Consider the following 56,218-nt stretch of genomic DNA (forward strand, 5'->3'; position numbering starts at 1 on the left):
GCGGACCCAGCTGCGGCGCGCCTGGGAGGCGATCCTGCTGGAACGGGTGAGCGAGTTCCGCGAGGACGACACGGGCGACGAGTTCTAGGGCCTCTCGTTTGGATCAGGCCGGATCAGGGAGCGGGGTCCGGTGCCGTGCGTCGCAAGGCGGAGGAGGGCGGCAGGGCGGAGCCCTGCCGACCGACGACAACGCGGCGAGGCGCGGTGCCGGGGCCCGCGAGCCCGGCATGATCCAAACGAAAGACCCTAGGCGGCGAGAGCGCGCCTCTGAGGGGCGGACGTCCGGCGGGCGTACGTCACTCCTGGATCAGCACCACACACGACTCCCCGGGCAGCCGGAGCACGCCGTCCGCCCCCGGCGCCTCCACCGGCTCCCACGCGGCCAGGACCTCGATCGGGCGCGTCCCCAGGGGGATCTCCGCCGCCTCCTTGCCGAGGTTCACGGCCACGCGTACGTCACCGCGCCGGAAGCCGAACCAGCGGGCGGCCGCGTCGTAGGCCACCTTGGTGTCGGCGAGGTCGGGATCGGTGAGGTCCGCCTGCGCGTGCCGCAGGGCGATCAGCCGGCGGTACCAGTCGAGCACGCGCGCGTGGGGCTCGCGCTCCGGTTCGGACCAGTCCAGGCAGGACCGGTCGCGGGTCGCCGGGTCCTGCGGGTCCGGTACGTCCTCCTCGGCCCAGCCGTGCTCGGCGAACTCCCGCCGCCTGCCCCGGCGTACCGCCTCCGCGAGCTCCGGATCGGTGTGGTCGGTGAAGAACTGCCAGGGTGTGCCCGCCGCCCACTCCTCGCCCATGAACAGCATCGGCGTGAACGGCGCGGTCAGCGTCAGTGTCGCCGCACAGGCCAGCAGCCCCGGCGAGAGCGTCGCCGAGAGACGGTCGCCCTGCGCGCGGTTGCCGACCTGGTCGTGGGTCTGGCTGTAGCCGAGCAGCCGGTGCCCCGCCACGCGCGAACGGTCCAGGGGACGTCCGTGGGCCCGGCCCCGGAAGCTGGAGTACGTGCCGTCGTGGAAGTAGCCGCCCGTGAGCGTCTTGGCGAGCGCGGCGAGAGGAGAGCGCGCGAAGTCGGCGTAGTAGCCCTGGGCCTCACCGGTGAGCGCGGTGTGCAGGGCGTGGTGGAAGTCGTCGTTCCACTGTGCCTGCAGGCCGAGGCCGCCCTCCTCGCGCGGGGTGACGAGACGCGGGTCGTTGAGGTCGGACTCGGCGATCAGGAACAGCGGTCGGTCCACCTCGGCGGCCAGGGCGTCCACGGCGCTCGACAGCTCCTCCAGGAAGTGGCACGCGCGCGTGTCCTTCAGCGCGTGCACCGCGTCCAGCCGCAGCCCGTCGATCCGGTAGTCGCGCAGCCACGCCAGCGCGCTGCCGACCAGAAAGGCGCGCACCTCGTCCGAGCCGGGCGCGTCGAGGTTCACGGCGGAGCCCCACGGGGTCTGGTGCCGGTCGGTGAAGTACGGCCCGAAGGCGGGCAGGTAGTTGCCGGACGGGCCCAGGTGGTTGTGCACCACGTCGAGGACCACGCCCAGGCCGAGTCCGTGCGCCCGGTCCACGAAGCGCTTCAGCGCCTCGGGTCCGCCGTACGGCTCGTGGACCGCCCACAGCGAGACGCCCTCGTACCCCCAGCCGTGCCGTCCCGGGAACGGGCACAGGGGCATCAACTCGACGTGCGTCACGCCCAGTTCGACCAGATGGCCGAGCCGCTCGGCGGCCGCGTCCAGGGTGCCCTCGGGCGTGTAGGTGCCCACGTGCAGCTCGTACAGGACCGCGCCCTGCAGCGGCCGCCCCGCCCACCGGGTCTGCCACGCGTGCCGCCCCTGGTCGACGACCGCGCTCAGCCCGTCCGGCCCGTCCGGCTGCCGGCGCGAGCGCGGGTCCGGCCGTACGGGGCCGTCGTCCACCGCGAAGCCGTACCGCGAGCCGTCCCGCGCCTCGGCCTCACCGGTCCACCATCCCGCCCGCTCCGGATCGCGCTCCAACGCGCGCGTGGCGCCGTCGCACTGGAGCGTCACACGATCGGCCTGCGGTGCCCACACCTCGAACTGCACGGACGGTTCCCCTTCGTCTGCTCACCGTGATGTAGCCCGTCCATCGTCCTTCAAACGAGATCAAACCGCTTTCGAATCACCCCTTTACCGGCGGGTCACGTCGGCCACGCGCGTGTGGCCGACGTTTCTCCGTTTTCTGGACACCCAAGGTTTACTGACCGACAATCAGCAACGTGACGTCGTCCTTCGAGTTCAACACGTACCCCGCGCGGCTGTCCGACGCGGAGCGCGACAAGGCGCTGAAGGTGCTGCGTGACGGCGTCGCCATGGGCCGCCTGTCGCACGACACGTTCATCCGGCGCATGGAGCTGGCCCTCTCGGCCCGCCGCTCCGACGAACTCGTGGCGCTCACCGCCGACCTCCCTCAGGAGAACCGCCTCGCGCGCCTGGTGTTCGGCACCGTCGAGGCGGTCTCCGGGTTCACCGTGCGGCTGCGCCGGGCCTGGCAGGCCGAGCGGCTGCCCAAACTGCTGCTGCCCCACCCCGGCCACGGGCATCCGCTGCGCATCGGCCGCGACCCCGCGAGCGGATTGCGCCTGAACCACGAGACGGTCTCGCGCGTGCACGCCGAACTCAGTCGTCAGGGCGGCATGTGGGTCCTGCGCGACCTCGGCTCGACCAACGGCACGACCGTCAACGGACGCCGGGTGATCGGCGCGGCCGTCGTCCGGGAGGGCGACCAGGTCTCCTTCGGGCACATGGCGTTCCGGCTCTCGACGGACTGAGCCGCCCCCGACCTTCTGGCCAAGGCTTCACGCCCCGCAGTGGGTCAAGTGCCGTCACGCACGGTGGTGTTGACGTAGTCCGCGAGTCGTGACTCACTGTGCGTACATCATGTACATCAGGTGAACCGACGGCACCACAGGGTGGAGGTGTGTGCGCTGCCGCCACTCCTCCGCTATCCGACCGTCGACGAGCTGGGCGCCCGGGCTGCCGCACTCGTCGCCCGCCGTCCGCGGGACGCCCGACTGCGCCGCATCGGCACCTCCCGCGCGGGCATCCCCCTGTGGCTGCTCTCCGTGGGGCACGGCAGCCGTCATGTGCTCGTGGTCGCCGGACCGCACGCCAACGAGCCGGTGGGCGGCGCCACCGCCCTGCGCCTCGCCGAACGGGCCCTCGCCGACCCCCGGCTCACCGAGGGCACCGACACGACCTGGAACCTGCTGCTGTGCGTCGACCCCGACGGCCTGCGCCGCAACGAGGGCTGGCTGCCCGGCCCGTACACCCTCGGCCACTACTTCCGGAACTTCTTCCGGCCCGGCTTCCTCGAGCAGCCCGAATGGCTGCCCGACGGCGCGGCCGGCGCGGCGCTGCCCGAGACCCGCGCGCTGCTCGAACTCCAGGACGAGCTGCGCCCCTTCCTCCAGTGCTCCCTGCACGGCGTCGACGTCGGCGGCGGCTTCGTCGAGCTCACCCACGACCTGCCGGGCCTCACCGACCGCGTCGCCCACACCGCGGCCCGCCTCGGCATACCGCGCGAACTCGGCCCGTACGACACCCTGTACTGGCCCGGCCTCGGGCCCGCCGTCTACCGGATACCACCGCCGCGGCGGGGCGACCTCGCCGCGGCCATCACCGAGGCGGCCGTCGAGTCGACGTGGTTCCACCCCCACCGGCACGGCACGGTCACCGCGGTCGTCGAGGCACCCATGTGGGGCGTGGCCGCCGTGGAGGACGACTCGCCGCCCGACGACCGGGACGCGGTGCTGCGCACCGTCAGCAACACCCTGCGCCACGACACCCGCGCCCTGGAGCGCATCCTGGCCCGCGTCCGGCCCCACCTCACGGACGTCCCGGACGCGGCACGCCTGCTCGCACCGGTCGACGACTACGTCCTCGTCTGCCCCGGCCTCGCCGACGCCTGGGACCCCGACGTCGGTGACCGGGAGCGCCCGCTCCCGCCGCTCAGCACCGCCCACCTGGCCGCCCTGCGCATCGCCGGACGGCGGCTCGCCCTGCGCACGGCGGGCCTGCTCCACCAGCTCGTGACCGGCCCCGGCCGCGACCCGTCCGGGGTGCTGCCCGAGCTGGACCGGCTCGTCGACGCGTGGTGTGCCGACTACCGCGACGGCTGCGGGGCGCGCTGGATACCGGTCGCACGCCAGGTCGAGTACCAGTCCCGCGTGGTCCTCGCGACGTTCGAACTGGCCGCGCGGTACGCGCCCGCGTGCTCCCGTTCGGGTGAGCCGGGCTGGGGGAGCGGGGCCGCGGTGCCGATGCATCGGGAATGACGCGATACTCGAATCCCAAGACGGCCGTGCGGGGTGGTCTGCTGGCGGCGGCCACCCTCCTCCTCACCGCCGCGGCCCCGGCGGCGGCGACTCCACCCGGCCACTGGCTCTATCTCACGGTCACCCGAGGCGACGCCTCGCGCGGCACCCTGCTGCAGTGCGACCCGCCCCGGGGCCACGCGCGTGCCGCAGACGCCTGCGCGGAACTGAGCGCGGCCGGCGGGGACATCGGCCGCATCCCGCCCACGGACGCCATCTGCACGATGCTGTACGCCCCGGTGACCGTCCACGCGCGCGGTGTGTGGGGCGGGCGGCCGGTCGCGTACGAGCGGACCTTCTCGAACGGGTGCGTGCTGGCGGCGCGGACGGGGTCGGTGTTCGCGTTGGACGAGTGAGGGCGGGCCCTGCGGCTCATGTCTGCCTCGCGCCCGCGTGCAGCGCCGCCGCGACGACCGTGCGGGACTGGTGCTCGACCTGGTGCTCCAAGGGCACCCAGCGGGCCCGGAAACGCTCCGCGAAGGCGTCGCTCCAGGTCGCCACGAGCCGCTCCAGGCGCGGTGCCACACGGTCGTCGCTCTCCCGCAGGACCCGCAGCAGCATCGCCGCGGCCCGCAACGGCAGGCGCCTGCCGAACGCGTCCACGCTGCCGACGTACGCCATCGTGGCGTCGGCGGGCGGCGTGCGCATCCAGTCCGCGGCCAGCCCCGGTATCAGCTCCAGCGCCCACCGCGCGGACCGCAGCAGCGGCCCGTCGACGCCCTCCAGACGCGGCCGCGCATCGGCGAGCACCCGCTCCACCTCCAGCGCGTCGCGCAGCAGCCGGTGGGCCAGCCTCCGCATCGCCGCGGCCGGCGCGGGATGCGGCGCCGGGTCGTCCACCAGGTCGCTCGCCCACATCGGCACCTCGACCACCGCGGTCAGACCGCCGTAGCGGTGCGTGTGGTACCAGGTGCTGCGCCGGGCGTCGTCCGGCATGCTCGGGTACACCGCGTCCGCGCCGGGGTCGGGCATCACGTGCACGCCGGGCCCCGACGCGGGCCAGCCCGCGGCGTCCGAGGCACCGGTCTCCACCGGGATGTGCAGCTCGGCGGCCGACTTCGCGAACGGCTCGGCGAGACCGGGGATGTCCTTGGTCAACTGCACCCAGCTCCCGCCCAGATCGGTGCCGTGCAGCGTCACCTGGAGGTAGGGCCGCAGCTCGTCGATGACACCCGTGAGGGCGCGCGTCTCCGGGGGCAGCCGGTCCGGCGGCAGCACGGCGGGCGACCACTCCGGCTGCTCGGGACCCGCCGGCCGGAAGAACCCGAGGTGGTACTCCAGCAGGCTGCGCGGCGCCGGCGTCACGTGCAGGCTCGCCCCGTCGGGGTCCGCGCAGAGCAGGAAGTGCCAGGACCTGCCGTCCCGTAACGCCCGCTCGTGCAGCACCCGTTCAGCGAGCGCGAGGAGCGTGCGGCCCCCGGTCGGCTCGTTCGCGTGGGCGCCCGCGACGACGAGCACGGCCCGCCGCGCGTGCCCCACCGACAGCAGGTACAGCGGTCTGCCCGCGCGGGAGACACCTACTTGTCTGAGCGCGCACAGGGCAGGCCGGCGTGTGGCCAACGCCCGTGCGGAAGAGACCAGTTCGACGAGCGTGGGGTAGCGCAGCTCCGGCAGTGGACTCACCCCCGTCATGTGTCCGCCCGGCTTCGCATCCGCAGTACCCCACGGTCTCTGTGAACTGTCAAGGACGCGCAGGGGGGGGGAGGCCGTGGGGGGCGCCCGGAAGCATTCGCCGCGACCGGCGACACCAAGTCGGTACGGGTTCGGCAGCCCCTCGAAGGAGCGCGGGGCTGTGTCCGTCTGCGGCTCCGCCGCGGGGCGCGACCCGCCACGACAGCCCCGAAGACGACCGACGACCGATCGCGGCACCTCCGGCGGAGCGCAGCGCCTACTCGCCGGCCCGCTCCAGCAGTGCCACCGGCAGCTCCGCGAACAGCTCCGCCACACGCGCGTGCCCCGTGAACTCCCGCTCCGGAGCCAGTACGTCGACCCACCGCCCCGGCGGCAACGGCAGCCGTGTCTCGCGCCAGCCGCCTGCCTCCGCCAGCCGCAGCGACAGCCGCGTCACCGCGGTGACCACCTCGCCCGAGCGGGCGAACGCCAGACAGTGCGCCCCCGCCGGACCGTCGGCGGCCAGCGGCGCGTACGTCGCCGACTCCCCGAAGACATCGGGCCGACGCCCGCGCAGCCGCAGCGCGGCCGCGGTCACCGCGCCCTTGTCACCGGCGTCCTCGGGCGGGAAGTCCACGGCCCGCCGGTTGTCGGGATCCACCAGGGCCCGGTACTCGCCCTCCGTGCCCTGGTAGACGTCCGGCACGCCCGGCATCGTCAGATGGAGCAGCGCCGAGCCGAGCACGTTGGCCCGGATGTGCGGCTCCAGCGCCTTGCGGAAGGCCGCCACAGGGGCGCCTGGAGGCCCGCACGGGCTCGCCGCGACGAACGAGGTCACCGCCTCCTCGTACGGCGGCTCCTGCTCCGTCCAGCTCGTGTACAGGCCCGCCTCGCGCACATGCTTCAGCAGCGCCTGCTGTACGCGGTCCTCGGTCGCGGGCCCCAGCCCGAACACCGTCTGCCAGGCCGCCCACGCCAGCTGCGCGTCCGGTCCGCCCTCGGCGGTGTGGGTCACCTCGGTCAGGATGTCCGCCCAGCGTTCCGGGCACTCGGTGAGCACGGCCAGCGCCGCCCGGACGTCGGCGCTGCGCTTGGTGTCGTGGGTGGACACGACGGTGCCGGTGGCGGGCCAGTCGCGCTGCACGCGCGCGCAGTACGCGTGGAACTCCTCCGGTACGAGGGCCGGCCGGCCGGGATTGCCGCCCACCTCGGTGGCCGACAGCAGCGGCACGTACCGGTAGAAGGCGGTGTCCTCCACCGACTTGGCCCGCAGCGCGGAGGAGGTCTGCGCGAACCGCGTCCGCAGCTCCACCTGCTCAGGACCCTCACCGCCCGCCCGCCCGAGCAGCAGATCCCGTACGACGTCGACCGCACCGCCCTCCTCCGGCACCACGAAGGCGAGCCGGGCCTCCGCGGCGGCCTCCTCGGTGACGACGGCGGCCGCGTCCTGGGAGGCGTACGGGCGGTAGACCTCCAGCCGGACCAGCAGCTCCTCCAGCGCGATGCGCAGCGTCCAGGGCGCGCGGTCACGCAGCGCCGGATCGGGCGAGGTCTCGCACAGGCGGTGCACGACCCGGGTCAGCCGGTCCATCTCGGCGGCCAGCTCGTGCGACAGCACCCGGTACGCGGCGCGCCGCACCGTCGCCTCCCACTGCCCGCCCCGGTCCGCCTGCGGCGCCGCGAACCGCCGGTACTGGCCCAGCAGTTCCCCGGCCCCCGCCGGGTCCGTGAGCACGCCGTCGACGTGCCGCAGGGCGTCGTAGCCGGTGGTGCCCGCGACGGGCCAGGACGCCGGCAGGTGCTCGCCGTCCGCGAGGATCTTCTCCACGACCGTCCAGCGGCCGCCGGTCGCCTCGTGCAGCCGCCGGAGATAGGCGTCGGGATCGGAGAGCCCGTCGGGATGGTCGACGCGCAGCCCGTCGACGACACCCTCGTGGACCAGCTGGAGGATCTTGGCGTGCGTGGCCTCGAACACCTCGGGATCCTCGACCCGCACCCCGATGAGTTCCGAGATGCTGAAGAACCGCCGGTAGTTGAGCTCGGTACGGGCCAGCCGCCACCACACCGGCCGGTACCACTGCGCGTCCAGGAGCTGCGGCAGCGGCAGCCCCCCGGTGCCCTCGCGCAGGGGGAACACGTGGTCGTGGTAGCGCAGCACGTCCCCGTCGACCCGCAGGTTCCCCAGCTCCGCGCCGACGGGCCCGCCGAGCACCGGCAGCAGCACCTGCCCGCCCTGCGCCTCCCAGTCGATGTCGAACCACCGCGCGTACGGCGACTCGGCGCCCTCGCGCAGCACCTCCCACAGGGCGTGGTTGTGCCGCGGGGCCATGGCCATGTGGTTGGGCACGATGTCCACCACCAGGCCCAGACCGTGCTCCCGCGCGGTGCGCGACAGCGCCCGCAGCCCCTCCTCGCCGCCCAGCTCCTCACGCACGCGCGCGTGGTCCACGACGTCGTAGCCGTGCGCCGACCCGGGCACGGCCTCCAGGACGGGGGACAGGTGCAGGTGCGAGACGCCGAGCGAGGCCAGGTACGGCACCGCGGCCGCCGCGGCCCCGAAGGGGAACTCGGGCTGCAGCTGCAGCCGGTAGGTGGCCGTCGGCACCGCCGTGTCCGCTCGCTCAGATGTCATGCAGACCTACGTACCCGCCCCACCGCCTTTCCTGTCATGGACCCCGCCACCTGCTCCGACCCGGGCCCATACGAGTGACGCCCTAGTCCGGCCGCCGCAGCACCGTCATGCTCCGGTCCACCAGGGTGAGGCTGTCCCCGGCCTGCACCTTCGCCTCCGCCCCCGGGGCCACGCCCTCCGGGAGCGCGGTGTCCACCACCACCTGCCACTGCCGGCCGTGGTTGACCGGGACCACGAACTCCAGGGTCTTCGGCGAGGCGTTGAACATCAGCAGGAAGGAGTCGTCGGCGATCCGCTCCCCGCGCGCGCCGGGTTCGGAGATCGCGTTGCCGTTGAGGAACACCGTCAGCGCCGACGCCTGCGCCGAGTCCCAGTCCCGCTGGGTCATCTCCTTGCCCTCGGGAGTGAACCAGGCGATGTCCGACAGCTCGTCGTGGGTGCCCTCCACGGGCCGGCCGTGGAAGAAGCGCCGCCGGCGGAAGACGGGGTGTTCCTTGCGCAGCCCCACCAGCGCGCGCGTGAAGTCGAGCAGCTCGCTGCCGTCCTCGGGCCACCGCACCCAGGCCAGCTCGCTGTCCTGACAGTAGGCGTTGTTGTTGCCGCGCTGGGTGCGCCCGAACTCGTCGCCGTGGCTGATCATGGGCACGCCCTGGGAGAGCATCAGCGTGGCGATGAAGTTCCGCATCTGCCGCTCGCGCAGCTCCAGCACGCCCGGGTCGTCGGTGTCGCCCTCCGCCCCGCAGTTCCAGGACCGGTTGTGGCTCTCGCCGTCCCGGTTGTCCTCGCCGTTGGCCTCGTTGTGCTTCTCGTTGTACGACACCAGGTCGTGCAGGGTGAACCCGTCGTGGCAGGTCACGAAGTTGATCGAGGCCAGCGGACGGCGGCCGTCGTCCTGGTACAGGTCCGACGAGCCCGTCAGCCGGGACGCGAACTCCGCGAGCGTGCGCGGCTCGCCCCGCCACAGGTCCCGCACGGTGTCGCGGTACTTGCCGTTCCACTCGGTCCACAGCGGCGGGAAGTTGCCCACCTGGTAGCCACCCTCGCCGACGTCCCACGGCTCGGCGATCAGCTTCACCTGCGAGACGATCGGGTCCTGCTGCACCAGGTCGAAGAACGACGACAGCCGGTCCACCTCGTGGAACTGCCGCGCCAGCGTCGCCGCGAGGTCGAAGCGGAACCCGTCGACGTGCATCTCGGTGACCCAGTACCGCAGCGAGTCCATGATCAGCTGGAGCACGTGCGGGGAACGCATCAGCAGGGAGTTGCCGGTCCCCGTGGTGTCCATGTAGTAGCGGGGGTCGTCCGCGAGGCGGTAGTACGACGGGTTGTCCAGGCCCCGGAAGGACAGCGTCGGGCCCAGGTGGTTGCCCTCGGCGGTGTGGTTGTAGACGACGTCCAGGATGACCTCGATGCCGGCCTCGTGCAGCGCCCGTACCGCCGACTTGAACTCCAGGACCTGCTGCCCGCGGTCGCCCCAGGAGGCGTACGCGTTGTGCGGGGCGAAGAAACCGATCGTGTTGTAGCCCCAGTAGTTGTTCAGGCCCATGTCGACCAGCCGGTGGTCGTTCACGAACTGGTGCACCGGCATCAGCTCCAGCGCGGTGACGCCCAGCTCCACCAGATGCTCGATGAACGCCGGATGCGCGAGCCCCGCGTACGTGCCGCGCAGTTCCTCCGGCAGCCCCGGGTGACGCATCGTGAGGCCCTTCACATGGGCCTCGTAGATCACCGTGTGGTGGTACTCGGTGCGCGGCCGCCGGTCGTCGCCCCAGTCGAAGTACGGGTTGACCACGACCGACGACATCGTGTGCGGCGCCGAGTCCAGGTCGTTGCGCCGCTCGGGCGCGCCGAAGTGGTAGCCGTACACCTCCTCGCCCCAGCTGATCGAGCCGCTGATCGCCCGCGCGTACGGGTCGAGCAGCAGCTTCGCCGAGTTGCAGCGCAGTCCGCGTTCGGGGGCGTACGGCCCGTGCACCCGGAACCCGTACCGCTGCCCCGGCATCACGCCCGGCAGGTACGCGTGCCGCACGAACGCGTCGCTCTCCCGCAGTTCCACCGCCGTCTCCGAGCCGTCGTCGTGCAACAGACACAGCTCTACTCGGTCCGCGGCCTCCGTGAAGACCGCGAAGTTCGTGCCGGCGCCGTCGTACGTGGCACCGAGTGGATACGCCTCTCCAGGCCAGACCTGCATGGACACGACTCTTCCAGGTGTGTGGCGCGCCCGGTGGCGCCTTGCTCCGAGTCTCCCCAAAAGTGAGGGAACCACCTACGACTTACGTCCCTCTTACCGGCCGACCAGTGCATACGCGGTATGCCGAATCAGTGGGGCAGAAACGAATACTCCCAAGGGACACAGGGGGAGTAGGGAGAACAACGTGCGCAAGACAGTGCACCGCCATCTGGGCAAGGTGGTGGCCGGTGCGGCCGTAGCGGTGGCGGGGACCGCCGCGATGGTCGCGATCACCCTGCCGGGCACGGCGGGCGCGGGGGAAACGGGAGGAACGGGCAGCGGCCCGGCCGCTCAGCAGGCGGCACAGGAGCAGGGCGGGGCGGCTGCCGCGCCGCAACCGGGCGTCGTCGAGAAGGCGGCCACCGAGGGGCAGAAGGGCAAGGGCCTCGACCCGCTGACCGACGACGAGACGGAACGCGTCGCAAAGCTCGCGGTCAACCGGCAGCTGCTCGACTCCAGCGAGAACGTCGAGGGCGCCCGCGGCCCGCAGCGCCTCACCGTCGACCTCGCCGAGCCCGAGGCCGGCGAACTCGACGCCACGAACGCGCCCCGCCGCGCGGTGGTGACGTTCTACGACTACAAGAGCGACGAACTCGTCACCAAGACCGTCAACCTCGACACCGGCAAGGTCGAGCAGACGACCACCCAGCACGGCGCCCAGCCGCCGCTCAGCCGCGCCGAGAACGTCGAGGCGGCACAGCTGCTGATCGCCGACCCGCTGGGCGCGGACCTCAAGGCGGACTACAAGGACGCCACCGGCAAGGAGCTCACCTCGCCGGACCAGCTCCAGCTCAACGCCGCCATCTACCGGGCCACGCCGGGCGCCCAGCCCGCCGCGCTCGACAAGTGCGGCGAACACCGCTGCCTGCGGCTGTTCCCGAAGGTGAAGAACGGGCCCTGGATCGACGCCCGTCACCTCATCGTCGACCTGAGCGCCCGCAAGGTCGCCGAGCTCGACCGCGGCTGAGCCCGCACTCCATCCACCTTTCACACCTTCCCTCCTGCAAGGGAGCCATTTCTTCATGCGCGAAAACAGCCACAGCCGTGCCCGCGGGCGGACGGCGCTCGGCCTGTCCCTGGCCGCCCTGGCCGCCGGCGTGACGACGGGCGCCGGACCGGCCACCGCCCAGCCGAAGGCGGCCCCCGTGCCCGCCGCCGAGTGCAGCGCGGCCTACCGCATCGAGCAGAAGCTCTCCACCGGCACGACCTGGCGGATGTGCTGGCGCTACGACAGCAAGGCCGGCCTCGTCCTCGACAACGTCTCCTACCAGCCCAAGGGCGAGACCAAGCCCATCAAGGTCCTGGAGAGCGCCCGGCTCGGCCAGATCGACGTCCCCTACGACGACGGAAGCGTCGAGTACGACGACCTGACCGGTTTCGGCTTCGCCCAGGGCCTGGTGAACCTGACGCCCACCGAATGCCCCGGCGGCACGATCAAGACCGTCAAGGTCCAGGACGCCTTCTACTCGGACAACCCCAACATCAAGGGGCTGTGCACCACCACCCGCGCGCGCGGTCACGCGTACCGCATGCAGGCCGACAACAACAAGGTGTACCAGGAGCAGGGCAAGGACCTGCTCGTCTACACCGTCAACAAGGTCGGCTGGTACGAGTACATGACCGAGTGGCGCTTCCAGGACGACGGCACCATCAACATGAACGTCGGCGCCACCGGCAGCCTCTCGCCGGGCGACTACGACGCCGGTGACGGCCGTGGCTGGCCCATCGGCAACGGGGCCCGCTCCAAGGCCACCAGCCACAACCACAACGTCTTCTGGAAGCTCAACTTCGCCCTCGACGGCTCCTCCAAGAACACCGTCGAGCAGTACGACTCGGTCGTCAGCCCGCCCGCGCGCGGCCAGGAGGCGCCCACCAACAAGACCACCCGCACCAAGGTCACCAAGGAACTCGCGGGCGACACCAAGAACATGCGCTGGTGGCGCGTGGTCAGCGCCACCGGAAAGAACAAGGACGGCCACGCGCGGTCGTACGAGATCGTCCAGAACGCCACCAGCAAGTACCCGGGCCGCAGCTTCACCCGGCACGACGTGTACTTCACCGAGTACGACAAGTGCGAGCAGTTCGCCAGCAACAACCCGGGCTGCGCGAACGGCCATCCGCGGTTCGTCAACCAGTGGGTGAACGGACAGAACCTCACCCGGCCCGTGGTCTGGGTGAACGTCGGCTTCCACCACATCGCGCGGGACGAGGACCAGCAGCCCATGCCGGTCCACTGGCAGGGCTTCTCCATCGCTCCCCGCGACGTGACCGCTATGAATCCGCTCACTCCGGCCGCCCTCGCCGACCAGAACGGCCAGCCCCGCAACGGATAGTCGGGAAACTGCCGTGCCCATCCGGCTGCACCGCCGACCGCATGCGGAGTACCCTTCCTTGATCGTTGGGACGGGGAGTGCTCGGGGGAGCGGAAGGCGGTGCGCGGGTGGGCTCGGGAGGGCTGGAGCTGCCCCCTGGTGACGAGGGTCACGAGGGGAGCTCCACAGAGGTCCCGCCCGGCACGGTGTCCCTGGCACGTCCGATGGACGCGGGTGCCATCGGACCGGAGCTGGACTGGGACGCCGACGCCTGGCGCGAGGTGCGTACCCGCGCCCAGCGGGCCGGCCGGGCCTACATCTGGCTGAACCTCGTCGAACAGCGGCTGCGCGCGGTCGTGGCCGCTGTTCTGCGCCCCATCTACGAACCCGTCCACGGCGACGAGTGGGTCGTCGCCGCGGCCGGCCCCGCCGGACAGGAGTGGGTGCAGCGCGCGGTCGCCGTCCGCGAGGTCAGCCGCCGCAAGGGCTATCTGCTCGACCCGGCCGACGACAACGTGATCAGCTTCCTCACGCTGCCGCAACTGCGCGAGCTGATGGTGCAGCACTGGCCGTGCTTCGAGCCCTACTTCGACGAGCGCCGCGACCTCGAACTCGCCCTGGACGAGCTGGAGGTCACCCGCAACGTCGTCTCGCGCAACCGGGCCCTGTCCGAGGCCGTCCTGAACCAGGCCGAACGGGCCTCGGCGCGGCTGCTGGAGATGCTCGGCACGGGCGGTGACGTGCCCTCCGCCCGCCGGCTGCCCGTCGACGCCGTCGAGGACCTCATCGGCGACCGCTATGCCGACGTCGTCGCCGTGCACTCCGACCGGGTGCGGCTGATGCGCCAGTTCCCCGCCGAGGACATCTTCGGCGGCGCCCGCCGCCTCGACGCCATCGGCATCGGCCTCAACCTGCTCGTGCAGAACTTCTCCGGACGCCGGCTGATCCGGATGGCCGAGGCGGGCGCCCGCGTCCGGCTGCTGTTCCTCAACCCCGCCTCCAGCGCGGTCAAGCGACGTGAGCGGGAGCTCGGACTGAAGCGGGGCGAGCTGAGCAGGTCCGTCGAGATGAACATCCTGCACATGCGCCGGGTCCGCTCCCGGCTGCGCGACCCGGGCGCCTTCCAGATCCAGGTCTACGACGAGACACCGCGCTTCACCGCCTACCTCGTCGACGGCGACGGCTCCGACGGCATCGCGGTCGTGCAGTCCTATCTGCGGCGGGCGCGGGGCATGGAGGCGCCGGTGCTGGTGCTGCGCAACGGCCACCGGGTGCTCAAGTCGGACGAGATCGACGAAGGCGGGCTGTTCTCCGCGTATCGCGAGGAGTTCGAGACGGCTTGGGTGGATTCGCGCCCGGTGTCCTGAACTGCCCTCAGGTTCGAGACGGCGGTGGCCGGGGAAGCGGAATGCGGTCCTCTGATTGTCAGTGGCGCATGCGATGGTGGAGGCCACTGGGGGAAAGCACCACCGAGAAGGGGGGCCGGTATGGCCTGGCACCGGGAGCTGCTCGTCGGATTCGACCTGGAGACCACCGGGACGGATCCGCGGGAGGCGCGCATCGTCACGGGCGCCGTGATCGAGGTCAGGGGCGGGCAGGTGCTCGGGCACCGGGAGTGGCTCGCGGATCCGGGCGTGGAGATCCCGGCGGACGCGGTCGCGGTGCACGGCATCAGCAACGAGCGCGCGGCCACCGAGGGCCACCCCGCCGACCAGGTCGCCGACGCCATCGCCGACGTCCTCGCCACCTACTGGAAGACGGGCGTCCCGGTCGTGGCCTACAACGCCGCCTTCGACCTCACCCTGCTCTCCGCCGAACTCCGGCGGCACGCACTGCCGTCCCTGCGGGACCGCCTCGGCGGCGTCGACCCCGCCCCGGTCGTCGACCCGTACACCATCGACCGCTGGGCCGACCGCTACCGCCGCGGCAAGCGCAACCTCGAAGCGGTCTGCGCGGAGTACGGCGTCACCCTCGACACCGCCCACGACGCCTCGGCCGACGCCCTCGCCGCAGCCCACCTCGCCTGCGCGATAGCCGACCGCCACCCCAAGGTCGCCGCGCTCGGCCCCGCGGAACTCCACCGCCGCCAGATCGAGTGGTACGCCGACTGGGCAGCCGACTTCCAGGATTTCCTGCGCCGCAAGGGCAACGCGCAAGCGGTGGTGGACAGCACATGGCCGTTGCGGGAGTTGGCGGACGAGCGGGTCTGACCGCCGCTCGCACGAACGCCCGTCGCCCCCGCCTCAGCCGCGAGGGGCTGTGCTCAGCCACGCCGTCCCAGGGCGTGTTGCGAACGTCCCGCCTGCCCTGCGACGCCCGGCACGCTTGCTCGCCACGTTGCCGGGATCGCCCACGTAGGCCCAGTAGGCGTGTGACCCTCCGCGGTGCGATCGCACGCACCGGACGCCGCAGGGCCCGCCCTTCGGGCGGACGACGGGACGCTCGCGACCCGTCCCCGGCGCTCACAGCGTGCGGCTCAGAACGGATACCAGCGCACCGCTTCGTCACCCTCCCGCAACGACGACACCCGTCGCTCGAACTCCGCCAGCGCCTTCGGATTGCTCGGCGCATGCTGTGCCACCCACGCGCAGCTTGCCGTCTCCCGCGCCCCGCGCAGCACCCCGCAGCCCTCCCACGCCCGCACGTCCCACCCGTACGCCTCGACGAAGGAGTCGTACGCGTCGGCGGGAAGCCCGTAGCGGTCGCGGGAGAGGGCCATGACCACCAGGTCGTGCTCACGCAGGTCGGCGGAGAAGGTCTCCAGGTCCACCAGGACGGGTCCGTCCGCGCCGACATGCACATTGCGGGGGAGCGCGTCGCCATGGATCGGCCCGGGCGTCAGCCACGGGGTGAGCGCCGCCGCGGCCGCCGCGAAACCGTCCCGGCGCTCCCGCAGATACGCCGCGTCCTCCGGGTCGATCGCGTCACCCGCGAGCCGCAGCCAGCGTTCCACCCCGCCCAGCAGATCGCGGGGCGGCAGCTCGAAGGAGGGGGAGGGCAGCGCGTGGACGACCCGTAGCAGTTCGGCCAAATCCCGCGCCTCGGCGGGCCGTACCGCATCAGGCAGCCGGTGCCACACCGTCACCGGATGGCCCCCCACGAGCCGTGCCTTCGGCTCCGCCGCCCGCACGGCCGGTACGCCCGCCCCGGCGAGCCACTCCGCGACGGCCAGCTCGCGCCGCGCCCGGTCGATGAGCTCGGCGTCGCGGCCCACCTTGACGACCAGCTCACCAGCGGCGAACACCGCGTTCTCGCCCAGGGCGAGGAGCCGCGCGTCCCGGGCCGGGCCGGGCAGCACCTCTGCCGCGTCCAGTACGTCCCGCGCCCGTGCCTCGTCCATCGTCCGCTCCCTGCCCGTACTCGCCCCGATGCGCCCGCGCGCACGCCGTCGTGTTCCCGCCATTCGTCGGCCAGTGTCGCATCCGCACAGGTCGGGCGGTGTGCACGGTGCCTTGACGCGGCACATGACCTTCACGACCATGACCAGGCCCGTCCGAGCCGCGCAAAGGGGCTGATTCCGTGACATCGGTGAGCGAGGCGTCCGAGGTGAGGCCACCGGTGCGCGGTGCGCCGGGCTCGGGCAGGCGGCGGGGCGTCGGCGGCTCCGGCGCCTGGTTCCTCGTCCTGCCCGCGCTGCTCCCCATCCTCGTCCTGAGCGTCGGACCGCTGCTGTACGGGATCCTGCTGGCCTTCACCGACGCCCAGTCGGGCCGGACCGAACCCACCGAGTGGATCGGCGGGCTCAACTTCCGCGACCTGCTGCACGACACGCTGTTCTGGGAGTCGTTCCGGATCGGCCTGGTCTGGGCGGTCGGGGTGACGGTCCCGCAGTTCCTGCTGGCGCTCGGCCTCGCTCTCCTGCTGAACCAGGAGTTACGGCTGCGCTGGTTGGCCCGCGCCCTGGCCATCGTCCCCTGGGCGATGCCCGAGGTCGTGGTCGCCATCATGTGGCGCCTCGTCTACAACCCGGACGCGGGCATCCTCAACGAGACCCTGCGCGACGTGGGCCTCGGCGACGGCCGGGACTGGCTCAGCGGCCTGGCGACCGCCCTCCCGGCTGTGATCGTCGTCGGCGTGTGGGCGGGCATGCCACAGACGACGGTCACTCTGCTCGCCGGACTGCAGAACACCCCGCGCGAACTGCACGAGGCGGCCGCGGTCGACGGCGCGGGCGCCTGGCGCCGCTTCCGCACGGTCACCTGGCCCGCCCTCAGACCGATCGCCCTCGCCATCACGGCCCTCAACTTCATCTGGAACTTCAACAGCTTCGCCCTGGTCTACGTCCTGACCAACGGCGGACCGGGCGGCCGCACCCGCCTGCCGATGCTCTTCGCCTACGAAGAGGCCTTCCGCTACGGGCAGTTCGGGTACGCGGCGGCGATGGGCTGCGTGATGGTCGCCGTGATCGCGTTGTTCCTGGCTCTCTTCCTGGTGGGCCGGCTCAAGGGAGGCGACGACACATGAGGACCCGACCGGCGGCCCGCGCTGGCCAGTACGCCGCGCTGCTCGCGTATCTCGTCTTCCTCGCCTTCCCCTTCCTCTGGCTGGTCTCCACCGCGTTCAAGCCGCCCCGCGAACTGGGCAGCCTGCACCCCACCTGGATCCCGAAGGACCCGACCCTCGCCAACTTCCGGCAGGCCTTCGACGAACAGCCCCTGCTGCACGCCGGGTTCAACTCCCTCCTGGCCGCCCTGGGCGCCGCGCTGATCGCCGTGGCCGTCGCGACACCGATGGCGTACGTCATGGCCCGGCACCGCACACGGCCGGCCCGGGCGGCGAGCGGATGGGTGGTGGTCAGCCAGGCGTTCCCGTTCGTGCTGGTGATCATCCCGCTGTTCCTGGTGCTGAAGAACCTGCGGCTGATCGACTCGGTGCCCGGGCTGGTGATGGTGTACGTGGTGTGGGCGCTGCCGTTCGCGCTGTGGATGCTCGTCGGATACGTCCGGGCCGTTCCCGTGGAGCTGGAGGAGGCGGCCGCGGTCGACGGGGCGGGGCGGCTGCGGACGCTGGTGTCGGTGACGGCGCCGCTGCTCGCGCCGGGGATCGTGGCGACGGCGCTGTTTGCGTTCATCACCGCGTGGAACGAGTTCTTCTTCGCCCTGGTGCTGCTCAAGACCCCGGAGAAACAGACCCTGCCGGTCGTCCTGACCCACTTCATCGGGGCGGAGGGCGTGGCGGACCTCGGGCCCCTGGCCGCCGCCGCGTTCCTCGCCACGCTTCCCTCGCTGGTCGTCTTCGCCGTCATCCAGCGGCGGATCACGGGCGGCATGCTCGCCGGGGCGGTGAAGAGCTGATGCGGACCCGATGGATCATGGCGCTCGTCGTGACGCTGCTCCTCGCGGGCTGCTCGTCCGGCTCAGGGCGCGACGAAGGCCCGATCACCCTGCGCTTCCAGTCCCTGGCCTGGCAGGAGGAGTCCGTCCGGGCCAACAAGGAGCTGGTGAAGGAGTGGAACGCGACGCACCCGGACGTCAGGGTGGAGTACGTGCAGGGGACTTGGGACAGCGTCCACGACCAGCTGCTCACCTCCTTCGAGGGCGGCGAGGCACCGGACATCATCCACGACGCCTCCGACGACCTCGCCGACTTCGCCTACGGCGGCAACCTCGCCGATCTGACCGATCTGCTGCCCGCACGGCTGAAGTCCGGTATCCCGGACCGCAGTTGGGAGACGACGACCTTCGGGGGCGGCATCTACGGGGTGCCGTTCCTGCAGGAGCCACGGGTGCTCGTCGCCAACGCGACCTGGCTGAAGAAGTCCGGCGTACGGATCCCCACACCCGAAAAACCGTGGAGCTGGGCCGAGTTCAGGCAGATCACCGACCGGCTCGGCGGCGAGGGAAGGTTCGGTGTCGCCTGGCCGCTGAAGGAGCCCGTCTCCGCCACGCTCAACCTGTCGCTGTCGGCGGGTGGGCAGCTGTTCCACCGGGGCGCGGACGGCAGGGTGACCGTCCGTTTCCAGGCCGGCGACGAGGTCGTACCGCGCACGGTCCACGACCAGGTGAACACCGACCGCAGCGCCTCGCCCACGACGCTGGGCAGCGGCGGCTCGGACACGCTGCCCGGGTTCTTCGGCGGCAGGTACGCGATGGTCCCGCTCGGGTTCTCCTACCGTCAGCAGATCGCCCAGCAGGCGCCCAAGGGCTTCGACTGGCAAGTGCTGCCCGCCCCGGCGGGCGCCGACGGGCTCGCCCAGGGTGTCAGCCCGCAGACGCTGTCCGTGGCGCAGGACAGCCCGCACAAGAAGGAGGCCGTGGCGTTCCTCGACTTCCTGCTGAGGCCCGCGAACATGGTGCGGCTGGCCCTCGGCGACTGGATGCTGCCCACCGGCACCCAGGCACTGAAGGACCCCGCCCTGCACACCCCGAAGGACGACTGGGCCACCGGCACCGCCCTCGTCGCCCACCTCCGCCCGGCCCCCGCGCAGTCGGTACGCGGCTACCCGGAGTGGAAGGACAAGGTGGCGACACCCGCCTTCCAGGAGTACTACAGCGGCGCCATCGGCCTCGACGAACTGAGGAGACGTCTGGAGAAGGACGGCAACCTGGTCCTCGCCCGCTATCAGCGCTGAGCGGCCCGCAGAGCGAGGGCCTCCCGGAAGTCGGCGTGCGCGTCGGTGAACCGCTTGTCCGTGATCGACGCGCTCGCCCGGTCCAGGAGGGCCCGGGCGAGCGGGGCCACGCCGGCTCCGGGGTCGAGCGCGTGGAGCCGGCGGGCCAGCGCCACGCCCTCGTCGAAGAGGTCGCCCACGAGCTCCAGGTAGCGGTACCCGCGCCGGTGCTCGGCGTCCAGTGTGGCGCGGACCCGCAGCCTGCGGTGCAGCCGGACCCGCAGGACCGGATCCGCCGATGCGTCGAAAGTCTCCCGCAGGAAGGGCACTTCACCGAAGTAGGCGGCGCGGGCGTCAATGGTCCACCACCTGGGCTGCGCACCGAAGCACGGCACCGGACGACCCGGCGCGAACACCTCGTCACCCATGCCGGAGAGGCCGAACAGGACGGCCCAGTACGTGTAGAGGTACGAGCCCTGGTCGGACCGGCTCGTGCCCGCGGCGAGCCCGGCGAGGAGCTCGGCGGCCTCGTCGTACGCGGCCGAGCCGGAATCGAACTCCCCGTAGCCGTCGAGCAGTTCCGCGAGCCGGACGAGGGCGAGCAGCAACAGCTCCGGCGACAGGTCCCGTTCGGCCCTGTCCTCCCGCTCGATCGCGACCAGCTCACGGGCCGCGGCCACCGCCGTGTCCCGCAGCCCCGCCGCCTCCGCCGCGGCCATCCACTCCAACAGGCTCCACGCGAAGGCGCCGCACTGCGGACCGTGCGGCCGGCCGCTTCGCACCGACTCCTCGTGCAGCTCGGCCGCCTCCCGGTGCCGGCCCTCCTCGGCCAGGGCGCGCGCCCAGTGGCCGAGCCACTGCCGGACGGGAGCGTCGGGGTCCGCGTCGAGGGCCCGGCGGCCCAGGGCCGCCATCTCCTCACGCACCGCCAGCGCCTCCGGGCGCCGCCCCAGTTCGAGCAACGCGCGTTGCCGGCAGTCCAGCGCACTCAGCAGGGGCTCAGCACGCATCGGGTCGGCCTCGTCCATCGCGTACGCCGCCTCGGCCGCCTCGTCGTACAGGGCCAGCTGCGCATCGGGTTTCCCGCGCAGTTCCATCGCGTGACCGAGATGCCTCAACGCCCGTGACAGCCGTGGCAGATACGTCGCCGGACTCACCTTGGCGAGCACCCGGCAGGCGTCCACCTCCTGAAGCGGACTCGGCCGCCCCGAGCCCAGCAGTATGTTCCGCGCCCGCAGTACCGCGTCCTGGTCGACCTTCTCGGTCATGAGCCCCCGTCACCGTCCCCGACCGAACGTTTATACGCCATGCGGTGGCGTCCAGGGGCGTTCAGGGGCCGACAATAGAGTTGCACGAGACGTATCGTCTTGCCTAGGGTCTCGGCTCATGACCACCCCCGCGCACGTCGCCATGTTCTCCATCGCCGCCCACGGCCACGTAAACCCCAGCCTGGAGGTGATCCGCGAACTCGTCGCGCGCGGGCACCGGGTCACCTACGCGATCCCGCCCTTGTTCGCGGAGAAGGTCGCCGCCACCGGCGCCGAGGTGAAGCTCTGGCACTCCACGCTGCCTGGGCCGGACGACGACCCGTCGGCCTGGGGGACCACGCTCCTCGACAACGTGGAGCCCTTCCTCAACGACGCCATCCAGGCCCTCCCGCAGCTGATCGACGCCTACGAGGGCGACGAACCCGACCTCGTCCTGCAGGACATCACCGCCTACCCGGCCCGCGTCCTCGCCCACCGCTGGGGCGTACCCGCGATCTCCCTCTCGCCGAACCTCGTCGCCTGGGAGGGCTACGAGGAGGAGGTCGCCGAGCCGATGTGGGCGGAACCGAGGAAGACCGAGCGCGGGCAGGCCTACTACGCCCGCTTCCATGCGTGGCTGGAGGAGAACGGGATCACCGAGCACCCCGATCCGTTCGCCGGCCGGCCCGCCCGCTCCCTCGTCCTCATCCCGAAGGCGCTCCAGCCGAACGCCGACCGCGTCGACGAGAACGTGTACACCTTCGTCGGCGCCTGCCAGGGCGACCGCTCCGCCGAGGGTGACTGGGAGCGCCCCGCCGGCGCCGAGAAGGTCGTGCTCGTGTCGCTCGGCTCGTCCTTCACCAAGCAGCCCGGCTTCTACCGGGAGTGCGTCGAGGCCTTCGGCGACCTGCCCGGCTGGCACCTGGTGCTCCAGGTCGGCAAGCACGTGGACGCGGCCGACCTGGGCGACGTACCGGCGAACGTGGAGGTGCGGTCCTGGGTGCCGCAGTTGGCGGTCCTCAGGCAGGCCGACCTGTTCGTCACGCACGCCGGGGCCGGCGGCAGCCAGGAGGGGCTGGCCACCGCCACGCCGATGATCGCCGTACCGCAGGCCGTCGACCAGTTCGGCAACGCCGACATGCTCCAGGGGCTCGGCGTCGCCCGCCATGTCCCGACGGAGGAGGCCACCGCCGAGACCCTGCGCGCGGCCGCCCAGGCCCTCCTCGACGATCCGGAGGTCGCGCGCCGGCTGAAGGAGATCCAGGCCGGGATGGTCGGCGAGGGCGGCACGACGAGGGCGGCCGACCTCATCGAGGCCGAGCTGCGCAGCCGTAAGGCGTGAGGGCCGGACCTGCCGCCCGTCAGGCATGAGTGAGGGCCCGTCGGTCTCCTCCCCAAAGGAGACCGGCGGGCCCTTGTCTCGAACCGGAGGGGTCAGACCCTCAGCGGTTCGCCCTCGTCGTCCCGGACCGGCGACGCGATGGCCTCAGGTGACTCGTCATGGGTGAGGTCGGGCAGCCGGTGCAGCCACTTCGGCAGGTACCAGTTGCGCTCGCCGAGCAGCGCCATCACCGCCGGGAGCAGCACACCCCGGATGATCGTCGCGTCGATCAGGACCGCGGCCGCCAGGCCCACACCCATCTGCTTCATGGACTGCATGGACAGCGTTCCGAAGATCGCGAAGACGGCGACCATGATGACGGCGGCACTGGTGACGACGCCGGCCGTGGTGACCACACCGTGCTTGATCGCCTCGTTCGTCGTACGGCCCCGCATCCTCGCCTCACGGATCCGCGAGACCACGAACACGTGGTAGTCCATCGACAGGCCGAACAGGATCACGAAGAGGAACAGCGGCAGCCAGGTGACGATGGCGCCCACGCCCTCCGCGCCCACCAGCGACGCGCCCCAGCCGTGCTGGAAGACGCCCACGAGGATGCCGTACGCGGCGCCCACCGACAGCAGGTTGAGCACGATCGAGGTGATCGCCACCGTCAGCGAGCGGAACGACAGCAGCATCAGCAGGAAGGCGAAGACCACGACGAACGCGAAGACCGGGGCGACGGCTCCGCCCAACTGGTCGTTGAAGTCCTTCGAACCGGCGACCTGACCGGTGATCGGGGCCTCGACGCCGTCGACCTTGCCGAGGGTGGCCGGCCGTACCTCGTCGCGCAGCTTGTCCAGGCTCGCGCCCGACTTGTCCAGGTCGGAGCCGCCGACCAGCGGGACGTACACGTAGGCCAGGTTCTGCGCGTCGTGCAGCTTGATCTCGACCGGGCCGCGCGAGGCGCCCGAACTGATCGCCCGCTCACGGAAGTCCGCCAGCGCGGACTTCACCTCGGGAGCGTTGATGTCCTTGGCCTTGACGATGACCTCGGCCGGCTCGGAGCCGCCCGGGAAGGCCTCGTTGAGCCGGTTGTACGTCTGGACGATGGGCAGCGAGTCGCCGAACTCCTGGTCCAGGGTGAGCTGCTGGGTCTTCATGCCGAGCGCGGGCGTCGCGATGGCGAGCAGCGCGCCGGCCGCGACGACCAGGGAGACGGCGGGCTTGGCGAGCACGACCTTCAGCACGGAGCTCCAGAACCGGCTGCCCTCGTCACTGCGTCGGCCCTTTCCGTTCTTGCGGCGCTTGTCGGGGTGCAGGAACGGAATCCGCCCCTTCTCCACCCGCTCGCCGAGCAGCGACAGCAGCGCGGGAAGCACCGTCACCGAGCCGACCATGGCGACCGCCACCACCATCAGGGAGGCCAGGCCCATCGCCTGGAAGGTGGAGAGCCCGGTGAACAGCATGCCCGCCATCGCCACGCACACGGTGACACCGGAGACGATCACGGCACGGCCGCTGGTCGCCGCGGCGATCCGCAGCGCCGTCTCCGCGTCCCGGCCCGCCGCCCGCTCCTCGCGCTCCCGGCGCAGGTAGAATAGGCAGTAGTCGACGCCCACCGCCAGACCGACCAGCAGCATCACGGAGCTGGAGGAGTCGTCCATCGGCTGGAAGTGGCTGGCGATGCCCATCAGACCCATCGTCGCCATGATCGCGGTGAGCGCCAGCAGTACCGGCAGCAGCGCCGCCACCAGCGCCCCGAAGGCGATCAGCAGGATGCCCAGGGCCACCGGCACCGCGGAGTACTCGGCCTGCTGGAAGTCGTTGCCGAACGCGTCTTTGAACGTCTTCATCATGCTGGCGCCGCCGATCTCCTCGATCCGCAGCGAGGAGTGGTCCTTCTGGACGCCTTCGACGGCCCTGAGCACCGGCTCGACCCGCTCGCCCGCGGTGTCGGAGTCACCGCGCATGTCGAACTGCACGAGCGCGGTGCGCCCGTCCTTCGAGATCGTGTCCGTGTCGTACGGCGACTTCACGTCGGTGACCTTGCCGGTCCCCTCGACGGCCTTCACGACCGCGGCGACGGCGTCCTTGAACTCCGTGTCCGTGGCCTTGAGGGCGCCGTCCTTCGCCTGGACGAGGACGGTCTCACTGGCCGGCTCCTCGATACCGGCGTCCTCGATGATCTTTGCGGCGGTGTGGGTCTCGCCCGCCAGTTGGTCGCTCTCCTTGACCTCGACCGTGCCCATGGCCGAGCCGATCCCCATGGCCAGGACGACGAACAGCACCCAGATGCCGACGGCAGCCCATCGATGGCGTGCGCTCCAGCCGCCGGCCCGCGCGGCGAGACCGCGCACCCGCGTGTCTGTCTTCCCCATGACGGGCTTGCCCCCCTTGTGAGCGGTGGCAGCCCCCTGCCGCCACCTTCCGCTTCGAAGGTAGGGGCTGAATAAAGCCGTCTCCTCGTACTCGCTGGTGAAGTGCGAGGGGCGCGGGTCCTCCCGACGGACCCCGTCTCCTCCCCACTGGGGAGGACCGTGGCCCCTTACATCTATATGACGGACTCAGGGGTCATGATCAGGGACGGGCGCGCGGGCCGCCATATGGTGTGCGGATGACGACGAAGACGTATGCGGCGCTGCTGCGCGGAATCAACGTGGGCGGCAGCAAGAAGGTTCCGATGGCCGAGCTGCGCACCCTGATGGAGGGCCTCGGTCACGGCGCCGTCCGCACCTACCTCCAGAGCGGCCAGGCCGTGTTCGCCTCCGATCACGGCGACGAGGAGTCCCTCGCCGCCGAGCTCTCGGGAGCGGTCGAGAAGCGCTTCGGCTTCTCCGTCGACGTGATCGTGCGCGACCACGCCTACCTGAAGGCGATCGTCGACGCCTGCCCGTTCCCGGCCGCCGAACTGGAGGCCAAGCAGCTCCACGTCACGTACTTCTCCGTGCCCGTGGACGACAAGCGCTTCGCCGAGATCGACCGGGCCGCCTACCTCCCGGAGGAGTTCCGCCTCGGCGACCGCGCGCTGTACCTGTACGCCCCCGAGGGCCTCGGCCGCTCCAAGCTCGCCGAGCACCTGTCCAAGCCGCGCATCAACAAGGGCCTGATCGCCACGTCCCGCAACTGGAACACGGTCGTCAAGCTGGTGGAGCTGACGGAGCAGGCCTGACCGCGAGGGCGTCCAGGTCGGCCTGCGACAGTCGTACGGCGGCCGCGTCGAGGTTCTGCTCCAGGTGGGCGAGCGACCCCGTGCCTGGAGTCGGGCAGAGCACGGGCGAGCGGTGCAGCAGCCAGGCCAGGGCGACCTGCCCCGGGGTGACCCCGTGCGCGGCGGCGACCGACGCGCACACCGGGTCCGCTGTCAACGCCCCGTTGCCCAGCGGGAACCACGGCAGGAAGGCGATCCCGCGCGCCTCGCACAGCGCCAACAGGGGCTCACAGGCGCGGTCGAGGAGGTTGTAGCGGTTCTGGACGGACACGACGTCCGTCAACTCCAGAGCCGCTTCGAGCTCTTCGGCGGTGACCGTGTCGAGGCCGATGTGCCGGACCTTGCCCTCGGCGCGCAACTCGTCGAGCGCACCGAGCTGTTCGGCCAGGGGCACTTCGGGGTCGAGCCGGTGCAGCTGATACAGGTCGATGGTCTCCAACCGGAGCCTGCGCAGACTCGCCTCGCACATCGCCCGCAACCGCTCCGGACGCCCGTCGACGTGCCAGGCGTGATCACTGGTGCGCACGACCCCGCCCTTCGTGGCGACCAACAGTCCCGCGGGGTAGGGGTACAGGGCCTCGGCGACCAGTTCCTCGGCGACGGACGGCCCGTAGTTGTCCGCCGTGTCGATCAGCGTCACCCCACGCTCCACCGCCCGCCGCAGCACCGCCACCGCGTCCCGGGCGTCACCGCGTGGACCCCAGTAACCGGGCCCGGTGAGCTGCGCGGTCCCGTAACCGAGGCGACGGACGGTCAGGTCCCCGCCGAACGTGAACGTTTCCTCGATCATTTGACGGAGCGTACACACCTCTGTGCGAAGCTCGTCCCATGCGCTACATCATCATCGGGGCAGGAGCGGTCGGCGGCACGATCGGCGGCCGGCTGGCGGGTGCCGGACACGAGGTCGTCCTGGTCGCGCGCGGCGCGCACCACGCGGCGCTGCGCGAGGGCGGACTGCGGCTGAGAGTGCCGGAGGGTGAGCTGACGTACCGGCTGCCGACGGTCGACGGCCCCGGCGCGCTGGGCGAGTTGGGCGCCGACGACGTCCTGGTCCTCGCCGTCAAGACGCAGGACAGCGAGGCCGCCCTCCAGGCGTGGGCCCCGGCCCCCGTCGAGGGCGGCGGCACCGCGGCCGAGCGACTGGCCCTGGTCTGCGCCCAGAACGGCGTGGAGAGCCAGCGGCTCGCCCTGCGCCGCTTCCGGCACGTGTACGGCGTCTGCGTCTGGCTCCCGTCGGCCTACGTCGAACCCGGCGTCGTCTCCGCCGCCGGCACCCCCCTCACCGGCGTCCTCCACCTCGGCCGGTACCCGCACGGCACCGACGAGACCGCCCGGCTGATCGCCGCCGACCTCGAGAAGTCGAAGTTCGAGGCACCGGTCGTAGAGGACGTGGCGCGCTGGCAGTACGCCAAGCTCCTGGGCAACCTCGGCAACGCCCTGGAGGCCGTCGCCGGCCCCATCGACAGCGACGAGGCCCGGGCCTTCTACGCCAGGGTCCGCGCCGAGGGCGAGGCGGTGCTGGACGCGGCCGGCATCCCGTACACGAGCGTCGAGGAACAGCAGCGGATCCGCGGCGACAAGATCACCCTCGTACCCCTCCCCGGCACGCCCCGCGGCGGCGGCTCCTCCTGGCAGTCCCTCACCCGCGCCACCGGCACCATCGAGGCCGACTACCTCAACGGTGAGATCGTGCTGCTGGGCCGCTCGCACGGCGTCCCGACGCCGCTGAACGAACTGCTGCAACGCCTCGCCAACACCTTCGCGCGGGAACGGAGGGCAGCCGGGTCGATGCCGGTGGCGGAGCTGGTGAGCCTCGAGGAGCGCGCCCAAGTGGACCACATGGAAAGCGCCTGATTGGACCGGGACTCCCATCCGGTGCACGCCTAACGTCGACGGCATGAACCACGCCTCACCCGTTCGCGTCGACTTCTGGTTCGACGCCGCCTGCCCCTTCGCCTGGATCACCTCCCGCTGGCTGCTGGAGGTCGAGCGGGAACGCCCGCTCGACCTCCGCTTCCACACGATGAGCCTCTACCTGCACAACCTCGGCAACGAACTCCCCGACTGGTACCGCACGCTGGTCGACAAGTCGATCGGCCCGGTGCGGGTCGCCGTCGCCGCCGCCGAACAGCACGGCGAGAAGGTCCTGCGCGACCTGTACACCGCGTTCGGCACCCGCATTCACGAACAGCGCGCCGACGACTACGACGCCGTCGTCACCGAGTCCCTCGCCGAACTCGGCCTGCCCGCCGCCCTGGCGGCCGCCGCGCACGACACGTCGTACGACGAGGCGGTACGGCGCAGCCACGACGCGGGCGTGGAGCCGGACTCGGGCGGTTACGTCGGGACGCCGACGATCCATGTGGACGGCACGGTGTGGTTCGGGCCCGTGCTCCGGGCGATCCCGCGCGGCGCACGGGCGGCCGAACTCTTCGAGGCCTTCCGCGTCCTGGCCGGCGAGCCCGACTTCTTCGAGCTGAAGCGCACCCGGACGGGAGGGCTGTCGTTCGACTGAGGGCTCCCCGCGTTTCGGAGCCCTGAGGACCGCGGGCGCGTCAGGCCGTGCGGCAGAGCGGCGCCCGAACCGCCGCCGAGTCCACCCGCTCCAGCAGCAGCGCCGCCACCTCGGGCGCCGGGCCCAGCACCTCGGCCCGTACGTCCGCCTCCGCGGCGCCCCGCGCGATGCGGTCCGGCAGGAAGCCGGGGGCGAGGACGTACGGGGCGACCGCGACCTTCCTGCAGCCCAGGGAGCGCAGTTCACGCACCGCGTCCTCGGTGCGAGGGAGGGATGCGGAGGCGAACGCAGGTCGCACGGCGCACCAACCGGTGTGCCGCCACTCCCGCGCGATATCTGCGATCACTGCGATCGCCTCCGGGTCGGTGGACCCCGCCGAGGCCAGGACGACCCCGGTCGAGGACTTGTCGGCGGGCGTCAGTCCCGCCTCGTACAGCCGCCGTTCGAGGGCGGACAGCAGCAGCGGGGACGGGCCCAGCACCTGCGCCTGGCGGATCCGCAGCTGCGGCGGCGCGTCCCGCAGGACCGCCGGGATGTCGGCCTTCGCGTGGAAGGCGCGGGTCAGCAGCAGGGGCAGCGCCACGACGTCACGGACGCCCTCCGCCGCCAGGGACTCCAGCACCCCCTGCACGGAGGGGATGTTGAAGTCCAGGAAGCCGGTCTCCACGCGCAGCCCCGGCCGCAGCGACCGTACGCGCCGCACGAGGGCGTGCACGGTCGCGGCGTGCCGCGGGTCGCGGCTGCCGTGCGCGATGACGAGGACGACCGGGTTGCGCATCGCGGTGACTCAGCTCTTCACCAGCAGACCGCGGTTGCGCAGCACCCACCGCTCCAGCGGACTGAAGATCAGCAGGTCGATCGCGATACCGACGAACAGGATCAGGATGATGGCCTCGAACACCATCGCCATGGAGCTGGCGTTGCGGCCGTTCTCCAGCAGCGCGCCCAGACCGATGCCAAGGTCGGGCGAGGAGGCGATGATCTCCGCCGCCATCAGCGAGCGCCAGGAGAAGGCCCAGCCCTGCTTCAGACCCGCCAGATAGCCGGGCAGCGCGGCCGGCATGACGATGTGCCAGGCGCCCTTGAGGCCCGTCGCGCCCATCGTGCGGCCCGCCCGCAGGAACAGCGGCGGCACGTGGTCGATGCCGGAGACGAGACCGTTGGCGATGGACGGCACGGCGCCGAGCAGGATCACCGCGTACATCATCGAGTTGTTCAGACCCAGCCAGATCACCGCCGGCGGCACCCACGCCACCGACGGCAGCGACTGCAGACCGGACAGGATCGGGCCGATCGCCGCGCGCACGAACTTCACGCGGGCCACCAGCAGACCCAGCGGGGTGCCGATGGCGAGCGCCAGCAGGAAGCCGAGCAGACCGCGCGAGACACTGGTCCAGATGTAGCCGAGGAGCTTGCCCTCCAGCCAGGCGTCCTTGAACTCGCCCCCCACGTCGGCGGGCGAGGGCAGCTTCGTCGGGTCGTCGACGATCTTCAGCGAGACCAGCAGCTGCCAGACCACCAGGACCACCAGGATCGCGGTGATCGGCGGCAGGATCTTCTGGGTGAAGGTCTGCCGGAACGGCGTACGGCCCGCGGCCGAGGTCTCCAGGGCGTCGAGACCCGCCTCCAGGCCGCCCAGGCCGGAGCTTTCCTTGACGGGGGCCTCCGCCGTCGTGTCGGTGGTCTCAGTGCTGGCCATGACGGCGGATCTCCCCACGCAGGACTTCGGTGATCTCCAGGGACAGTTCGGCCACGGGCGCGTCCTCGATGCGGCGCGGCTGCGGGATGTCCACCGTCCACTCGCGCGCGATCCGGCCCGGCCGCGACGACAGCAGCACGACGCGCTGCGCCAGCCGCACCGCCTCGCGCACGTTGTGCGTGACGAACAGGACGGACACCCCGGTCTCGGCCCAGATCCGGGTGAGCTCGTCGTGCAGCACGTCCCGGGTGATCGCGTCCAGCGCCGCGAACGGCTCGTCCATCAGCAGCAGTCGGCTGTCCTGGGCGAGCGCGCGGGCCAGCGCCACACGCTGGCGCATACCACCGGACAGCTCGTGCACCCGCTTGCCGTACGCGCCCTTCAGCCGGACCAGTTCGAGCAGTTCCTCGGCCCGGCCGCGCCGCTCGCTCTTCGCGACTCCCCCCAGCTTCAGGGCGAGTTCTATGTTCTTGCCCGCGGTCAGCCACGGGAACAGGGCGTGCTCCTGGAACATCAGAGCCGGGCGCCCGTCGGTCGTGATGCTGCCGGCGGAGGGCCGGTCGAGGCCCGCCACCAGGTTCAGCAGAGTGGACTTGCCGCAGCCCGAGGCCCCCAGGAGGGTGACGAACTCGCCCGGTGCGACATCCAGGGTGATGTCGTCGAGGACGAGCTGCTGCCCGGCGGGCCCGGCGAACGACTTCGATACGTGCTCGATGCGTGCCGCGTGCTCCACCGACTGGGAGCCTTCCGCAACCTTGGCGAGGGCGGTTGCCATGGTCGTCACCTCCTGGGAACTCTCGGGATTCGGGCTTACTTGACGCCGAGACCGGCGTCGTCGACCGTGCTCGCGCCCTCGGCCTTGAGGACCTTGTTCAGCAGCGTGAGGTCATAGATGCCGTCCAGCTTCGGGTTCTCCAGGAGACCGGCCTTGACCGCGTGCTCCGCCTCGGTGTTGAGGGTGGCGGCCAGCGGGTCGTCGGTGAACTGGATGGACTTCCACGCCGGGTCCAGGACCTCGGCGGGCAGGGCCTTGCCGGAGTCCGTCTTGAGCTGCGCGTTCGCCGCCGTCTTCGCCTCGTCCGGGTTGGCGTTGATCCACTTGTTGGCGTCGACGGACGCCTTCAGCACGGCCTCGACGGCCTCCGGGTGCTCCTTGAGGAAGGCCTGGCGCACGATGATGTTCGTGATCACGAACTTCTTGTCCGGCCACAGGTCGCCCTCGTCGAGGATCACCTTCGCGCCCTCGGCGACCAGCTTGGACGCGGTCGGCTCCGGAACCCAGGCACCGTCGATGGAACCGGACTTGTAGGCGTCGGGGGTGACCTTGTTGTCGGTGCGCACGACCGACACGTCGCCCTTGCCGCTCTCCGCGTCGACCTTCCAGCCCTGCTCGGCGATCCAGTTGAGGAACGCCACGTCCTGCGTGTTGCCGAGCTGCGGCGTCGCGATCTTCTTGCCCTTGACGTCCTTCAGGGACTTGATCTTCTTCGGGTTGACGACGAGCTTCACACCGCCGGACGCCGCACCGCCGATGATGCGCAGGTTCTTGCCGTCGGACTTGGTGTAGCCGTTGATCGCCGGGGAGGGGCCGATCCAGCCGATGTCGATGGCACCGGAGTTCAGGGCCTCGATCTCGGACGGACCCGCGTTGAACACCTGGTACTTGGCCTCGGTGGCGCCGAGCGCCTTCTGGAAGTACCCCTTGTTCCGGCCGACGAGCGCGGTCCCGTGGGTCAGGTTGCCGAAGTAGCCGATCTTGACGGAGTCGAGACCGTCGGTCTTCTTCGCCCCGGCGGCGACCTTCTGGGCGGCCGGCTTGTCCTCGGCCTTCGAGCCGTAGCCGCAGGCGGCGAGGGTCAGCAGGGGGAGCGCGACGATCACCGCGAGGGAGCGGCGGAATGCGGTTGTGGCAGGCACGGGAGGTGTTCCTCTCGATGGCCCGGCGGTCACGGTCTCTCAGGTCGTGGCCGGGAGGTCGGCAGGTCTTCGCTTGCGGTGGGGGGTGAGGGCGCGCAGGCAGTGCGCGTACGTCACCGCACACATCGCGCGACCCCGCCCTGCCCGCTGCCGAGGGCGCCGCTGCCGACGCGGCCGCCCTCCTTGGCGAACGTCGAGTAGAAGTCGGTGGAGTCCATGCTCAGAAGTCCCACCCGTCGTCCTCGGCCTCGTCCTTGACGGGCTCCGGGGACGCGAACGACTCGCCGACCATGCCCGCGGTGAGCGTGGTGCCGTCGGCGGGGTCGATGAGGATGAACGAGCCGGTGCGGCGCGAGTCGGAGTAGGAGTCGACCGGCAGCGGCTCGGCGGTACGGATCTTCACCCGGCCGATGTCGTTGGCGACGAGCTGTCCCGGGTGCGGGTGCAGGGACAGGTCGTCGAGCGTGAGACGGGACGGGATGTCCTTGACGATGGCCTTGACCGTGCGGGTGCCGTGCTTGAGCAGCACCCGGTGGCCGACGGTCAGCGGGGCGTCGGCGACATGGCAGACCGTGGCCTCGACGTCCTGCGTGGTCGCCGGGGCGTCCTTGCTGGGCACGATCAGATCGCCGCGCGAGACGTCGATGTCGTCCTCGAGCAGGACGGTCACCGACTGCGTGGTCCAGGCGACGTCGACCGGCTCGCCGAGCAGGTCGATTCCCGAGATCCGTGTCGTACGGCCGGACGGCAGCACCGTGACCTGCTCACCGACCCGGAACGAACCGGCCGCGATCTGACCCGCGTAGCCCCGGTAGTCCGGGTGCTCCGAGGTCTGCGGGCGGATCACGTACTGCACGGGCAGGCGGGCGTGGCAGTGCGCCAGGTCGTGGGCGACCGGCACCGTCTCCAGGTGCTCGAGCACCGTCGGACCGCCGTACCAGTCCATGTTCCCGGACGCGTCCACGACGTTGTCGCCGGCGAGCGCCGAGATCGGGATCGCGGTGACCTCCGGGACGCCCAGCTCGGTCGCGTACGCCGTGAACTCCTCGGCGATCGCGGCGAACACGGACTCCTCGTACTCGACGAGGTCCATCTTGTTGACGGCGAGGACGACGTGCGGCACGCGCAGCAGCGCCGCGATCGCGGCGTGCCGGCGGGTCTGCTCGACGACGCCGTTGCGGGCGTCGACGAGGATCACCGTCAGCTCGGCGGTCGACGCGCCCGTGACCATGTTCCGCGTGTACTGCACGTGGCCCGGCGTGTCCGCGAGGATGAACCGGCGGCGCGGGGTGGCGAAGTAGCGGTAGGCCACGTCGATGGTGATGCCCTGCTCGCGCTCGGCGCGCAGACCGTCCGTGAGCAGCGCGAGGTCGGGGCCCTCGGCTCCGCGGCTCGCGGAGGCGCGCTCCACGGCCTCCAGCTGGTCGGTGAGGATCGACTTGGAGTCGTGCAGCAGGCGTCCGACGAGCGTGGACTTGCCGTCGTCGACGGAACCGGCGGTGGCGAACCGCAGGAGGGTGGTCTCCGAGAGCGCCTCGGTCGTGATCGTGCTCATGCTTAGAAGTACCCCTCGCGCTTGCGGTCTTCCATCGCGGCCTCGGACATCTTGTCGTCGGCGCGAGTGGCGCCGCGCTCGGTGAGCCGGGAGGCGGCGATCTCGGTGATGACCTGCTCCAGCGTCACCGCGTCGGAGTCGACGGCACCCGTGCAGGACATGTCACCGACGGTCCGGTAGCGCACGAGGCGCTTCTCGACGGTCTCGCTGTCCTTGGGGCCGCCCCACTCACCGGCGGTCAGCCACATCCCGGCCCGCTGGAACACCTCCCGCTCGTGCGCGAAGTAGATCTCCGGCAGCTCGATGCCCTCACGGGCGATGTACTGCCAGACGTCCAGCTCGGTCCAGTTGCTGAGCGGGAACACCCGTACGTGCTCGCCGGGCGCGTGCCGCCCGTTGTACAGGTTCCACAGCTCGGGCCGCTGCCGGCGCGGGTCCCACTGCGAGAACTCGTCGCGCAGCGAGAACACCCGCTCCTTGGCGCGCGCCTTCTCCTCGTCGCGACGGCCGCCGCCGAAGACCGCGTCGAACTTCTCCGACTGGATCTTCTCCGTCAGCGGCAGCGTCTGCAGCGGGTTGCGGGTGCCGTCGGGACGCTCGCGCAGCACACCCCGGTCGATGTAGTCCTGCACGGAGGCGACGTGCAGCCGCAGCCCGTGCCGGGCGACCGTACGGTCCCGGTACTCGAGGACCTCGGGGAAGTTGTGCCCGGTGTCCACGTGCAGCAGCGAGAACGGAACCGACGCCGGCGCGAACGCCTTCAGCGCCAGGTGCAGCATGACGATGGAGTCCTTGCCGCCGGAGAACAGGATCACCGGGTTCTCGAACTCGCCCGCCACCTCGCGGAAGATGTGCACCGCCTCGGACTCCAGCGCGTCCAGGTGGCTGAGGGCGTACGAGCTGTCCGTGCCCTCGTCGCCCTCCTTGACCTTCGCGACGGTCGTCATGCCAGTCCCCTTTCGCTGAGCAGGGCGTACACCGACGCCGCGGACTCCTGCACGGTCTGGTTCTGCGACTCGATCCGCAGATCGGGCGACTCGGGCTCCTCGTACGGGTCGTCGACCCCGGTGAGCCCCGTCAGTTCGCCCGCGGCCTGCTTGGCGTACAGACCCTTCACATCGCGTACGGAGCACACCTCGACCGGAGTCGCCACGTGCACCTCGAGGTACGCCGTCCCGCCCTGCTGGTGCCGCTTGCGCACGGCGTCCCGGCTGTCGGTGTACGGCGCGATCACGGGGACGAGCACCTTGACGCCGTTACGGGCCAGCAGCTCGGCGACGAAGCCGATGCGCTGCACGTTGGTGTGCCGGTCCTCGCGGGTGAAGCCGAGGCCCGCCGAGATGAACTCGCGGATCTCGTCCCCGTCGAGCACCTCGACGAGGTGGCCCTCCTCGCGCAGCCGGCCGGCCAGCTCGTACGCGATGGTGGTCTTGCCGGCACTCGGCAGACCCGTGAGCCAGACGGTGGCTCCGGTCGTCACGTGATTCTCCTGCTTCTCGGTGGGGATCGTCATCCGTGCAGTCCGCACTCGGTCTTGGACCGTCCGGCCCAGCGACCGGCCCGCGCGTCCTCGCCCTCCAGGACGCGGCGGGTGCAGGGGGCGCAGCCGACGGAGGCGTAGCCGTCCATCAGCAGCGGGTTGGTGAGCACCCCGTGTTCGGCGACATAGGCGTCCACGTCGTCCTGGGTCCAGCGGGCGATGGGGGAGACCTTGACCTTGCCCCGCTTCTCGTCCCAGCCGACGACCGGGGTGTTCGCCCGGGTCGGCGACTCGTCGCGGCGCAGACCGGTCGCCCAGGCCTGGTAGCCCTTGAGCCCCTCTTCGAGAGGCTGCACCTTGCGCAGCTTGCAGCACAGGTCGGGGTCGCGGTCGTGCAGCTTCGGACCGTGCTCCGCGTCCTGCTCGGCGACCGTCTGGCGCGGGGTGAGGGTGATGACGTTGACGTCCATCACCGCCTCGACCGCGTCCCGGGTGCCGATGGTCTCGGGGAAGTGGTAGCCGGTGTCGAGGAAGACGACGTCCACGCCCTTGAGGACACGGGACGCCAGATGCGCCACCACAGCGTCCTCCATCGACGAGGTCACGCAGAAACGCCTGCCGAAGGTGTCCACCGCCCACTGGAGGATCTCCAGCGCGGAGGCGTCCTCCAGGTCACGGCCGGCCTGCTCGGCCAGCGCCTTCAGCTCCTCGGCGGTCCGTTCTTCCTGAGCCGTGGTCATATGCGGTCCCCTCCATCGTCGGCTCGCTGAACTCCCCGGGCCAGCAGCCCGAGGAACTTCAGCTGGAATGCGCGACTGCACGCCGCGCATTCCCAGGCGCCGTGACTCTGCTCGCTCGGACGCAGGTCCTCGTCGCCGCAGTAGGGGCAGTAGAAGGGGGCGGCCCGCTCGCTCATACTGCGTCCTTCGTTTCGTTCGCCGCGCTCACGAAAGGGCCTCCTCGGAAGCGCGCGCGGCCCACGTCGCGAACCGCTCGCCGTCCTCGCGCTCCGCCTGGAAGCGCGTGAGGACCCGCTCGACGTAGTCCGGCAGCTCCTCCGAGGTCACCTTCAGACCGCGGACCTTGCGGCCGAAGCCGGCCTCCAGGCCGAGCGCGCCGCCCAGGTGCACCTGGTAGCCCTCGACCTGCTCGCCCCGGTCGTTGAGCATGAGCTGGCCCTTGAGACCGATGTCCGCCACCTGGATACGGGCGCAGGCGTTCGGGCAGCCGTTGAGGTTGATGGTGATCGGCTCGTCGAAGTCCGGGATACGGCGCTCCAGTTCGTCGATCAGCGCGGCGCCGCGCGCCTTCGTCTCGACGATGGCGAGCTTGCAGTACTCGATGCCGGTGCAGGCCATGGTGCCGCGCCGGAAGGGGGAGGGCTTGGCGGTGAGGTCCAGCGCCTCCAGCGCCTCGACGAGGGAGTCGACCTGCGCCTCCTCGACGTCGAGCACGATCATCTTCTGCTCGACGGTCGTACGGACCCGGCCCGAGCCGTGCGCCTCGGCGACCTCGGAGATCTTCGTCAGGGTGGCGCCGTCCACGCGGCCGACCCGCGGGGCGAACCCGACGTAGAAACGGCCGTCCTTCTGCCGGTGCACACCGATGTGGTCGCGCCAGCGCTCCACGGGCTGGGCCGGCGCGGGGCCGTCGACCAGCTCGCGCTTGAGGTACTCGTCCTGGAGGACTTGGCGGAACTTCTCCGCGCCCCAGTCGGCGACCAGGAACTTCAGGCGGGCCTTCGTACGAAGGCGCCGGTAGCCGTAGTCGCGGAAGATGCCGATCACGCCGGCCCAGACGTCCGGGACCTCATCCGCCGGGACCCAGGCGCCGAGCCGGACGCCGATCTTCGGGTTGGTGGACAGGCCGCCGCCGACCCACAGGTCGAAGCCGGGGCCGTGCTCGGGGTGCTCGACGCCGACGAACGCCACGTCGTTGATCTCGTGGGCGACGTCGAGGAGCGGGGAGCCGGAGATCGCCGTCTTGAACTTGCGGGGCAGGTTGGAGAATTCCTTGCTGCCGATGAACCGCCGGTGGATCTCGTCGATGGCCTGGGTGCCGTCGACGATCTCGTCCTCGGCGATCCCGGCGACCGGCGAGCCGATGACGACACGCGGGGTGTCGCCGCAGGCCTCGGTCGTGGACAGGCCGACCGCCTCCAGGCGGTTCCAGATCTCGGGCACGTCCTCGATGCGGATCCAGTGCAGCTGGATGTTCTGTCGGTCGGTGATGTCGGCGGTGCCGCGCGCGAACTCCTGCGAGATCTCGCCGATGACCCGCAGCTGGCGGGTGGTCAGCCGGCCGCCGTCGATACGGACGCGCAGCATGAAGAACTTGTCGTCCAGCTCCTCCGGCTCCAGGATCGCGGTCTTGCCGCCGTCGATCCCGGGCTTGCGCTGGGTGTACAGGCCCCACCAGCGCATCCGGCCGCGCAGGTCGTTGGGGTCGATCGAGTCGAAGCCCCGCTTGGAGTAGATCGTCTCAATACGTGTCCGTACGTTGAGACCGTCGTCGTCCTTCTTGAACTGCTCGTTGCCGTTGAGCGGGGTGAAGTGACCCGCGGCCCACTGACCCTCACCGCGGTGACGGCTCACCTTGCGGCGGGGCGCGGAGGCGGCAGGGTTCTGCGGGGTGGCGGCCATGGTTGTTAGTCCTTCGGGACAGGCGGAAAGCGGCTCTGACCTGCGCATGCGGGCGCGTGGGGATGCGTGCGGGCATACGTGCGCGTCATTGCGCAGGGGGAGGCTGGATCAGGGGGTGTCGGTGCTGCCGGGGCTCTCAGCTCGCCCGACAGATGGCGCTGGACATGCGGCCGAGGTCGACGTGCCGCCGACTCACCAAGGCAATTCCAGTTCCAGACATGACGGAAGCGTGTCATGGCGATCTGGACAGAGTCCAGCTTCGTCCATCATCCGGACACCCTTGTCTTGGCAGGCGAGACAAGGGTGTTGTCGGTCACACGGCGTGCCCGCCGTCTTGTCCCCGCAGGTCAGGCCGGGTAGGCACCGGGCCAGGGGCCGGGCGCGGGCGCCTCCCGCTCCTCCTCGACATTGGTGTCGAACAGCTTGAACCCGCGGCGCTGGTAGTTGTCCATCGCGTGCTCGCCGTCCTTGCTGCAGGTGTGCAGCCACACCCGCTTCGTCTGCGCCAGCCCCGGCCAGCGGTCCGCGAGGTCCCAGGCGCGGGCGGTGCCGTACGAGAGCAGGTGGCCGCCGATCCGGCGCCCGCGGAAGGCCGGGATCAGCCCGAAGTACGCGATCTCCACGACCCCGTCGTCCTGCGGCTCGACCTCCACGTACCCGGCGGGGGTGCCGTGGTCGTAGGCCACCCAGGTCTCCACGCCCGGCCGGTCCAGATGCTCCTGCCAGCGCGCGTACGTCCAGCTGAGCCGGTCGATCCAGCGGATGTCGCCGCCGACGGAGGCGTACAGGAAGCGGCTGAACTCGGGCGAGGGCACCTCGGAGCGGACGATGCGGACGTCGCCCTCCGGTGCGGCGGCCGGAAGGAGGTCGCTCGGCGCGGTCTGCTCGAGGGACCAGGTGGTGACGGCGATGTTGGGCATAGCGGCCAGGGAATCATCCCGCTCGCCGGTCTGTCGACGCAGGCCGGTGACTCCTGCCGGTGGAGGCCGGTGCCTACTGCCGGTCCAGCTCCTCGTCCAGTGACTTCTCGATCGACGCCAGCGGCAGCGCGAACAGCACCCGCCCCGACTGCGTCCAGACCTCGCCGGTCGACTCCCAGTAGGAGAGGGACTCCGTCTGACCGCTCCAGCAGCGGTGTGTCTCCTCGGCCCCGCACTGTGCGGCCTTCGCGCCGTTGCGGTCCTGCCGCCACAGCGTCCCGCGCCGGTCCCGGGCGCCGTCCGCCGTACGGCTGACGTACCAGGCGGAGCGGTACGACAGCACGCCCCGGACCTCGGTCGCCTTCGTCCCGTACACCTCGTCGGCGTCCACGTGCCCGGAGGAGTCGGTGGCGAGGAGCCCGGCGCGGTCGTCGCCCGGGCTGAACGAGTAGCGCCACAGCCGGGCGCGCCGGTCGCCGCCGTCGAGGGTCCACTCGCTCGCGACCAGACTGTCCGGCGCCGTGCTGCGGTCGAGGGAGACGGATCCGGGGTGCGGGGCATCCGCGCCGCCGGCCACCCGGTAGGAGCCGACGGCCGGCATGGCGAACCGGTACCCGTGCGCCGACCAGCCGCCGCGCACCCGGCCCACCGCATCGCCGGTCACGGTGGCGCGCTGGATGCGGGCCATGTCGTAGACGTAGAGCGCGTTGGAGTCCCCGTCGTCGGCGGTGACCAGCAGCTTGCCCTGGTACCAGACCATGCCGGAGACATGGGAGGTGAGCGGCCGGTAGTCGCGTCCGCCATCGACCGGGACGACGAGCAGGACCCAGGTGTAGGTGAGGTGGCCGGGGTCGCTCGCGTCGACGAAGGCGACCCGGGCGAGGCCCTTGTCGGCCGCCGGGCCGCCGCTGCGGGTCCAGCCGGAGAGGATGACGCGGTTCGCGCCCCAGCGGCCGTCGTCGTCCGCGTCCCCGGAGGTGGTGATCGCGCCGGCCCGCCAGCCGCTGGTGTCGTCGGTGTTCCAGCAGTACGCGCTCGTGGCCACCGGGGCGACGGGCAGCGCCCTGCGCTCGGCGTCCGTGCAGTCGATCGCGTCGCGCAGGCTGCGGTCGGCGCCCTCGAGGACGGTGGTGACACCGACGGGCCGGCCCATCTCCTTCGCGAGCCGGTCAAGGGAGGCCTGCGGCTCGAGCTCCTCCGTCAGCCGCAACGGACGGCTCTCGGTGGACGAGGTGAGCTGCTTCAACGCCCCGGGACTGTCGGTGACCGTGGCCTGGGACGCGCTGATCATGGTGGCGGCGGCGGTGAGTGCGAGGGCGGTCCCGGCGAGGAAGGCGCGCAGTGCCCTGCCCCGTCTGCGTCGGCGGTGTCTGCCACGATGCTTCATCGATCCTCCCGAGGCGGGCCAACTGCGCCTCATGATCCGTACGTTGACTGAGGAACAGGTGGGGTGGCCCGTAGGGGATGCTACGGCAGTGGGGAGTCTCTTCGGAGGAAGACCTCGCAAATATGCGGAAGATGCCACCCTGTGCACCATTTCAGGGGGCTGACCCGGGCAACTGGCCTAAGTTTCTGCCCTACGGTCGGCGCGTTGCGCCGCGTCGGCCGGGCGAACGCGACGCCGACGCCCGTGCGGCGAGCACGTTCGGCGCCGTCGAGTGCGGCAACAGGTCGCGGGGGTCGGGCGGGAGGAGCAGTTCGACCTCCGCCTGCTCGCAGAAACGATACGGTCGGTGTTCCAGCAGGCCCCCGAGATACCGCCGCACCCGCGACATCTCGGCCCGCACCGTCACCGTACGGGCCGGATCGCCGAACACCTCCTCCGCCAGCCGGGCGGCCCCGAACCCGGTGCGGTGCGTCGCCAGCAGGAACAACAACTCGGCGTGCCGGGGACTCAGTTCGTGCGACCAGGAGCCCGCCTCCGCCGACACCGTCACCGACCAGCGGCGCGGCTGCGTCAGGTCCAGCACGATCCGGGTCGCACCGCGCGCCACCGCCTCGTCGTCGGCCCGCACCAGCCAGCCGTCGGCCAGCGGCTCCACCGAGCACAGCCCGAGCGCCGGCAGCCACCTGCGGCCCGCCGACGGCGACTTGGGCAGCGCCACCCGGCTCGTGTACGGCATCCCCGTCACCGCCGCCGTCCAGCCGTCCCGGTCCACCACCACCGCCCGGCCGCCCAGCCGCGCCAGCACCGGCGCCGCCACCGCTCGCAGCCGCTCCAGCGAGGACAGGTGCACCTCCCGCAGCCGGGCCTCCGCGAGCTTGGCCACCGAGGTGACCCAGGCCAGCGTCGCCGGATGCATCGTCTCCAGCGGACCGCTCACGTCCACGACACCGATCAGCCGCCCGTCCCGGGGGTCGATGATCGGCGCGCCCGTACAGGTCCAGGTGGTCTGCGACCGCACGAAGTGCTCACCGGCGAACACCTGGACCGGCCGGCGCACCACCGCGGGCGTGCCCACGCCGTTGGTGCCCACCACGTCCTCGCGCCAGTCGGCGCCGAGCTCGAACCCGATCCTGTCGGCCTTGCGCAGCACGGGGGAGGAGCCCTCCCGCCACAGCACCCGGCCGTCCGCGTCGGCGACGACCATGATGTGGTGGGCGACGTCCGCGACCGACAACAGCCCCTCCCGCAGCACCGGCAGCACATGCCGCAGCGGCGTCTCCTCCCGCCGCCGCCGCACCTCGTCCGAGGTGAGCAGCCGCGAACTGAAACCGTGATCCGGATCGACGCCCCGGCGCAGTACACGCTCCCAGGACTGTTCGATCACCGGGCGGGCGGGAATACGCGCGCGCTGCCCGGCGAGCTTGGCGGCGCGCACCTCGCTGAGCATCCGCGCCGCCCGCGCCGCGTCCACGACGGCGAGTTGCGCCACGTTGACCGGAGGGTTCGCCACTGGTCCTCCCCAAGCACGTACGGACAACCGGTTGTTCAGCCATCCGGACGACGGTTTCCGGCCCTGACTGTGGCCTCTCATACTGCCGTCCTCCGGTGACGGAGGGACACAGTCCGGACACAGAGACCAGAAAGTTGCAACCCCCTGCAACTCTGGTGAACCTTCATGCGGGGGCAGAGACTTGAGCCACGCCGTCCCGAGCGGCGTTCTGGCCTCGCAGGGCCTATGCGGCGGGGGTGGTGCCGTGTCGGCGCAGCACCACCCCCGCTTTCTGTCGTCCCGGCTCAGGACACCGGGCGCGCCCGTTCCACCAGCGCGGCCAGGTCGAGGGTGTGCGGCAGCGTCCCGAAGGCCGCGCCCCCGTCGCCGCCCAGCCGCGAGGCACAGAACGCGTCGGCGACCTGCGGCGGCGCATACCGCACGAGCAGCGCACCCTGGAGCACCAGTGCGAGCCGCTCCGTCAGCCGCCGGGCCCGCCCCTCCACCCCCTCCAGATCGGCCAGTTCCGTCAACACGTTCTTGATCGCCCCGTCCAGCCGGTGATCGGCACCGCGCGCATGCCCGATCTCCTTCAGAAAGGCGTTCAGCGCCGGCGGCTCACGGCGCAACGCCCGCAGCACGTCCAGCGCCTGCACATTGCCCGCGCCCTCCCAGATCGAGTTCAGCGGCGACTCGCGCACCAGACGCGGCATCCCCGACTCCTCGACGTAGCCGTTGCCGCCCAGGCACTCCGACGCCTCCACCGCCACCGGCGCACACCGCTTGGTCACCCAGTACTTGGCCGTCGGCACCGCGATCCGAAGGAACGCCAGCTCCTCCTCCCCGCCGTCGTCGTACGCGGCCGCGAGCCGCAGCGCGAGCGTCGTCGCCGCCTCCGACTCCAGCGCAAGATCGGCCAGTACGTTGCGCATCAACGGCTTGTCGACGAGCTTTCCGCCGAACGCCTCCCGGTACGTGCAGTGGTGGATCGCCTGCGCCACGGCCTGCCGCATCAGCCCCGCCGAGCCCAGCACGCAGTCCAACCGGGTCGCCGCGACCATCTCGATGATGGTCCGCACCCCGCGCCCCTCCTCACCGACCCGGCGCGCCCACGTCCCGTCGAACTCGACCTCGGCGGAGGCGTTCGAGCGGTTGCCCAGCTTGTCCTTCAGCCGCTGGATGAGGAACGTGTTGCGGGAGCCGTCCTCCAGCACGCGCGGCACGAGGAAGCAGGTGAGACCCCCTTCCCCCTTGACGGGGGATGCCTGGGCCAGCACCAGGAACCCGTCCGACATGGGTGCCGAGCAGAACCACTTGTGCCCGGTCAGCTCGTACGTCCCGTCCTCCGCGAGCGGCGCGGCCACCGTCGTGTTGGCCCGTACGTCGCTGCCGCCCTGTTTCTCCGTCATCCCCATCCCGAACAGCGCCCCCGCCTTGTGGCGGGCGGGCCGCAGCTCACGGTCGTAGATCGTGGACGTCAGGCGGGGCTCCCACTCGGCGGCGAGCGCGGGATCCGTACGCAGGGCGGGCACGGCCGCGTGGGTCATCGACAGCGGGCAGCCGTTGCCCGCCTCGGCCTGCGTCCAGACCAGGAAAGCGGCCGCCCGCCGCACATGCCCGCCCGGCCGCGTCCAGGCCGCGGTCAGACCCGCGGCGACGCCCTTGCCGAGCAGACGGTGCCAGGCCGGATGGAAGTCGACCTCGTCGAGGCGCCGGCCGTGGCGGTCGTGGGTACGCAGCCGCGGCGGGAACTCGTTCGCCTGCGCCGCCCACTCCTGCACCTGCGCCGACCCGGCCGACCGCCCCAGCCCCGACAGCTCACCCAGCACCTCCTCCACCAGCCCGGGCTCCAGATGCCGCTCCACCGCCTCCGCCAGGACACGATCAGCCGAGAAGACGTCATACCCCACCAGCCCCGGTGGCTGGTTGGTCACCGTGTGTGCCATGCAGCGAACCTACCGTTCCTCGACACTGAGCGGGAATGAGTCCTGTTGACAGGAGTCGTGCTCAGCCGTGTACCCCGAACGGTGCCGGGCGCGCTGGTTCCCCGCGTCCGCTCCGCGTCCGGCGTCCGCGTCGTGGCGAGTGGTCCTACGGTTGTCGCTGGTGAGGGGATTTTGATACCGGTTCGGTCGGCCATTGAGGTGAGCCGCGGGTACGGACCGCCACTCCCTCGGGCCCCACGACGAACGGCTCCGCCGTCTTGAGGGGGGAGGCCGGGGCGGGAGGCCCTGGCCGGGGATGAGTGGGGGCTCGTATGGCGGATACCTTTAGGGCGTGCAGCAAGCAAGCCAGTCACCCGAGCAACCCGAGGGCGCCCCAGGGCGTCTCCACCGGGCGCGTGTCCTCTACCGAAACGTCTCCAAGCGCAGGACCACCTGGCTGCTCCTGAAGGACACCGTCAACTCCTGCATCGAGTACCGCATCCTCGGCCTCGCCGCCGAAGCCGCCTTCTTCACCCTGCTGTCCGTGCCGCCCCTGCTGCTCAGCATGATCGGACTCCTCGGCTACGTCGACGACTGGACCGGCACCGACTCCATCAGCAGCCTGGAGACCAACCTCCTGGAAGCCTCCCGCACCGTCCTGTCCGACAAGGGCGTCACCGAGATCGCCCAGCCGATCCTGGACGACGTGATGAAGGGCGGCCGCCCCGACGTCATCTCCATCGGCTTCCTCTTCGCGCTGTGGTCCGGCTCGCGCGCGGTGAACGTCTTCATAGACACCATCACCGTCATGTACGGCCTCGACGGCGTCCGCGGCATCGTCAAGACCCGGCTGGTGGCGTTCGCGCTGTTCATCGCGGCCCTGCTGATCGGCTCGATCGCGCTGCCGCTGATGGTCGCGGGCCCGGACGCGGTGGTGCGGATCGTGCCGTGGTCGACGACGGTGGTCCAGGTCCTGTACTGGCCCGTGGTGATCGTCCTGTCCATCGCCTTCCTCACCACCCTCTACCACGTCTCCGTCCCCGTGCGCTCCCCCTGGATCGAGGACGTCCCCGGCGCCCTCGTGGCCCTCGGCATGTGGGTCCTGGGCAGCTTCCTGCTGCGGATCTACCTGCAGAGCACCATCGAGGGCGCGACGATCTACGGCTCCCTCGCCGCCGCCGTCGCCGTACTGCTGTGGATCGGTATGTCCGCGTTCGCCGTCCTGGTCGGCGCCGCCGTCAACGCGGCGATCGACCGCGTCTGGCCGGCCGCCGCGACAGCCGCCGCCCGCGCCGCCAACGAACGCGCGCGCGAGGAGGAGGCCGCCGAGTACGTCGCTCGCATCGCCGCCGCCCGCGCCCACGAGGACCCCGACGACCCCGACATGCCGTCCGAGTTCCCCGAGCGCTGGTCCCGCTTCCTGCCACCGGAGGACGTGACCGGCCGGCTACGGACCCACGCGAAGAGCTCACCGAAGGTCAACGGCGAGGAGGACCACTCTCCGGAGAAGTAGGACGCCTCACGCCTTCCAGGCCCCCGCCGCCGCGGCCTCCCGCGCGAAGGCGCCGAAATCACGGGGCTCCCGTCCGAGGACACGCTGGACGCCGTCCGAGAGGTGGGCGTTGTGCCCGTCGAGCAGGGACTCGAACAGTTCGATCAAGAAGTCCACTTCCTGCTCCGGCACTCCGAAACCGGCCAGGTTCGCGCCGTACTCACGCGCTGAGACCGCCCGGTACGTGAACGCGCGCCCCGCCGCCGCACCGACCTCCGCCACCGCCTCCCCGAACGTCAGCAGCCGCGCCCCGGACACGTCGATCGCCTGCCCCACGTACCGGTCGCCGGACGTCAGCGCGGCCACCACGACATCCGCGATGTCCCGCACGTCGACGAACGGCTCCCGCACGTCGTCCTCCGCGGGAAACACCAGTTCCCCGCCCAGCCGCAACTCCTCCAGCAGCGGCCCCTCGCTGAAGTTCTGCGCGAACCACGAAGCCCGTACGACCGTCCAGTCGGCCCCCGACTCCCGCAGCGCCTCCTCGGTGGGCCGCGCCTGCTCCTCTCCCCGCGCCGACAGCAGCACCAGCCGCCGTACGCCCAGGGAGACCGCCTCGTGCGCGAGCCGCCCGACCGCGTCCGCCGCGTCCGGGGCGCCGACGTCCGACGGGTACACCAGGTACGCCGCGCCCGCGCCCCGCAGGACGTCCGCCCACGTCGACCGGTCCTCCCAGTCGAAGCCCCGCGCCCGCGACGCGGCCCGTACCGTCAGCCCCGCCGCGCGAGCGGCCTGCGCCACCCGGCTTCCCGTACGACCGGACGCACCGGTCACCACCACCGTCATGTTCCGTGTCTCTTCGGTCATGTCCCCAGTCAACTCACGGCCGCGCCGGGGTCCCATCGCTGAACGGCTCATTCCCATACGCGCCCGTCTACGCTGACCGCATGGACGCCTTGGCAGGCCTGCTGGAGGGCCCCCGCGCGCGGGGCGCCTTCATGATCCGTGCGTGCTTCGAGCCGCCGTGGAGCGTACGCGTCGAGGACCGGGCCCCGCTGACCCTGATGCTCATGGCCCGCGGCGACGCCTGGATCACGTCGGACACGGGGGAGCGGGTGCGGCTGCGGGCCGGCGACCTCGCCGTCGCGCGCGGCCCGGTCCCGTACACCTGCGCCGACGACCCCGCCACGCCCCCGCAGGCGGTGATCCTGCCCGGCGCCGAGTGCGTGTACCCCGACGGCCGCCCCCTCGGCGGCACGATGGACCTGGGCGTACGCACCTGGGGCGACCGCCCCGACGGCTCCACCGTCATGCTGATCGGCACCTACCTGATGCGGGGCGAGATCAGCGGCCGGCTGCTGGACGCGCTGCCCACCCTCCTGACGCTGACCTCCGAGGTGTGGGACTGCCCGCTGACCCCCCTCCTCATGGAGGAGATCGTGCGTGACGAGCCCGGGCAGGAGGTGGTCCTCGACCGTCTTCTCGACCTGCTGGTGATCGCCGCGCTCAGGGCCTGGTTCTCCCGCCCCGAGGCCGAGACGCCCGCCTGGTACGGGGCTCTCGCCGACCCGGTCGTGGGCCGCGCCCTGCGCCTCCTCCAGGACGACCCCGCCCACGCCTGGACGGTCGCCGCCCTCGCGGCCAAGACCGGGGTGTCGAGGGCGGCGCTCGCCCGCCGCTTCACCGCCCTCGTCGGCGAACCCCCGATGACCTACCTCACCGGCTGGCGCCTCGCCCTCGCCGCCGACCGCCTGCTCGACACCGACGACACCATCGCCGCGATCGCCCGCCAGGTCGGTTACGGCAGCGCGTTCGCCCTGTCCACGGCGTTCAAGAGGACGTACGGGGTGAGCCCGCAGGAGCACCGGACGAGGGCGGGGTAGTCAGGCGGGTCAGTGAGGTGCGGGGGAGCCATCTCGGCCCTTGCCCGCCCTGCCGGCGGCGTAGCCTGTCCTACGTGTACGCGGAACGGCCGTCCCGGCTGACCGGCGCCGTCGTCTGGACGAACACCCCGTCGCCGCCCGGCGCCCGTCCCGTGCTGCCCGACGGTTGCATGGATCTGCTGTGGAGCGAGGGCCGACTGCTGGTCGCCGGCCCCGACACCCGCGCCTACGCCCCCGAAGGCCCCGCCGCGCCCTGGGCGGGCGTGCGTTTCCACCCGGGCACCGCGCCCGCGTTCCTGGGGGTACCGGCCCACGAACTGCGCGACCGTCGCGTCGAGTTGGCCGATCTGTGGCCGACCGCGAAGGTACGGCGGCTGCGTGACTGTGTCGAGTCGGCGCCCGACCCCGCGACGGGCCTGGAGGAGGCGGCCCTGCGGCGCGCTGCCGAGACGGCCCCGCCCGACCCACTGCTGCGACGGCTCGTCACCGCCCTGGACGCGGGCCGCCCCGTCGCCGCGACCGCCGACGAACTCGGCCTGGGGGAACGCCAGTTGCACCGCAGGGCCCTGACCGCCTTCGGCTACGGCCCCAAGACACTGGCCCGCATCCTGCGCCTGCAGAGGGCTCTCGCCCTCGCCCGCGCGGGCACCCCGTTCGCTGCGACGGCGACCGGCGCCGGTTACGCCGACCAGGCCCACCTGGCCCGGGACGTACGGCAGTTGACGGGCATGACGCTGACGGACCTACTGGCCTGACGGCGCGTAGAGGTCGACGCCGTTGCCGTCCGGGTCGAGCACGACGGCATACCGCTGGCCCCACACGGCGTCCCACGGCTTCAGCTCCCCGCGGTACCCGGCCCCCACCAGTTCCTCGTACACCGCGTCGACCTCACTCACCCCCTCGCACCGCAACGCCAGCGAGGCCCGCCCGCCCCCGGCAGGTGCCCGCCACTGCGGGTGGAAGGACCGCACGGTCTCCTCGGTGTCCAACATCAACCGCACCCCGCCCGGCAGTTCGGCCTCGGCGTGCGGCGCACTCTGGGAGCCCTCGGGGAAGGCGAACCCGAGGCGACGGTAGAAGGCGACGGAGGCGGCCATGTCGGAGACGACCAGGCCGATGGCATCGAATCGTGGACTCATGGGGCCACCGTAGGCAGCGCTTCGAGCGTCGGTCTTGAAGGAATCGGACATGGCTCTCTCCTTGCGAGGGCTTTGCTCACCCCAATGGCGCAACCGGTTCACCGGAGAAACCTCACTGGTCAGTCACTCGTCGAGCCGCGCCGACCAGTCGATGCCGCCGCGCAGGTGGGCGCGGAAGCCGGGGTCGACGTAGGCCTCACAGGCGTGCCCGAGCGCCGTGTAGAAGACGCGGCCCGCGCCCTGCTCACGGCACCACACGAGCGGGTGGTCGGCGCCCATGCCGCCACCGTCGTACGACGTCTCGTCGGCGACGGCGAGGACCCGCACCCGTCCGCGCGGGTTGGTCCGGAAGTCGTACCACTCGTCGGTGAAGTCCCAGACGGCGGGCAGGTGCCGGGTGGCGGGGTGTTCGCGGTCCTCGACCACGGCCTTGCCCGGCTGGTACGCGGGGTGCCGGTCGAAGCGCGCGCCGAGCAGTTCGCCGTAGTACGGCCAGTCGTACTCCGTGCAGGCCGCCGCGTGGACGCCGACGAAGCCGCCGCCCGACTCGACGTACGCGGCGAGACGGGCGCGTCCCGCGGGGGTCAGCACCTCGCCGCTGGTGGAGAGGAAGACGACCGCCGCGTACCCGTCGAGCGGGGCCTCCAGGGCCGCCGGGTCCTCGGTGTGGTCGACCTCGTACTCCGCGAGCGTGCGGAGGGCGGCGACGGCGTCCGGGATGGAGTCGTGGCGGTAGGCGGTGGTGCGGGTGTGGACGAGCAGGCGGGCGGACATGGGGGCGAGCCTAGGGCTCTGCGGGTGTCCGTCCCAGCGAAGTGATCACGCCGAAAATTTCGAGCCGGCAGTGGTGGTCTCCGGGGTGCCGGTGTGGGTGCTCAACCGCCCACGCCCACATGGTTGTCGGGGGCCCCGTCGCCGACCGGGGGCAGGTCACCGCGCTCGACGGGTGCGGTCTGCTGCCCGGCCGCTGCCTCGGGCAGGAGGGTGTCGAGTTCGTCGGCGGAGGGGCGGTGGACGTTGCCGGCGGCCTCGCTCAGGACGTCCCGCGGGACGCCCTCGCCGCTGAGCCTGACGACGTGCCCCTCCTTCGGGATCGCGTACTCCTTCTGCTGTCCGTTGCTGCGGTACCAGGCGTCGCCGTCGCGGGTGCAGGTGGTGCGCGAATTCGCGTCGCCGACGGGTTGCTCCGGGCAGTTGTCGGCGGTCAGTGTGCCGCGGTCGACGGAGAGGGTGAGCTGGGTGCCGGCCTTCTGCGACCAGTACGTGGCGGAGAAGCCGTCGCCGCCGTACACGCCGACGGACTGCTGGGCGAGGGTGTAGCCGGAGGCCTCGGTGAGGTAGACGAACTCCGGTCTGATGCCCAACGCCCCAGCACGGGCGGCGAGTTCCGCCGCATCCGCGGGGCGCGCTTCGGCCGTACCGGTGCCGGCGTCCGCCTTCTGTGTGCCGCAGCCGGTGAGGAGGGCCGGGAGCAGCAGCGGCAGCGACAGTGACAGGGCTCGTGCGGCACGGATCATGAACACCATCCTGCCGCACAGGTGTTCCCAAGGTGGCGTCTTTTCGCGCAGGGGGCGCGTAATGTCACACGCGATGAACACGATTCCCGCACTGCTTGATCACCTCGTCCTCGCGACCCCCGATCTGGCGGCGACGGTCGCCGAGTTCACCCGGCGCACCGGTGTGGCCCCGGCCCCCGGCGGCGCACACGTCGACCTGGGCACCCGCAACCACCTGGTCGGGCTGGGCGGCACCGCCTACCTGGAGATCATCGGCCCCGACCCGGAGCAGACGGGTCCCGACGGTCCCCGTCCCTTCGGCGTGGACGGGCTCGACACCCCGCGGACGATCACGTGGGCGATCAGCCCGCCCGACCTGGACGCCACGGTCGCGGCAGCCCGCGCGCGGGGTTACGACCCCGGTGAGGTACGGGCGATGAGCCGCCGCCGGCCCGACGGCACGCTGTTGGAATGGCGCCTGACGGACGGCTCCGCCCACCCCTCCGGTCTCGTCCCGTTCCTCATCGACTGGGGCGGCTCCGTCCACCCGTCGGCGTCGGGCTTGCCCGTCACCCCCCTCCTGCGGGTATCGGCAACAGCCCCCGACCCCGACGAGATCCGCCCCGCCCTCACCGCACTCGGCACGCAACTCGCCCTCAGTACCGGCCCGGTGGGGATGACGTTCACGGTGGAGACGCCTCGGGGAGCGGTGACCTTCGACTGAAGAGGCGTTCCATTCGGTACGCAGGGGCATCGAGACAAAACGAACTGGGCCGCCCAGTCGGGGCGTTCCGACGGACGGCGAGCCGCGATCACGCCTCCTGGTAGAGATCGACGATGTTGCCGTCGGGGTCACGCAGCCACACCGATCGGCGCCCCCACGGCTGGGTCGTCGGAGGCTTGAGGATCTGGAGCCCGCGTGCCAGCGCGCGTTCGTGGCGAGCGTCCACGTCGGTGACCTGGAACTCCAGAGTGAAGCGCCCGCTCACGGCGGAGACCGAGGCCCCGGGCACCATCGACTCGATGCCCTGCGTGGAGAAGAACGACAGGACCGCACCAGGCACCGTCACCCGAGCGAAGGGGTGTCCCCGCCCTCGACTTCGGCGTCGAGGACATCGGCGTAGAAGGCCGCGAGGCCCGGGACATCGTCGGTGATCAGGCAGGTGCCGGTGAAGTGGGGCCGCATCCGGGCATGGTAGGCCGCGGCTCGAAGCCACGTCTCCCGAGTCGCCAGGGCCTTGCAGCGCGTCAGGAACGCGCCCGCGGTGGCGCCGTGCTCGCCCGTTCCACCAGGCGGGTGGACAGCTCCGTACGCGTCCCCTCCGGGCGCTCGCCGTCCATCATCCGCACAAGCAGTCGTAGCGCCGTGGCCGCCATCTCGGCGAGGGGCTGGCGGACGGTGGTGAGGGCGGGGGCGGCCCAGCGGGACTCGGGGAGGTCGTCGAAGCCGACGACGCTGATGTCGTGGGGGACGCGGAGGCCGCGCTCGGCCAGGGTCTCGTAGACGCCGAGGGCCATGCGGTCCGAGCAGACGAAGACGGCTGTGGGGGGTTCGGGCAGGTCGAGGAGCTCGCGCGTGCGGTGCCGGGCGACGGCCTCGTCGAAGCCGCCGTAGCGGATGTACTCGGGGCGGTGTACGACGCCCGCCGAGGCGAGGGCCGAGCGGTAGCCGGCGATGCGGGCGCTGCTGCACATCGTGCGTCGCTGGCCCGCGACGACGGCGATGCGTTCGTGGCCCAGGGACAGCAGGTGCTCGGTCGCCGTCACCCCGCCCTGCCAGTTCGCGGCGCCCACCGACACCACACCGGGCGGCGGTTCCAGCACCGGGTCGATCATCACGAACGGGATGTGGTGCTGGTCGAGCCAGGCGAACTGGGATTCCGTGAGCTCGGCCAGGTTGAACAGGACTCCGGCCGAGCCGCGCACGGTGAGCTTGTCCAGCCAGCCGCGCTGGGGGCGGGCGGCCCGGGTGCGGGACAGGGCGGCCGAGACGACCACGTCCAGGCCCGCGTCGTGCGCCGCCTCCTCCACCCCGTGCAGCACCGCGCCCGACCAGGAACTCTCCAGCGAGTGCACGACGAGGTCGACGAGACGGGGCGGCCTGGCCGCGTCGAAGCGGGGTCTGCGGACGTAGCCGAGCCGGTCCAGCGCCTCCGTGACCCGACGGCGGGTCTCGGGTGCGACGTCCTCCCGGCCGTTGACCACCTTGGAGGCGGTCGGTACGGACACTCCCGCCTCGCGGGCCACGACCGCGAGCGTCGGCCCGGCCGTCGCCACGCTCGCACTCCCCGTACGGACCATCGGGAACCACCTCTCCGGCCCGCCCGAGGGCCAGCGAACGTCCGGCCGGCACCGTGGGGGGAGCCGCTCGGAAACCGGCGCGCAGAAAGCGCTTGCTATCCTAAGTGCGCCTCAACGCGACGTGAAGACACCGGGAATGACGGGATCTTGCCGCTCTCCACTTCCGGGAACCCGACACGGTACGTACCCGGGCGATTGCCCCGCCGTGCAGCCGGGCGATTTCTCCCGCCGTGAAGCTGGGTGATCGCGCCCCCCCCGTGCACCCGGGTTACCGCACCCGGCTCACCCGGGCGACCGCCCCCGCCGGGAAACCGGGCGGTCGACCCGGCACGCGCGCAACCTCACGACGCCGTGCACGTCAGCCCGAAGTCCCGGAAGTCCGCCGTGAACGTCGCCTCGACCAGGTCCCACGCGTGGATCCCGGCCATCGCTCCCGTGAACCGCAGCCGCGCACCGTGGTCGTCGGAGAGCCGGCTGAAGTCCAGCACCGGCCCGAGCCGCGTCCGCGTCCCCTCCCGCACGTACCAGAAGCGCGCCTCCGCGCCCTCGATCGTCACGCCCAGCCTCAGCGGCACCCCCGCCGGCACCTCCTCGACGGCCACCCGCCGCGCGCCCCCCTCGTCGCGGTCCACGAGGCTGAGTACCGTGCGCCCGCCGCCCCGCCACTGCTGCCCGCGCTGCTCCTCACCCTCCGGCTCGGCCCAGGTCAGTTCCAGGGTGAGGTACGCCTCGGCGTCGTAGCGCAGGACAAGGCCCGCGCCCTGCGTGAAGGCCGACGGACGGGCCTCCACCGTCACCGCCGCCTCGGCCCGGTGCTCGGTGATGCGCTGGGCCAGCAGGCTGTACGCCCACCGCGACTCCGGGCCGTGCCGCCCGCGCAGCCGGATCCAGCCGGGCCGGCTCGTGGCGTCGACCCAGGACGGGTCGGGCGCGGCACGCAGGGTGCTCCACGGCCAGCCGAGCGGGTCGGGGGAGGCGAGGGGGCGGACGAGAGGCCGGGCCCGCGTCGGTACGTCGACCTCGACCGCTGGATGCCAACCCCCGTGTGGCATCCGCGGCCGGCCCTCCGCGTCCCATGTCACCGCCTGGATCGCCGTCTCCCGGCCGAGCGTGCAGCGCGGCCCGTGCGGGGTGTGCAGGGGGCGCGCCGCGAGATGGCTGAGCACCCACTCCCCGTCGGATGTCTCGACCAGTTCCGCGTGCCCGGCCTTCTGCAACGGCAGCGACGGGTCGTCCCGCGAGGTGAGCAGAGGACGGTCGTCGAGTTCGTACGGGCCCACGATCGCGCGGCTCCGGGCGGTCAGTACACCGTGTTCGAAACCGGTGCCGCCCTCCGCCAGCACCAGCACGTACCAGCCGTCGCGGTACAGCAGCTTCGGGCCCTCTACCAGCCGTTCGTGCTGCAGCAGCAGGTGCGTGCCGCCGACCGGGGCGAGGGTGTCGCGGTCCAGTTCGGTCAGGACGATCCCGGCGAAGCGCCGGCCGCCGGGGCGGTGGTCGTTCTGCAGGTTGAGCAGCCACAGCCGGCCCTCGTGGTGGAAGAGGGCCGGATCGAAGCCGTGACTCGCGATGCGACGCGGGGACGTCCAGGGCCCCGTCGCCTCGGGGGCGGTGCAGACGTACGTGTCCGTGTCGAAGTACGGCGTCCCCACCGACCGTACGACGGAGTACACCACCCAGAACCGGTTCCCGTCCCAGCTCAGCGACGGCGCCCAGATGCCGCCCGAGTCGGGGACGCCGGCCAGGGAGTTGCCGGGGGCCGCGCCCCGGACATGACCGGCGTACTCCCAGTGCGCGAGGTCGCGGGAGCGGTGGATCGGGATGGTGGGGAACCACTCGAAGGAACTGGTCGCCACGTAATACCAGTCCCCGGCCCGGACCAAGGAGGGATCCGGGGCGAAGCCGCGGATCACCGGGTTGCGCAGCACGGTCACTTGAGCGCCCCCAGGGTGACTCCGCTCCGCCAGTAGCGGCGCATCGCGACCATCATGATCGCCATCGGCACGATGGACAGCAGCGCGCCGGTCAGGACCAGGCTCGTCAGGTCGACGCCCGATTCCAGGCGCTTGCCGGACCAGTTGTACAGACCCAGGTTGAGCGTCCAGTTCTCCTCGCCGCGCAGCACGGTGAGGGGGAGGAAGAAGGCGTTCCAGGTGTTGACGAAGGCCAGCAGGAACACCGTGGCACCGCCCGTCGTCATCATCCGCAGCACGATGCTGAAGAAGATCCGCAGTTCACCGGCGCCGTCCAGGCGGGCCGCCTCGAGGAGTTCGAAGGGAATGGTGGCTTCCGTGTAGACCTTGGCGAGGTACACGCTGAACGGGTTGATCAGGCAGGGGATCAGCATCGCCCACGGGGTGTCGACCATGCCGATCGCCGAGAACAGCAGGTACAGCGGGAGCGTGAGCAGGGCGATCGGGATCAGGAACGAGCCCACGACACACGCGAACACGAGGTTGCGCCCCGGGAAGTCGAACCGCGCCAGACCGTACCCCGTGGCGAGCGCGATCAGCGTGCCGCCGAGGGAGCCGACCCCCGCGTACAGCAGCGAGTTCGCCGTCCAGCGCAGGAAGATGCCGTCCTCGTAGGTGAACAGCTGGTGCAGGTTGTCCCACAGGTGCCAGCCGGAGAACCACAGCCCGTTGCTCTGGTAGAGCCCGGTGCGGTCCTTGGTGGCGGCGACGATCAGCCACCACACCGGGAACAGGCTGTACGCGCTCGCCAGGACCAGCCCGACCAGCAGGAACCGCTGCCCGCCGCGCGAACGGGAGACGGGATCAGGGGCGGTGAGACGGCGCACCGGGCGCCCTGGAGCCTTCTCCGCGCGGTTTTCGGTGAGCGTCATCAGTCGGCCTCCCTCGAAGTCAGCCGGTAGAAGAGGAAGGAGGCCACGCCGAGGATGAGGGCGAGCAGCACCGACAGGGCCGCGGCGTAGTGGTAGTTGCCGGCGTTGAACGCCTGGTTGTAGATGATCATGATCGGCGTGAAGCCGTCGTTCACGGTCTGCGGGGTGACGTTCCGGAACAGCGCGGGCTCGTTGAAGATCTGCAGCATCTGGATGATGGAGAGCAGCCCGGTCAGCACCAGCGCCCCGCGCACGAACGGCACCTTGATACTGCGCGCGATCCGGATCTCCGAGGCCCCGTCCAGCCGCGCCGCCTCGAACAGCTCGCGCGGCACGGCCTGCAGGGCCGAGTAGATGATCACCATGTTGTAGCCGATGCCGTGCCAGGTCAGCAGGTTGCCGATCGAGGTCCACACCATGGACGGCGCGAAGAAGTTCCAGTGGAACCCGAACACCTCACCCATCGGCGTCAGCGGCCCCACGTCGGGGCTGTACAGGTTGATCCACACGATCGCCGCCACGACCCCCGGGATCATGTACGGCACGAGCAGGAGGATCCGGAACCGGCTCGCGATCCGCGAGGTGAGCGCGTCCAGGAGCAGGGCCAGCACCAGGCTGATGAACAGCATCACCGGGATCTGCACACAGGCGAACAGCACCACCCGCAGGATGGAGCTCAGGAACGCCGAGTCGGTGAGCCCCTGCTGGTAGTTGTCGAGCCCCGAGAACTTCTCCGTCGCGCCACCGAGCCCCAGCCCGGACTGCTGCTCGCGGAAGAGGGACTGATGGACGGCGTAGCCGATCGGGACCAGATAGAGGAAGACGAATCCGAGCTGGAAGGGCACCGTGAACGCGGCACCCTTCCAGCGCAGTGAACGAATCATCTGTTCTGCCTCAGCCCTTGACGCTGATGCCGCGGGACTTAAGGTCCTTGACCGTCCACTCCTGCATGTGCGCCAGCAGGTCGGTCACCTTCTCCTGCTTGTTGATCACCTTCGCCCAGCCGGCCTGCATCTCCGTGAACATCGCGGTCCAGTCCGGCCCGAAGGTCCAGTCGGTGGTGACTGTCTTGAGGCTGTCCTTCACCACTGTCTGGGCGGGCTGGTAGTTGCTGCCGAGCAGCTTGTCGGAGATCGCCTCGTGCACGTACGAGCCGCTGTCGGCCAGCGCCGGCATGACGCCGTTGCCGGTGGTCGGACTGGCCATCGTCTTCACGGCACCCGGGTCCGTGGACATCCACAGCGCGGCCTGAGCGGCCTGCTGCTGGTGCTCGCACTGCTGGGTCACCAGCGTCACGCTGCCGGTCAGGTTGGTGCCGGCCGGGGTCTTCGCCGCCTCACCGGTGAACGTCGGCCACGGGGTCAGCGCCCACTTCCCGAACGACTTGGTGAAGTTCTGCACCATGCCCGCCATCTGCCAGGTGGAGATCTGCCGGGTCGCGGTGCCGCCGTTGTCGTAGTTGCGCTGCACGGCCGCGTAGTCGGCGAAGGACAGCTTGGAGTTGAGGTCGTTGTCGATGATCTCCTGGATCACCTCGGCGGCCTTGAGGGTGCCCTCGTCCTGGAAGTCCACCTTCCAGGAGTTGCCGTCGATGGAGTACCAGTGCGCCCCCGCCTGCATGGCGAGCACCTCCAGGGTGCTGGGGTCCTCACCGGCGTAGTTGGTGATCTTCACGCCGTGCTTCTTCAGCACCTTGCCCGCGGCGATGAAGTCGTCCCAGGTCGCGGGCGGCTTGATGCCGTACTTCTGGAAGATGTCCGTGCGGTAGATCGTGAAGTTGGGCGCCGAGCTGGTCGGAACCCCGTAGAGCTTGCCCTGCACCTGCGCTCCGGCCCAGGCGCCGGCGTTGAACTTGTCCTTGCTGGACTCGACGTACTTGCTGATGTCGGCGAGCGCCCCCTGGGAGACCCAGCTGGTGACGTACTCGGCGGTGTTCTGCACGAGACAGGGCGCGTTCTTGGCCTTCACCGCGTTGGTCAGCTGCTTCTGCATGGTCAGCTGGTCGGTCACCTTGGTGTACTTCAGCTGGATGTCCTTGTGGGAGGCGTTGAACGCCTTGACGACGGCATCCTGGCCGTTGGCCCAGCCCCAGAAGGGGAGTGTGACC

51 protein-coding genes and 1 pseudogene (2 of these 52 cut by a window edge) are annotated in these 56,218 nt (G+C 71.4%); 19 read left to right on the plus strand and 33 right to left on the minus strand.

Going from position 1 to position 56,218, the window contains the following annotated elements; genetic code table 11:
• Nucleotides 1-88: the 3' end of an aminoglycoside phosphotransferase family protein gene (locus AC067M_RS20115; protein WP_478698346.1), read on the plus strand. Its footprint begins 950 nt before the window's first position; only the last 88 of its 1,038 coding nucleotides appear in the window; its start codon lies beyond the left edge, outside the window; it ends in the stop codon at nt 86-88.
• 208 nt (nt 89-296) lie between these two features.
• On the opposite strand, the gene treZ is transcribed toward AC067M_RS20115, so the two are convergent.
• Complete coding sequence (treZ, locus tag AC067M_RS20120) at nt 297-2,042, minus strand: malto-oligosyltrehalose trehalohydrolase (protein WP_478698347.1); 1,746 nt, start codon at nt 2,040-2,042, stop codon at nt 297-299.
• Nucleotides 2,043-2,215: 173 nt separating this feature from the next.
• Here treZ and AC067M_RS20125 point away from each other — a divergent pair, with 173 nt between their 5' ends.
• The 3 genes from AC067M_RS20125 (at nt 2,216) to AC067M_RS20135 (ending at nt 4,668) form a co-directional block, all read left to right on the plus strand.
• Nucleotides 2,216-2,767: an FHA domain-containing protein gene (locus AC067M_RS20125; RefSeq protein WP_478698348.1), complete on the plus strand. Its 552-nt coding sequence runs from the start codon at nt 2,216-2,218 to the stop codon at nt 2,765-2,767.
• Between the two features lie 141 nt (nt 2,768-2,908).
• Nucleotides 2,909-4,273 (plus strand): M14 family zinc carboxypeptidase, encoded by a 1,365-nt coding sequence (locus AC067M_RS20130; protein ID WP_478698418.1) that lies wholly within the window; start codon nt 2,909-2,911, stop codon nt 4,271-4,273.
• Nucleotides 4,270-4,668: an SSI family serine proteinase inhibitor gene (locus AC067M_RS20135; RefSeq protein ID WP_478698349.1), complete on the plus strand. Its 399-nt coding sequence runs from the start codon at nt 4,270-4,272 to the stop codon at nt 4,666-4,668. The genes AC067M_RS20130 and AC067M_RS20135 overlap by 4 nt, the downstream gene beginning before the upstream one ends.
• A gap of 16 nt (nt 4,669-4,684) precedes the next feature.
• Here the strand turns inward: AC067M_RS20135 and AC067M_RS20140 are convergent, their stop codons facing one another.
• The 3 genes from AC067M_RS20140 to glgX form a co-directional block, all read right to left on the minus strand.
• Nucleotides 4,685-5,935 carry a M14 family zinc carboxypeptidase gene (locus AC067M_RS20140; RefSeq protein ID WP_478698350.1) on the minus strand — a complete coding sequence of 417 codons (1,251 nt, stop codon included), beginning with the start codon at nt 5,933-5,935 and terminating at the stop codon, nt 4,685-4,687.
• Between the two features lie 265 nt (nt 5,936-6,200).
• Entirely contained in the window at nt 6,201-8,555 is a 2,355-nt protein-coding gene (treY, locus tag AC067M_RS20145) for a malto-oligosyltrehalose synthase (RefSeq protein WP_478698351.1), read from the minus strand.
• 82 nt (nt 8,556-8,637) lie between these two features.
• Nucleotides 8,638-10,746: a glycogen debranching protein GlgX gene (glgX, locus tag AC067M_RS20150; protein ID WP_478698352.1), complete on the minus strand. Its 2,109-nt coding sequence runs from the start codon at nt 10,744-10,746 to the stop codon at nt 8,638-8,640.
• A 184-nt stretch (nt 10,747-10,930) separates the two neighbouring features.
• On the opposite strand from glgX, the gene AC067M_RS20155 reads away from it, so the two are divergent.
• From AC067M_RS20155 to AC067M_RS20170, 4 genes are all read left to right on the plus strand, one after another.
• A complete protein-coding gene (locus tag AC067M_RS20155) occupies nt 10,931-11,752 on the plus strand; it encodes a Tat pathway signal sequence domain protein (RefSeq protein ID WP_478698353.1) in 822 nt (273 codons plus the stop codon).
• Between the two features lie 55 nt (nt 11,753-11,807).
• Nucleotides 11,808-13,118: a copper amine oxidase gene (locus AC067M_RS20160; protein WP_478698354.1), complete on the plus strand. Its 1,311-nt coding sequence runs from the start codon at nt 11,808-11,810 to the stop codon at nt 13,116-13,118.
• Nucleotides 13,119-13,195: 77 nt separating this feature from the next.
• Nucleotides 13,196-14,464, plus strand: a complete 1,269-nt coding sequence (locus AC067M_RS20165; RefSeq protein ID WP_478698419.1) for an SAV2148 family HEPN domain-containing protein — start codon at nt 13,196-13,198, stop codon at nt 14,462-14,464.
• A 120-nt stretch (nt 14,465-14,584) separates the two neighbouring features.
• Nucleotides 14,585-15,307, plus strand: coding sequence for an exonuclease domain-containing protein (locus tag AC067M_RS20170; protein ID WP_478698355.1), 723 nt, complete (start codon nt 14,585-14,587; stop codon nt 15,305-15,307).
• Nucleotides 15,308-15,573: 266 nt separating this feature from the next.
• Here the strand turns inward: AC067M_RS20170 and AC067M_RS20175 are convergent, their stop codons facing one another.
• Nucleotides 15,574-16,437: a phosphotransferase enzyme family protein gene (locus tag AC067M_RS20175; RefSeq protein ID WP_478698356.1), complete on the minus strand. Its 864-nt coding sequence runs from the start codon at nt 16,435-16,437 to the stop codon at nt 15,574-15,576.
• Between the two features lie 188 nt (nt 16,438-16,625).
• Here AC067M_RS20175 and AC067M_RS20180 point away from each other — a divergent pair, with 188 nt between their 5' ends.
• The 3 genes from AC067M_RS20180 to AC067M_RS20190 are packed head-to-tail and all read left to right on the plus strand — an operon-like array spanning nt 16,626 to nt 19,668.
• Nucleotides 16,626-17,561, plus strand: a complete 936-nt coding sequence (locus tag AC067M_RS20180; protein ID WP_478698420.1) for a carbohydrate ABC transporter permease — start codon at nt 16,626-16,628, stop codon at nt 17,559-17,561.
• Nucleotides 17,558-18,391: a carbohydrate ABC transporter permease gene (locus AC067M_RS20185; protein WP_478698357.1), complete on the plus strand. Its 834-nt coding sequence runs from the start codon at nt 17,558-17,560 to the stop codon at nt 18,389-18,391. The genes AC067M_RS20180 and AC067M_RS20185 overlap by 4 nt, the downstream gene beginning before the upstream one ends.
• Nucleotides 18,391-19,668, plus strand: a complete 1,278-nt coding sequence (locus AC067M_RS20190) for an ABC transporter substrate-binding protein (RefSeq protein ID WP_478698358.1) — start codon at nt 18,391-18,393, stop codon at nt 19,666-19,668. The genes AC067M_RS20185 and AC067M_RS20190 overlap by 1 nt, the downstream gene beginning before the upstream one ends.
• Here AC067M_RS20190 and AC067M_RS20195 read toward each other — a convergent pair.
• Nucleotides 19,659-20,915 carry a hypothetical protein gene (locus AC067M_RS20195; protein WP_478698359.1) on the minus strand — a complete coding sequence of 419 codons (1,257 nt, stop codon included), beginning with the start codon at nt 20,913-20,915 and terminating at the stop codon, nt 19,659-19,661. The genes AC067M_RS20190 and AC067M_RS20195 overlap by 10 nt on opposite strands.
• A gap of 74 nt (nt 20,916-20,989) precedes the next feature.
• Here AC067M_RS20195 and AC067M_RS20200 point away from each other — a divergent pair.
• A pseudogene (locus AC067M_RS20200) lies at nt 20,990-22,236 on the plus strand (glycosyltransferase).
• A gap of 92 nt (nt 22,237-22,328) precedes the next feature.
• Here AC067M_RS20200 and AC067M_RS20205 read toward each other — a convergent pair.
• Nucleotides 22,329-24,596, minus strand: a complete 2,268-nt coding sequence (locus AC067M_RS20205) for an MMPL family transporter (RefSeq protein ID WP_478698360.1) — start codon at nt 24,594-24,596, stop codon at nt 22,329-22,331.
• Between the two features lie 236 nt (nt 24,597-24,832).
• On the opposite strand from AC067M_RS20205, the gene AC067M_RS20210 reads away from it, so the two are divergent.
• On the plus strand, nt 24,833-25,387 hold the full coding sequence (locus AC067M_RS20210; protein WP_478698361.1) for a DUF1697 domain-containing protein: 555 nt from the start codon (nt 24,833-24,835) through the stop codon (nt 25,385-25,387).
• On the opposite strand, the gene AC067M_RS20215 is transcribed toward AC067M_RS20210, so the two are convergent.
• On the minus strand, nt 25,356-26,216 hold the full coding sequence (locus AC067M_RS20215) for an aldo/keto reductase (protein WP_478698362.1): 861 nt from the start codon (nt 26,214-26,216) through the stop codon (nt 25,356-25,358). The genes AC067M_RS20210 and AC067M_RS20215 overlap by 32 nt on opposite strands.
• Nucleotides 26,217-26,254: 38 nt before the next feature.
• On the opposite strand from AC067M_RS20215, the gene AC067M_RS20220 reads away from it, so the two are divergent.
• Both AC067M_RS20220 and AC067M_RS20225 read left to right on the plus strand, forming a co-directional pair.
• Nucleotides 26,255-27,280, plus strand: coding sequence for a ketopantoate reductase family protein (locus AC067M_RS20220; RefSeq protein ID WP_478698363.1), 1,026 nt, complete (start codon nt 26,255-26,257; stop codon nt 27,278-27,280).
• A gap of 43 nt (nt 27,281-27,323) precedes the next feature.
• Nucleotides 27,324-27,941 carry a mycothiol-dependent nitroreductase Rv2466c family protein gene (locus AC067M_RS20225; protein WP_478698364.1) on the plus strand — a complete coding sequence of 206 codons (618 nt, stop codon included), beginning with the start codon at nt 27,324-27,326 and terminating at the stop codon, nt 27,939-27,941.
• Nucleotides 27,942-27,981: 40 nt separating this feature from the next.
• On the opposite strand, the gene AC067M_RS20230 is transcribed toward AC067M_RS20225, so the two are convergent.
• The 15 genes from AC067M_RS20230 to AC067M_RS20300 all read right to left on the minus strand — a co-directional run bounded on the left by AC067M_RS20230 (nt 27,982) and on the right by AC067M_RS20300 (nt 42,976).
• Complete coding sequence (locus AC067M_RS20230; RefSeq protein WP_478698365.1) at nt 27,982-28,719, minus strand: sirohydrochlorin chelatase; 738 nt, start codon at nt 28,717-28,719, stop codon at nt 27,982-27,984.
• A gap of 9 nt (nt 28,720-28,728) precedes the next feature.
• The gene (locus AC067M_RS20235; RefSeq protein WP_478698366.1) at nt 28,729-29,640 is read right to left on the minus strand and encodes an ABC transporter permease; all 912 of its coding nucleotides are present in this window, start codon (nt 29,638-29,640) and stop codon (nt 28,729-28,731) included.
• On the minus strand, nt 29,627-30,415 hold the full coding sequence (locus AC067M_RS20240) for an ABC transporter ATP-binding protein (protein ID WP_478698367.1): 789 nt from the start codon (nt 30,413-30,415) through the stop codon (nt 29,627-29,629). Before AC067M_RS20240 ends, AC067M_RS20235 begins: the two co-directional genes overlap by 14 nt.
• A gap of 35 nt (nt 30,416-30,450) precedes the next feature.
• A complete protein-coding gene (locus AC067M_RS20245; RefSeq protein ID WP_478698368.1) occupies nt 30,451-31,557 on the minus strand; it encodes an aliphatic sulfonate ABC transporter substrate-binding protein in 1,107 nt (368 codons plus the stop codon).
• Nucleotides 31,558-31,777: 220 nt separating this feature from the next.
• Nucleotides 31,778-33,112 (minus strand): sulfate adenylyltransferase subunit 1, encoded by a 1,335-nt coding sequence (locus tag AC067M_RS20250; RefSeq protein WP_478698369.1) that lies wholly within the window; start codon nt 33,110-33,112, stop codon nt 31,778-31,780.
• Between the two features lie 2 nt (nt 33,113-33,114).
• On the minus strand, nt 33,115-34,059 hold the full coding sequence (gene cysD, locus AC067M_RS20255) for a sulfate adenylyltransferase subunit CysD (RefSeq protein WP_478698370.1): 945 nt from the start codon (nt 34,057-34,059) through the stop codon (nt 33,115-33,117).
• On the minus strand, nt 34,056-34,625 hold the full coding sequence (cysC, locus tag AC067M_RS20260; protein ID WP_478698371.1) for an adenylyl-sulfate kinase: 570 nt from the start codon (nt 34,623-34,625) through the stop codon (nt 34,056-34,058). Before cysC ends, cysD begins: the two co-directional genes overlap by 4 nt.
• On the minus strand, nt 34,622-35,332 hold the full coding sequence (locus AC067M_RS20265) for a phosphoadenylyl-sulfate reductase (protein ID WP_478698372.1): 711 nt from the start codon (nt 35,330-35,332) through the stop codon (nt 34,622-34,624). Before AC067M_RS20265 ends, cysC begins: the two co-directional genes overlap by 4 nt.
• Nucleotides 35,329-35,508: a hypothetical protein gene (locus AC067M_RS20270; RefSeq protein ID WP_478698373.1), complete on the minus strand. Its 180-nt coding sequence runs from the start codon at nt 35,506-35,508 to the stop codon at nt 35,329-35,331. The genes AC067M_RS20265 and AC067M_RS20270 overlap by 4 nt, the downstream gene beginning before the upstream one ends.
• Before the next feature lie 28 nt (nt 35,509-35,536).
• Nucleotides 35,537-37,234 carry a nitrite/sulfite reductase gene (locus tag AC067M_RS20275; protein WP_478698374.1) on the minus strand — a complete coding sequence of 566 codons (1,698 nt, stop codon included), beginning with the start codon at nt 37,232-37,234 and terminating at the stop codon, nt 35,537-35,539.
• A gap of 136 nt (nt 37,235-37,370) precedes the next feature.
• The gene (locus AC067M_RS20280; RefSeq protein ID WP_361451897.1) at nt 37,371-37,454 is read right to left on the minus strand and encodes a putative leader peptide; all 84 of its coding nucleotides are present in this window, start codon (nt 37,452-37,454) and stop codon (nt 37,371-37,373) included.
• A gap of 127 nt (nt 37,455-37,581) precedes the next feature.
• Nucleotides 37,582-38,154: a GNAT family N-acetyltransferase gene (locus AC067M_RS20285; protein ID WP_478698375.1), complete on the minus strand. Its 573-nt coding sequence runs from the start codon at nt 38,152-38,154 to the stop codon at nt 37,582-37,584.
• A 73-nt stretch (nt 38,155-38,227) separates the two neighbouring features.
• Complete coding sequence (locus AC067M_RS20290; protein WP_478698376.1) at nt 38,228-39,541, minus strand: hypothetical protein; 1,314 nt, start codon at nt 39,539-39,541, stop codon at nt 38,228-38,230.
• A 190-nt stretch (nt 39,542-39,731) separates the two neighbouring features.
• A complete protein-coding gene (locus AC067M_RS20295; protein WP_478698377.1) occupies nt 39,732-41,051 on the minus strand; it encodes a GAF domain-containing protein in 1,320 nt (439 codons plus the stop codon).
• Between the two features lie 284 nt (nt 41,052-41,335).
• Complete coding sequence (locus AC067M_RS20300; RefSeq protein WP_478698378.1) at nt 41,336-42,976, minus strand: acyl-CoA dehydrogenase family protein; 1,641 nt, start codon at nt 42,974-42,976, stop codon at nt 41,336-41,338.
• Between the two features lie 331 nt (nt 42,977-43,307).
• Between AC067M_RS20300 and AC067M_RS20305 the strand changes: the two genes are divergently transcribed.
• Complete coding sequence (locus AC067M_RS20305; protein ID WP_478698379.1) at nt 43,308-44,468, plus strand: YihY/virulence factor BrkB family protein; 1,161 nt, start codon at nt 43,308-43,310, stop codon at nt 44,466-44,468.
• A 6-nt stretch (nt 44,469-44,474) separates the two neighbouring features.
• On the opposite strand, the gene AC067M_RS20310 is transcribed toward AC067M_RS20305, so the two are convergent.
• Nucleotides 44,475-45,314 carry an SDR family oxidoreductase gene (locus tag AC067M_RS20310; RefSeq protein WP_478698380.1) on the minus strand — a complete coding sequence of 280 codons (840 nt, stop codon included), beginning with the start codon at nt 45,312-45,314 and terminating at the stop codon, nt 44,475-44,477.
• An 80-nt stretch (nt 45,315-45,394) separates the two neighbouring features.
• On the opposite strand from AC067M_RS20310, the gene AC067M_RS20315 reads away from it, so the two are divergent.
• Together AC067M_RS20315 and AC067M_RS20320 are read left to right on the plus strand one after the other, a co-directional pair.
• On the plus strand, nt 45,395-46,330 hold the full coding sequence (locus AC067M_RS20315) for an AraC family transcriptional regulator (protein ID WP_478698381.1): 936 nt from the start codon (nt 45,395-45,397) through the stop codon (nt 46,328-46,330).
• Nucleotides 46,331-46,404: 74 nt separating this feature from the next.
• The gene (locus AC067M_RS20320; RefSeq protein WP_478698382.1) at nt 46,405-47,085 is read left to right on the plus strand and encodes a helix-turn-helix domain-containing protein; all 681 of its coding nucleotides are present in this window, start codon (nt 46,405-46,407) and stop codon (nt 47,083-47,085) included.
• On the opposite strand, the gene AC067M_RS20325 is transcribed toward AC067M_RS20320, so the two are convergent.
• The 3 genes from AC067M_RS20325 to AC067M_RS20335 form a co-directional block, all read right to left on the minus strand.
• Entirely contained in the window at nt 47,074-47,469 is a 396-nt protein-coding gene (locus tag AC067M_RS20325; protein ID WP_478698383.1) for a VOC family protein, read from the minus strand. The genes AC067M_RS20320 and AC067M_RS20325 overlap by 12 nt on opposite strands.
• A 123-nt stretch (nt 47,470-47,592) precedes the next feature.
• Nucleotides 47,593-48,243, minus strand: a complete 651-nt coding sequence (locus AC067M_RS20330) for a ThuA domain-containing protein (RefSeq protein ID WP_478698384.1) — start codon at nt 48,241-48,243, stop codon at nt 47,593-47,595.
• 101 nt (nt 48,244-48,344) lie between these two features.
• The gene (locus tag AC067M_RS20335) at nt 48,345-48,986 is read right to left on the minus strand and encodes a hypothetical protein (RefSeq protein WP_478698385.1); all 642 of its coding nucleotides are present in this window, start codon (nt 48,984-48,986) and stop codon (nt 48,345-48,347) included.
• A 73-nt stretch (nt 48,987-49,059) separates the two neighbouring features.
• On the opposite strand from AC067M_RS20335, the gene AC067M_RS20340 reads away from it, so the two are divergent.
• A complete protein-coding gene (locus tag AC067M_RS20340) occupies nt 49,060-49,689 on the plus strand; it encodes a VOC family protein (protein ID WP_478698386.1) in 630 nt (209 codons plus the stop codon).
• Nucleotides 49,690-49,777: 88 nt separating this feature from the next.
• Here the strand turns inward: AC067M_RS20340 and AC067M_RS20345 are convergent, their stop codons facing one another.
• From AC067M_RS20345 to AC067M_RS20370, 6 genes are all read right to left on the minus strand, one after another.
• Nucleotides 49,778-50,035: a VOC family protein gene (locus AC067M_RS20345; RefSeq protein WP_478698387.1), complete on the minus strand. Its 258-nt coding sequence runs from the start codon at nt 50,033-50,035 to the stop codon at nt 49,778-49,780.
• 178 nt (nt 50,036-50,213) lie between these two features.
• On the minus strand, nt 50,214-51,266 hold the full coding sequence (locus AC067M_RS20350) for a LacI family DNA-binding transcriptional regulator (RefSeq protein WP_478698388.1): 1,053 nt from the start codon (nt 51,264-51,266) through the stop codon (nt 50,214-50,216).
• 341 nt (nt 51,267-51,607) lie between these two features.
• A complete protein-coding gene (locus tag AC067M_RS20355) occupies nt 51,608-53,200 on the minus strand; it encodes a glycoside hydrolase family 43 protein (protein WP_478698389.1) in 1,593 nt (530 codons plus the stop codon).
• The gene (locus tag AC067M_RS20360; RefSeq protein ID WP_478698390.1) at nt 53,197-54,111 is read right to left on the minus strand and encodes a carbohydrate ABC transporter permease; all 915 of its coding nucleotides are present in this window, start codon (nt 54,109-54,111) and stop codon (nt 53,197-53,199) included. The genes AC067M_RS20355 and AC067M_RS20360 overlap by 4 nt, the downstream gene beginning before the upstream one ends.
• Nucleotides 54,111-54,995: a carbohydrate ABC transporter permease gene (locus tag AC067M_RS20365; RefSeq protein WP_478698391.1), complete on the minus strand. Its 885-nt coding sequence runs from the start codon at nt 54,993-54,995 to the stop codon at nt 54,111-54,113. The genes AC067M_RS20360 and AC067M_RS20365 overlap by 1 nt, the downstream gene beginning before the upstream one ends.
• Before the next feature lie 10 nt (nt 54,996-55,005).
• A protein-coding gene (locus tag AC067M_RS20370) for an ABC transporter substrate-binding protein (protein WP_478698392.1) crosses the window boundary here: on the minus strand, nt 55,006-56,218 show its 3' portion. 122 nt of this gene lie beyond the right edge of the window; 1,213 of the gene's 1,335 nt are visible here — the last part of the coding sequence; its start codon lies off the right edge, out of view — the gene reads right to left on this strand; the stop codon is at nt 55,006-55,008.

This window comes from Streptomyces sp. NPDC043427, assembly GCF_056436655.1.

Excerpts from the sequence above, each read along its gene's own strand:
- AC067M_RS20135 (WP_478698349.1), top strand. The coding sequence starts at position 4,270 with ATGACGCGATACTCGAATCCCAAGACGGCCGTGCGGGGTGGTCTGCTG.
- treY (WP_478698351.1), bottom strand. The coding sequence starts at position 8,555 with ATGACATCTGAGCGAGCGGACACGGCGGTGCCGACGGCCACCTACCGG.
- glgX (WP_478698352.1), bottom strand. The coding sequence starts at position 10,746 with ATGCAGGTCTGGCCTGGAGAGGCGTATCCACTCGGTGCCACGTACGAC.
- AC067M_RS20160 (WP_478698354.1), top strand. The coding sequence starts at position 11,808 with ATGCGCGAAAACAGCCACAGCCGTGCCCGCGGGCGGACGGCGCTCGGC.
- AC067M_RS20170 (WP_478698355.1), top strand. The coding sequence starts at position 14,585 with ATGGCCTGGCACCGGGAGCTGCTCGTCGGATTCGACCTGGAGACCACC.
- AC067M_RS20175 (WP_478698356.1), bottom strand. The coding sequence starts at position 16,437 with ATGGACGAGGCACGGGCGCGGGACGTACTGGACGCGGCAGAGGTGCTG.
- AC067M_RS20185 (WP_478698357.1), top strand. The coding sequence starts at position 17,558 with ATGAGGACCCGACCGGCGGCCCGCGCTGGCCAGTACGCCGCGCTGCTC.
- AC067M_RS20190 (WP_478698358.1), top strand. The coding sequence starts at position 18,391 with ATGCGGACCCGATGGATCATGGCGCTCGTCGTGACGCTGCTCCTCGCG.
- AC067M_RS20195 (WP_478698359.1), bottom strand. The coding sequence starts at position 20,915 with ATGACCGAGAAGGTCGACCAGGACGCGGTACTGCGGGCGCGGAACATA.
- AC067M_RS20205 (WP_478698360.1), bottom strand. The coding sequence starts at position 24,596 with ATGGGGAAGACAGACACGCGGGTGCGCGGTCTCGCCGCGCGGGCCGGC.
- AC067M_RS20210 (WP_478698361.1), top strand. The coding sequence starts at position 24,833 with ATGACGACGAAGACGTATGCGGCGCTGCTGCGCGGAATCAACGTGGGC.
- AC067M_RS20215 (WP_478698362.1), bottom strand. The coding sequence starts at position 26,216 with ATGATCGAGGAAACGTTCACGTTCGGCGGGGACCTGACCGTCCGTCGC.
- AC067M_RS20220 (WP_478698363.1), top strand. The coding sequence starts at position 26,255 with ATGCGCTACATCATCATCGGGGCAGGAGCGGTCGGCGGCACGATCGGC.
- AC067M_RS20225 (WP_478698364.1), top strand. The coding sequence starts at position 27,324 with ATGAACCACGCCTCACCCGTTCGCGTCGACTTCTGGTTCGACGCCGCC.
- AC067M_RS20230 (WP_478698365.1), bottom strand. The coding sequence starts at position 28,719 with ATGCGCAACCCGGTCGTCCTCGTCATCGCGCACGGCAGCCGCGACCCG.
- AC067M_RS20235 (WP_478698366.1), bottom strand. The coding sequence starts at position 29,640 with ATGGCCAGCACTGAGACCACCGACACGACGGCGGAGGCCCCCGTCAAG.
- AC067M_RS20240 (WP_478698367.1), bottom strand. The coding sequence starts at position 30,415 with ATGGCAACCGCCCTCGCCAAGGTTGCGGAAGGCTCCCAGTCGGTGGAG.
- AC067M_RS20250 (WP_478698369.1), bottom strand. The coding sequence starts at position 33,112 with ATGAGCACGATCACGACCGAGGCGCTCTCGGAGACCACCCTCCTGCGG.
- cysD (WP_478698370.1), bottom strand. The coding sequence starts at position 34,059 with ATGACGACCGTCGCGAAGGTCAAGGAGGGCGACGAGGGCACGGACAGC.
- cysC (WP_478698371.1), bottom strand. The coding sequence starts at position 34,625 with ATGACGATCCCCACCGAGAAGCAGGAGAATCACGTGACGACCGGAGCC.
- AC067M_RS20265 (WP_478698372.1), bottom strand. The coding sequence starts at position 35,332 with ATGACCACGGCTCAGGAAGAACGGACCGCCGAGGAGCTGAAGGCGCTG.
- AC067M_RS20270 (WP_478698373.1), bottom strand. The coding sequence starts at position 35,508 with ATGAGCGAGCGGGCCGCCCCCTTCTACTGCCCCTACTGCGGCGACGAG.
- AC067M_RS20275 (WP_478698374.1), bottom strand. The coding sequence starts at position 37,234 with ATGGCCGCCACCCCGCAGAACCCTGCCGCCTCCGCGCCCCGCCGCAAG.
- AC067M_RS20280 (WP_361451897.1), bottom strand. The coding sequence starts at position 37,454 with ATGTCTGGAACTGGAATTGCCTTGGTGAGTCGGCGGCACGTCGACCTC.
- AC067M_RS20285 (WP_478698375.1), bottom strand. The coding sequence starts at position 38,154 with ATGCCCAACATCGCCGTCACCACCTGGTCCCTCGAGCAGACCGCGCCG.
- AC067M_RS20290 (WP_478698376.1), bottom strand. The coding sequence starts at position 39,541 with ATGAAGCATCGTGGCAGACACCGCCGACGCAGACGGGGCAGGGCACTG.
- AC067M_RS20300 (WP_478698378.1), bottom strand. The coding sequence starts at position 42,976 with ATGGCACACACGGTGACCAACCAGCCACCGGGGCTGGTGGGGTATGAC.
- AC067M_RS20310 (WP_478698380.1), bottom strand. The coding sequence starts at position 45,314 with ATGACCGAAGAGACACGGAACATGACGGTGGTGGTGACCGGTGCGTCC.
- AC067M_RS20315 (WP_478698381.1), top strand. The coding sequence starts at position 45,395 with ATGGACGCCTTGGCAGGCCTGCTGGAGGGCCCCCGCGCGCGGGGCGCC.
- AC067M_RS20325 (WP_478698383.1), bottom strand. The coding sequence starts at position 47,469 with ATGAGTCCACGATTCGATGCCATCGGCCTGGTCGTCTCCGACATGGCC.
- AC067M_RS20330 (WP_478698384.1), bottom strand. The coding sequence starts at position 48,243 with ATGTCCGCCCGCCTGCTCGTCCACACCCGCACCACCGCCTACCGCCAC.
- AC067M_RS20335 (WP_478698385.1), bottom strand. The coding sequence starts at position 48,986 with ATGATCCGTGCCGCACGAGCCCTGTCACTGTCGCTGCCGCTGCTGCTC.
- AC067M_RS20340 (WP_478698386.1), top strand. The coding sequence starts at position 49,060 with ATGAACACGATTCCCGCACTGCTTGATCACCTCGTCCTCGCGACCCCC.
- AC067M_RS20350 (WP_478698388.1), bottom strand. The coding sequence starts at position 51,266 with ATGGTCCGTACGGGGAGTGCGAGCGTGGCGACGGCCGGGCCGACGCTC.
- AC067M_RS20360 (WP_478698390.1), bottom strand. The coding sequence starts at position 54,111 with ATGACGCTCACCGAAAACCGCGCGGAGAAGGCTCCAGGGCGCCCGGTG.
- AC067M_RS20365 (WP_478698391.1), bottom strand. The coding sequence starts at position 54,995 with ATGATTCGTTCACTGCGCTGGAAGGGTGCCGCGTTCACGGTGCCCTTC.